This is a genomic window from Bacillus sp. N1(2025), assembly GCF_053470005.1.
The window spans coordinates 168,780-226,450 of the sequence record NZ_JBLTJB010000005.1 but is presented as its reverse complement, the minus strand read 5'-3'; the positions used below and the strand labels follow the sequence as shown (position 1 = coordinate 226,450).

Genomic DNA, 57,671 nt, shown 5'->3' with positions numbered 1-57,671 from the left:
AAAAATCTAAAGAGCCGGCTTACGGGCGGCCCAGCCGTCTGTACACTTTCTCCTTATAATGAGAAGATGCGGGTTTTGAGAACATGGCTTTCTCCTCCGTCAGTTTGTCGAGTCTGACTTGTTTTTCCGTCCGTTTGTTCCGCAGGTGATCCCGCTCCTGTTCATTGCGGCACTTGGCGATCAAATAATCGAGCGTCATCAGCTCTTTCTTCAGCGCGCCCTCATCCTCGGCGATCCCGGCGTTTTTTAATATGCGGTAGCCCATTCTGAGCGACTCCGGAAGATGTGCGGCATCGTCTTTGGGCAGGGGCTTTCCCATTCCTTTGATGTCGGCGAACTCTCCATCCTTAATGGCGCGCTTGATTTTATCTTCAGCCACGATATGGGCAATATCCATCACTGTTCACCTCTTTTTTCAATAGAACCGGGTATGATCATACGGAAACACAAATCCCAGTTTGTTCCATTTATATGTTTTAAAGCTGTCATTCAACAGATCAACCGCCGTTGCGACAGCGTTTTTCGCCCTTTTTCCGATGAGCCTTTTCCACCTTTTCTATTTGCTGGTTTCATGGTATATTGATTACGTTCGTTTTTTCTATCGTTCCGTGTAAACCGTGATCGGAAAAAAGGAGTGTAACAATGAAAACATTTATAAAAGAAAGAGGACTTGCCTTCTTCTTGATAGCGGTCGTGTTATTGTGGGTGAAAACATATGTCGCTTATATTTTAAACTTTAACCTCGGCATAGACAACACGATCCAGAAAATATTGCTTTTTGTGAATCCGCTGAGCTCCAGCTTGTTCTTTCTTGGATTTGGGCTTCTTTTCAAGAAAAAATTACAGCAGACAGCCATTATTGTGATTCATTTTTTATTGTCTTTTTTGCTTTTTGCAAACATCGTCTATTATAGATTCTTTAATGATTTCATTACCATCCCGGTCATGATGCAGGCAAAGACAAACGGCGGCCAGCTCGGAGACAGCGCGTTCTCGTTAATGAGATGGACAGACGCCTTCTACTTCCTGGATACCGTCATTTTGATTATTTTGGCCCTTAAGATGAAAAAACCGGCTGAAAAACCGGCGAAGAAATCATTCAGAATCGTTTTGGCTTCCGCCGTGCTTGTGTTCCTGATCAACCTCGCCGTCGCGGAATCCGATCGTCCTGAGCTTTTGACACGCTCATTTGACCGAAACTATCTGGTGAAATACTTGGGCACGTACAACTTTACGATTTACGATGCCGTGCAGAATGTGAAATCAAACAGCCAGCGCGCGCTTGCCGATTCAAGCGATGTAACGGATGTGGAAAACTATATGAAGGCCAACTATGACGTGCCGAACAACGTCTACTTCGGAAAAGCCGAAGGAAAAAACGTCATCTACGTCTCATTAGAGTCTCTGCAATCCTTTATCATTGACTATAAAATTAACGGCAAGGAAGTGACGCCGTTTTTAAACAAACTGGCGCACGATAATCAAACATTCTACTTTGATAACTTTTTCCACCAAACGGGACAAGGTAAAACATCTGATGCGGAATTTATGATGGAGAACTCTCTGTACCCGCTTTCGCAAGGTTCGGTTTTCGTCAATAAAGCGCAAAACACGCTGCAGTCCGTTCCTGCGATCCTAAAAGGCAAAAAGTACACATCTGCCGCTTTCCACGGAAATACGCAGACTTTCTGGAACCGTAACGAAATGTACAAAGCGGAAGGCATCGATAAGTTTTTCGATTCCGCTTATTATGACATGAGCGAAGAAAACACGAAAAACTACGGCATGAAAGATAAACCGTATTTCAAAGAATCCATGCCGCTCTTAAAGAGCCTGCCGCAGCCGTTCTATACGAAGTTCATTACGCTGTCCAACCACTTCCCGTTCGGAATGGATAAAGAAGACACGGACTTCCCGGCGGGAGACTTTGGCGATTCAGTCGTCAATAACTACTTCCAGTCCGCGAACTATCTGGATGAATCAATCGAACAGTTCTTTAATGACCTGAAAAAAGACGGCCTGTACGATAAGTCGATTATCGTGATGTACGGAGACCACTACGGCATCTCCGAAAACCATAATAAAGCGATGGCGAAAGTGCTCGGCAAAGATGAGATCACTGAATACGACAATGCCCAGCTTCAGCGGGTGCCGCTCTTTATCCACGCTCCCGGCGTGAAAGGCGGCCGCAATCATAAATTTGCCGGTGAAGTCGATGTTGCGCCGACCGTTCTTCACCTGCTCGGCGTCGATACGAAAGATTATCTCATGTCAGGTTCAGATATCTTATCGAAAGAGCACAGAGAAGTCATTCCGTTCCGTAACGGAGACTTCATCTCACCGAACTATACGAAAGTGTCCGGCAAGTATTACGATACGAAAACCGGAAGACTTTTAGATGATTCAGAAGTCGACAAAAAAGAAGACTCTCTCGTCAAGACTGAGCTTGAAATGTCTGATAAGATCATCAACGGCGATCTGCTTCGTTTCTATCAGCCGAAAGGCTTTAAGAAAGTGGACCCTTCACAATTCGATTATACGAAGCGTGAAGATTCCTCAGCAGATGATCAAAAAGAATAAACAAAAGCCAGATCATATCAATGATCTGGCTTTTTTATGTTCAGCTCCCGGCAGCGGCCATAGAGCGCTTTTGCAGGCTGTCGGAAAGAACTGAATAAGCGACGACTTTCTTTTTCTGCTGTTTGACGACATCTACATGATCTTCGTAGCTGTATACAAACACCGTCACATCTTTTTTTCCTTTTCTCGTCTTAATGACAAGCGGATCGGCTCCGTTTTGCGGATGAAGATAACGCTCTTCATCCCCTGGGTATATATAATGCCGTTCGATAAACACGGCATCGTTAAAATCATCAATCACCCGGCGTTTGTCTTCGCCTTCCAGACGTTTTCCGCCGAGGGAAACGGCAGCGGACGCGTCACTGAGCTTTGAATGGGTTTCAAACTTGCGGAGAATCCATTCCACCGCTCCGGTAGGAAGGCATGTCAGCAAAATCTTAATCAGGCTTATGACAACAATTGAAACAACTGCAATCCATGTCACCTTACATCATCTCCATACTTGTTCTACATGAATCTTAACATAGAAGAAAACATTGTTTTTTGTACATTATGTGAAACTTGATATATGTTCAAAAAAATCCGGATCACATAGGTGATCCGGATTTTTCAAGTCTGCTTCTGGTCGTCACGGCTGACGGCTTCTCTCAGCTCTTCCGCGACAAATTCGACGTTCGGCCCGATAATGACCTGCGCCGTTTTATTCCCCGTTTTGATAACCCCTTTTGCTCCCGCTTTTTTAAGCGCCGCCTCATTAATGAGAGACGTATCCTGCACGGTCAGCCTGAGGCGGGTCGCACAGTGATCAATCGTTTCGAGGTTTTGCCTGCCGCCGAGCCCCTTGAGCATGGCATGTTCTTCGACGGAACCGGCCGTATCTTCACTAAGCACTTCTTCCTCTTCCTCATCATCTTCCCGTCCCGGCGTTTTCAAGTTTAACGTTTTGATGAGCATATAGAATACGACAAAATAGATCACCGCATAACAAAGCCCGACAACGAGCAGCAAAAGCGGTTTTTCGGCAATGCCGTAGCTGAGGAGATAATCGATCGCCCCCGCCGAGAATGAAAAACCTGACCTGATTCCGAGAACATTCACGATAAATAAAGAGAACCCGGTTAATATAGCATGAACCCCGTACAAAAGCGGTGATAAAAACATAAATGCAAATTCAATCGGCTCTGTAATTCCGGTAATAAATGCCGTCAGCGCGAGACCGATCATCATTCCGGCCGTCGCTTTGCGCTTACTTGGCTTAGCCGCGGCAATCATTGCCAGACATGCAGCCGGAAGCCCGAACATCATAATCGGGAAGAATCCCGTCATATAAGTTCCCGCCGTCGGATCCTTCGCAAAGAAGCGGGCCAGATCTCCCGTTTTTCCGTGAAAATCGCCAAACTGGAACCAAAAAATATTATTCAGCACATGATGAAGACCGAATGGAATCAAAAGCCGGTTAAAAATCCCGTAAATCCCGGCGCCGATCCCGCCAAGCCCGATCATCCATTCCCCGAAGGACGTAATCACCGACTGAATCGGCGGCCACACAAATCCGAAGATCCCCGCCAAAATAATGGTAATCAGCGCCGTTACAATCGGAACGAGCCTGCGCCCGCTGAAAAACCCGAGATATTCGGGCAGCTTCGTATCCTTAAAGCGATTATACGTGTATCCCGCAATTAACCCCGCGATAATCCCTCCGAAAACGGCCATATTATTTGTCGAATTGATTGATTTTACAGCCGCGTCCAGCATGATATAAGAAATTGCTCCCGACAGAGCGGCGGCCCCGTTGCTGTCTTTGGAAATCCCGATCGCGATTCCGATCGCGAAAATCAGCGGCAGATGATCAAATACCGCGGTCCCCGCCGCGTAAATGAACGGAATATTTAATAAGTCCTCTCTGCCGATGGCCAAAATAATACCAACGGCGGGCAGAACGGCAATCGGAAGCATAAATGATTTTCCGAGTTTTTGCAAAAATTGAAGCATTTTACCCATCCCCCTTCTTTTTTCTTAAATATACCACATAAGTTATCTAGTGATCTATACCAATTTTCCTTCATTTATTCACATAAGGCTTGTTGGTTTTCTATTTATAAACCAGTTGTGGTAAGCTTGAATCAGATGATTAAAAATAGAAAGCGGGAATGACAATGATTGTAACGAACGATCAAGAATTAGAAGGCCTGAAAAAAATCGGCAGAATCGTCGCGCTGGCGCGTGAAGAAATGAAGAAAAAAGCCGAGCCCGGCATGAGCACGAAAGATCTTGACCTGATCGGAAAGGCGGTGCTTGACGAGCACGGAGCCGCTTCCGCTCCGGAGAAGGAATACGATTTCCCGGGCGTGACATGCATCAGCGTAAATGACGAAGTCGCTCACGGCATTCCGAGCGCCTCTAAAATCTTAAAAGCCGGAGATCTTGTAAATATCGATATTTCGGCGGAGTTCGGCGGTTTTTATTCCGATACGGGAATTTCATTTGTGCTCGGAGAAGGCGATGAACGTCTGCAAAAGCTTTGTAACTGCGCAGCATCCGCATTTCAGAAAGGATTGGATCAGGCAAAAGCCGGCAAACGCCAAAACCAGATCGGCAGAGCCGTCTACCATGAAGCCCGCTCCAACGGATTTACCGTCATTAAAACGCTGACGGGCCACGGAATCGGCAGAAACCTCCATGAAGCGCCGAACCACATCATGAATTACTACGATCCGTTTGATAACGCGCTTCTTAAAAACGGAACCGTGATCGCGCTTGAGCCGTTTATTTCCACGAAAGCGGAAACGATTGTTGAAACGGGAGACGGCTGGACGTATAAAACGCCGGATAAAAGCCTTGTCGCCCAAGTGGAACACACCATCGTGATCACAAAAGACAAACCGATTATTTTAACTGCATTGTAATGTTTCATCTCCCTCCCAAACAGGTATACAACAACTAACCCGAAGGAGGGAGACGCATGAAAAAAGATAAAGAAAAAATCAAAATCGAAAACGAAATACACGCCATGCACGGCGTAACGAAACAGCAGATTTTAGAGGATTTCGAGGAATTTAAGGCGTACCTTCATCAGAAAATTTCCGCCGGAAAAAAACTGGGTCTGGATGACAGCAAAATCATCAAAAGCGCCGCCATCCTCGGGGACTATCTCGCCAAACACGAGGAGCCCCGCAATGCGGAAGAAAAACTCTTACAAGAACTGTGGGCCATTGCGGATGACAATGAAAAACAGCATTTGGCCCAGCTTCTCGTCAAACTTGCCGGACACTGATACAGTGCCCGGCTTTTTTATGCCCCGTTATAAGAGTTATGCTACACTGGACATATGTCTGTGAAAGGAGCCATTTTTCAACATGTGGTTTATTATCTTCGGGTTTATTTTCTTTATTGAAAGCATCATTCTCACCGTTTACGGGGTGAAGAAAAAGAAGGGGATGCTGATTTATTTCGGCGTCGTTTTCGGAATCATGACACTCGGAACGGTGCTGTTAAAATTAACCGGCCATTAAGCATGAAAAGACCGCCCTTTACATATATATGTAAGAAAGCTTTACATCTCTGAATCGAAAGTCTCAGTTTTTGTGTTATCCCTTTTCAGCGTCTTTTTATAGATGTTACAATGCCAAAAGTTTGGCAAAAACTGAAGAAACCTCCCCAGCGGGAGAACGGAGAAAGGAGTTTTCTGACATGCATTATGGCAGTAAAGGCTGGTATGTAGAAGAGTTAAAGAAAAAAGGAATTACCCACTATGAAGGAAGAAAGCTTCAAAGCTTCAAAAAGTACTTCCTTGCCAATCTGCTGGAAACAAAAAAACAAGCATAACGTAAATCAGCCGTGCTGTCAGTGCAGCACGGCTTTTTTTCTATACATTCCTGAGCCTGTCCCTTTTTTTAAGGAAGGACTCCCTCCAGCTTTCTGACAGCGCTTCTTCCCGCAGTATTTCTTCAATCGCTGACAGATTGCCGGAATCACGATATTTCACTTCATTCGCATACCAGACGGAAATGCTTTCTTTGCCTCTCGACAGACGCTTGAGGACGGGACGCGGATCGACATATCCTTCTTCAAGCACCCTGAAATAAAAGCCGGTAAATCCCGTCTGCTGTACACGGAGCACCATATCTTTGATGCCATATTTGAGCGCGAGTTTGACGCAGGGCTGGCGCGGCTGGCTTACTTGAACGACGGCTTCCCCCAGCTGAAAGACGTCTCCGATCCACACGTCTTGTTCGGCAAGTCCTTTGACCGTTACATTCTCCCCGAACGCGGCGGCGGGAAGTTTTCTCGCGAGCGTTGTTTCCCAATATGAATAATGCTCGGCGGGATACACGCACACCGCTTTATCGGGGCCTCCGTGATGCTTCAAGTCGGCTTGCCCGTCCCCGTCAAAATGGGTTTTATACAGCATGACGGGAGAATCTGCGGGCCGCTTTATGATGCCGGAATTGATTTGTCTGCCGGCAAATTCATGAATTGCGGGCTTTCCGAGATTGATAGATAAGACAGAATAGTCTTGCGTCACCTCGTTCACATCCTTTGCGAAATCTCATATCTTTCCTTTATCATAGTAAGAAAAAGGTGGTTTTTCCATGCTTCAATATCATATGATTGCAGACGGCCGGGTTCAGGGCGTAGGTTTTCGCTACTTCGTCCAGATGGAAGCCGACAGACATAAGGTAGCCGGCTGGGTAAAAAACCGTGATGACGGCCGGGTGGAAATCCTTGCCGAAGGTCCTGAAGAGTCGTTAAAACAATTTGCCGAAGCAGTCAGAAAAGGCAGCCCCTTCTCAAATGTCACAGGCGTAACCATCGAAGAATCACACCGTCTGAAAGGGTACCGCACTTTTACCATCAGTTACTGATAAGGCTTGTCCTGATAATAATAATTCGGCTTCACAATCGTATTGTCATATGATTTATGGAAAATGTGGGTGGAAGCCGGCGAGATCGGCGGAATCAGCCAGGTCCAGTCGCCCGTCAGCTTTCTGCCCGCGTCTTGTTCCTGTTCTTCAAAGCGTTTAAATTGATTCGCCGCCGTATGGTGATCGACAATGCTGACACCGTGTTTTTTGTATGAATAGAGCACTGCCTTATTCAGTTCCACCAGCACCTGATCTTTCCACAGGTCGGTATTCAGGCTGGCGGAAATCCCCATGACCGCAGCGGCTTTTTTGAGCATATCATACCGTTTTTCGTCAGCAAGGTTCCTTGCGCCGATTTCGGTTCCCATATACCATCCGTTAAAAGGCGCCGCGTTGTACGACAGCCCGCCGATTTCAAGCCTCATATCGGCGATAATCGGAACCCCGTACCATCTGAGATTTAAATCGGCAAACTCTTCAATATCCGGATGGGTGATCGGCACTTCTTTCACGAGCGTCTGAGGCAGGTCATACCAGACCGGCTGCCCGTCCCCTTTCATCCGGAAAAGCAGCGGCAGAATATCAAAATCGGTCCGCTTCCCGCGCCAGCCGAGTTTTTCGCAGACAGCCGTCAGCTCATATGATGCCGGATCACCGACTCTTCCTTTTTCAGTCTCATATCCCGCATAGCGGATGAGCTGGTGATTCCAGATCTCCACTTGTTTTTCCCCATTCTTCTCAGGAGGGAAAATCGTAATCGTCGGTTTAATTTTTCCGCCGTTCGTGGCGATTTCAATATGTTCAAATAATGCGTCGCGCACCTCTTCTTTCGTTTTCACACCGCGCCGGTCAATGACGTTCAGCGATTGCCAGAACAGACGCCCGATACAGCGGTTGCTGTTGCGCCACGCCATTTTCGCCCCGTGTTCAAGCTCTTCCGCCGTATGGACGTAACTCCCCGTCCGATCTATCTCATCTTTTATCGCGTGTAGTCGCTCGTTGATTTGCGATTCCATTCCGAGTTCCTGATAGCAGACATCAATAAAATCCTTCGCCTCATCCCAAAGTATTTCCGTATGTTTCAAAAAACTCTCTCCTTCAATTTACATCTGTTTCCCATTGTATCGTTTTTAGGTGTGAACACAATGGTTTTTTTGTATCATACTGGAAACTGCAAAGAAAAAACACCTGTGATGTTCGCAGGTGTTTTACAAAACGGAATGCAGTTTTTCAGCCAGTGTAAGCAAATCCTCACGGTAGTTTTTTCCCGTCATCGGAATTCCGTGACCCGTCAAAAGCGCTTCCGGCTCCAGTTCGGCCAATTTCTCAACGGATGCGGCCGCCGTCTGCGTATCCGCTGTAAAATAGGCGGGCGGCCCGTGAAGCTCTTGCTTTTGAATGACAACGTCCGCAAGCGATTCCTGTTCCACAGTGATCACGGCATCACCGGCAAGCAGAACGCGGTCTTTATCCCGGAATAATGAAATATGGCCGGGTGTGTGGCCGGGCGTATGCACCCATCTCCATTCTTCAAGAAACGGAACGGTACCGTCTGAAGGCAGTGCCTGAACGGACGGAATGCGGATCGTATGGCGCGGAAACAGCGGTGACAGCTTTGCGACAAGCCCTTTTTTCGCATCGGGCCTGGCAGGCGGATAATCCGCTTTCCCCGTGACGTACGGGAGCTCCTTTTCATGAATATAAACCGGCACATCCCAAAGCTCAAGCAGCTCTTCAATCGCACCGACATGATCAAAATGGCCGTGTGTCAAAATGACCGCCTTCAGCTGATACCCCTCTTTGAATCGGCGTTTCATTTCTTCTGTTATCATCTCCGCCGATTGAGGCATTCCCGCGTCAACCAGAATGATTTCCCGCGGAGCTGAGGGATTTTCGATAAAGTAAACATTCGCAATCTGCACGGTCAGTCCGTAAACGCCGTCCGCCGCTTTAAAACCGGCGCCGCTTCTCACTGAAAAAAGCGGCATAAACGGATCACTCATCATGGCACCTCCTCTGATGCCTTTAGTGTGCGACGAACCGGGTGTTTTATGTTAAAAAATCGTGATTGCGCCGATGATGAGCGCAAAGGCCGTCATGACGATAACGGCAAGAACCGCCCATTTCATCGCAAATTTCTGGTGTTCATCAATGGTGACCCCGGCAAGCCCGACTAATAAATGCGTCGACGGCACGAGCGGGCTTAACATATGAATCGGCTGGCCGATAATCGAAGCGCGGGCGATTTCCACCTTATCTACACCGTACGCCACGGCGGTCTCGGATAAAATGGGCAGCACGCCGTAAAAATAGGCGTCATTAGGCATCAGAAACGTAAAGATACCGCTCGTTAAGGCAACAATCGCCGGAATAAAACCTCCCATCTGTTCCGGAATAAGCGATACGAGGGAAATGGCCATTTCATCAACCATCTTCGTCCCCGTTAAAATTCCGGTAAACACGCCTGCGGCAAAAATCATCGAACCGATCGCAAGCACATTGCTCGAATGGGCTGAAATACGCTCCCTTTGATCGTTAAGCTTCGGATAGTTGACAATCAGCGCGATACAAAACGCAATGATGAACAGCACGGTTAAATTCACTTTTCCTGACACTAAAAATCCCACTAAAGAAAGCGTTAACAGTAAATTGAACCACCACAGTTTCGGCCGCCTCCATTCATCTTCCGCAGCCGCAGCCGTTTCATTTGTATGGGACGGCTGCTTTAATTCGATCACCCCGAGCCGTTTTCTTTCCATCCTTCCGAGTACATAAGCGACCACAATCATACACACCATTCCGCTGGCAATGACAGGCAGCATCGGCCCCGTCAGCTCTGCCGGGTCAACGCCGAGCGCACTCGCCGCACGCGGCGTCGCGCCGCCCCATGGTATCGTGTTCATGATGCCCATGCCGACACCGGCGATTCCCGCTAAAATAATCGGACGGATTCCGAGCATGATATACAAAGGCAGCATTGCGCTTGTCGTAATCATATACGTCGTTGAGCCGTCTCCGTCCAGTGCGACAAGCATGGTCAAAACGGCTGTTCCGACTACAATTTTGAGCGGGTCGCCTTTAACCAGCTTTAAAATACGCGACACCATCGGATCAAATAAACCGGTATCAATCATAATGCCGAAATAAAGAATCGCAAACATAATCATGACTGCAATCGGCGCCACCTGTTCAATCCCGGAAATCATCATCTCGCCGACCCGGTTAAAAGAAAACCCGGCAAACAGCGCAAACACGATCGGCGTTAATACGAGCGCCGTTAACACTGAAAGCCGTTTTGTCATAATCAGTACCATAAAAACAAGCATCATAAGAAAGCCTAAGATTGCTAACACAGTATGTCCCCCTTATCATGAATACGCTTACATTTTAAAGGCCCGATCCCCTTTATCCGCCTTTTTGCTATCTTATGAGAATTGGATATTGAAGTAAATATTTTGGATTTTAAAGATTTTTAATTTTTTATAACCTTTTCGTTCATTTTGTTCATTTATAAATAAAAAGCCTCCCGCAAATATGCGGAAGGCTTATTTTTCGCTGCTCATCATCTCTTTATAAAACTCGGTCTGCTCTTCTAAAAAGCGTTTTGCGCCGCTGCTGTTTTTATAAAAGCTCTCCCAATCCCGTTTTTTCAACATTTGCTTCCACTCCGCGGATGAGGTAATCTGTTTCAAAGCCTGATCCCAATAGGCGATCTCGCCTTCGGTCATGTCTTTCGGCCCCATGATGCCTCTCAGTGCGCAAAGACAAACGGCACCCCCTGCTCTTTCCATGTCGGCACATCGCTGTAGCCGGAGAGCCTTTTGTCCGACGTAACGGCCGCCAATGTGATTTTCCCTTTCCGATAGGCGTCTCTCGCTTCTGAAATGGTCATTGAGGCGGCGTCTATCTCGTGGCTGATAAGAGCTTCAATGACTTCATTGCTGCTCCCGTATTGAAAAAAGCGGATATCAAACGGAGAAATTCCGGCCATTTCCGCCGCTCTCGCAAAGGAGAGCTGGTCATCATTTCCGAGGCCGGGCGCAAATCCGATTTTTATGCCGCCCGGATGTGCTTTAATATCGCCGAGCAGCCGCTTTCCGCTTTTTATCTTTGAATCCTTCGGAAGAGCGACGGTCTGCCACTCTTTTGCGATAATGGCCAAAGGCGTAAAATCAGCTGCCTTCAGCCGGCTTTGTCCCAAAATTTCATTGCTTAACAGCAGGCTTGAATTCATACTGATGACATCCGTTTTTCGTTCGTTTACATATTTCCAGCCGCTGTCTCCGCCTCCGCCGGGTTTATAGACGATCTTTACGGGCCGGCCTAATATTTGCTTCCGCTCTATTACCGATTGCAAAGCTTTTGCCGTTACGTCCCAGCCCCCTTGAGGCGCTGCCGGGACGACAATTTCAACCGGCCCTTCGGCTGAACGGATGCCCGCCATCTGCCGTCCGTCAAAAGAAACCAGCGCCGCCAGCATGACAAGATGCACTCCCAACCGCTTCATTTCTCCCATCCCTTATTCATGTGCTAAATAATATTTCCGTTCCGGCCTGCCGATAATGCCGTACTCTAATTCAGCGAGCGCTTCTTCCTGAGAAACGAGAAACTCGGCGTAGCGCCGCGCCGTTGTTCTGGAGGCGCCCATTTTTTCGCCCAGTTCTTCGGCCGTCATCCCTTTTTGGGCTGCCCTGAGCGCGTTTTTGATTTTTTGAAGTGTAATCGAATTAATCCCGGTCGGCAGATCATTGAGCTGTTTTTGTTCTTTCTGACCGCTTCCGAAAAACATGTCGATAACGGACTGGCTCAGCTCCGGCTGTGAGCGCAGCCATTCTCTTTTTTCACGGTACTGCAAAAGCACTTCTGTAAATTTATGTGCCGACACCGGCTTTATGACATAGTGGAAAACGCCTGATCTGAGCGCTTCCTGCAGCAGTCTTGTTTCGGCAGAAGCCGTAATAATGATGATATCAACAGAAGGAAAACGGCCGCGGATAAGGGGAAGCAGATCTGTTCCCAGCTCATCCGGCATATAAATATCCAAAAGCAGCAGATCAGGCTGCCGTTTCTCAAGCAGCGATATGGTGTCTTTGGCATTGATTGCTTTACCGATGACATTGAATCCATCAAGATGTTCGATAAATTTTTCGTGAATTTGCGCTATTCGAAAGTCGTCCTCTGCAATCGCGATGTTAATCACACCGATTCCCCCTTTGGCGTTTCTTTCGGTATAAACACCGTAAATACGGCACCGCCGCTCTTTTGCTGCGAAATCTCTATCGATCCCTGCAATTCACTGACGGCTTCTTTCAGATTGGCTAAGCCGTATCCTCTCCTCGTCCCCTTTGAAGAGTAGCCCTTTTCAAATATCGTTTCTGTTTTTTCCTGAGGCACGCCGTCTCCTGAGTCCGCCACTTCGATGACGATATCCCTGCCGATATCGGTCATAAAAAAGGCGACCTCTTTTTTCTCTTTTTCGGCGACGGCTTCGAAAGCGTTATCAATAAGATTTCCGATGATCGTAATGAGCTGGGATGAACCCACATGCTCCGGCAGCGATTCTAAAAAGCTGTTTTCATCTATTGAAAGCTTCACTTTCTTCTCAGACGCCTTTCCCATTTTTCCTAATAGTATGGCCTGAACCCGCTGTGAATGAATGTTTTGAAAGAGGATTTCATGCTGTTCATTCTGGATGGCGTACTCTTCTTTTATCAGTTCAATGGCTTCATTATATTCTCCCAGCTCTAACAGACCGAGGATCGCGTAAAGCTTATTCGAGAATTCATGCGTTTGCGCCCGAAGATCCTCTGAGTATTTTTTCATTTCAGTCAGCTTGTTAATCAGTTTCTTGAGCTCTGTTTTCTCCCGGAAGCTGATCACCGCTCCGTATACTTGTCCGGTCTGCTTCATTTCTTTCACGTTTAAGATAAATACTTTATCTCCGGCACGCACCTCCACGTTCGGCGGTAATTCTCCCCCTGCCAACACCGGCATGAGATTTGCGCCCGGCATGATTTCTTTTATATGCCTTCCGATCATCGGTTCCGGAAGATTCAGCATATCAGCCGCAGATAAATTCATCATGGTTACCGCGCCTTCTTTGTTTACGGCGATAATCCCTTCTTTAATCGCAAGGAGCATCGCATTGCGCTCCCTGTACAGTGCTGCAATTTCATGCGGTTCAAGGCCGAGTGTATCTTTACGGATGCTTTTTGCGAGCGCCGCCGCTCCCCCGATGCCGATAAGAAACACCAAACATGCAAAATAGCCTAAATGCCGCAGATGCGCTTTCATATCTTTTTCTATCTCATCTTGTAAAAACTCGACTGTCACCGTTCCGACGACTTCGTTATGATTTTTTTCCTCCAAAATAACCGGGGCGCTCCCCCGGACAGCCTTCATTCCGTCGGAAACCGGTGACCCGCCGAACATGACGGTTTTATTTTGCAAATTTTGATTTTCTTTCGGAATACTGCTTCGGGCCGAATGAAATGCAACATGCCCTTTTTGATCAGTAATGTAGACGGCGTGCGCGCCTGCCTGTTCTTTCATTTGTTCAATGACGTCTAACTTTGTAAAAGCTTCTTGATCCGCAAGCCGGAATGCCTCTTTTACAGGAGGCATGTATGAAATGGTTTTTGCCGTTTGCACCGCCAGCTGTTCAGCCTGCTTCTGGCCTTCCTTTAATTGCTGAAAGGCAAATATAACAGTGAGCGTCCCGATGACAAGTATTAATAAAGCCGTGATTAATCCGGCGATTTTCATTTGCAGAGAGACATAAAACCGCTTCGCTTCCAACACAGCACCAGCCGTCCTTTCCTCCTAAAATCATACCACTTTTTAAATCTTTGTTTCTCATTTTTGAGAATTTTCGTGATCTTTTTCTCTTGTCATTTCTTTCAAAAAGTGCAGTCTGGTATAATTTCCCTTAAGAGAGATAAGAAGGATGAACTTTTTATAATCGATGCGCAAAAAAAAGACTGACAGAAGCCAGTCTCGGGATGTTTAACAACGGACATATATTCAGTTGACAAAGTGTTTCTCTATGATGGCCGAGATACATTTGAATGACCGGAAATATCAATCAATTTTCCTTTGACGGCCAGGCGCCCTTCGGTTCTTACCGCTTTGTCGCATGTGATTAATGTAATCTCTTTATCTTTTGTCTCCTGAATTGCGTTTGCTTCTATTTCTGAAATCATGGTTTTTGATGTTACAGAATAAATATAGTCTTTTCTAAAGTCGGTCATCACGATTTTCGCGCCTTTTTTTATGTGTAAAAGAGGGCCGAACAATAGGTTCTCCTGCTTCAGATGGTGGCCTGCCAACGGGTAGTTTCCCTCGCCCATTTTCTGATCCGGACGCATAGTTGCCGCGCCGATCAGCAGGTTTTCATTGGTTGTGCCTTTTAAAATCGGAAGGTCTAAATCGATGCTGCTGATGGTTATCCGTCCGATTATCGGTTTTGGTTTGCGATTAAAACTTGACTGAACTGTTTCACTGAAACCGGGCGGATGAATGGATTCAAAATCATAGTCCGCTTTTTTCATGTTATTTTTCCGCGCTTGTTCTGCGGTCAATTCCGTTTCAATTTGGCTTTTACTGAGGTACGCGATCAAACAGCCTTTCATGAGAGGAGAGGAAATGAGAAGCAGCCCGGACAAAATAAGAACGGCAATGATCATTTTTTTAACCATGAAGAAAATTCCTTTCTTGTACGCCATGCGGTGAGTATTTGGTGAGAAATGATTCTCTTTTTAAAAAAGCACCTGATCGATTCTTACATGATCAGGTGCGATAACGTCTATCTATTCCTTGCTTTCTTCTTTCTTGATACAACAGCCGCGGCTCCGCCGGCTAATAGCAGCAGAATACCGGCCGTGACCGGCATCATACCGTCCGTATCACCGGTTTTCGGCAGGTTTTTTCCTGTATCCGAGTGATTGGTTTTACCATTGGTATCAGGGTGATGCCCGCCTTGATTCGTTTGATGATTCGGTGTGTCTTTCCCAGGTGCGGGATTTTTTAATTTCTTATTAGAAACGACGACCTCAACGGCTTTTGACTGTCCTTTTTCAATTGTGAATTCAATTGGTTTTTCGTTCAGCTGATAACCGTCAGGCGCTTTTGTTTCGATAAATTGATACTGCCCGGGCGCTAATCCTTTCACCGTAAACCGGCCCTTTTGATCCGTCTTCCATACCGCCGGCCGTTCTTTGCTGCCGCCGGTGTTTACCGGATGTCCGGAAGAATCCGTGATCTTGAATTCAGCACCTTCCAGCACCTTATTTTTATCGTCATGATCCACTTTTGTCAGTGTGACATCACCAGGCGTCAGTGTATTCTCCGCACTGATTTCGACTGGTTTTATGTCGGTATTTGTGATCTTAAATGATATTGGCGTTTGATCCAAACTGTAAAGTTCAGGCGCTTTTGTTTCGATAAATTGATATTCGCCCGCTTTCAGTCCCCGTACAATAATTTGTCCGTGCTCATCTGTCGTCAGACCCTCTGTCAGTACTTTGCCGTTTGCATCTGTCAGATTAAACTTCGCACCTTGCAGGACTTTCCGTTTGTCACCTTGATCCAATTTTGTAAGAACAACGCTGTTCTTGATGTTAACTGCAGTCAGGGCAGCCTGATTCGGTTTTCCGCTGTTCTCAGCCTTAATCGTAAACGGCACAGGGGTTGTTGACAGCAGATAACCATCCGGCGCTTTTGTTTCAACAAATTGATAGTTTCCGGGCGCCAAACCTCCGGCGTCAATTTTGCCGCCTTCTTTTGTCATCAGATCGTCTCTTACGGTTTTTCCATCACTGTCAATGATTTTAAATACTGCACCGTCTAAAACGTTTCCGTCTTGATCCTTCTTGATCAGCTGGACAGAGCCTTGATAGTTGACAAAGGTGCCGGCGTCAGACGGCTTCGGCTTTCCTTCCGCTGTTTCTGAGATGGTAAACTCTTTTTTCTCCGTATTTAACACATAACCGTCGAGTGCTTTCGTTTCAATGAAGGCGTAATGCCCCGGTGCAAGGCCGGATGTTTCTACTTTTCCATCTTTATTGGAAATCAGATCTTCTTTAACCGTTTTTCCATCACTGTCGATGATTTTGAAAACTGCGCCTTCAAGTTTCTTGCCTTCCGCATCTTCCTTCGTCAGCCGGACAGAGCCTTTATAGTTGACGGCCGTTCCTGCGTCAGACGGATTCGGCTTTCCTTCCGCTGTTTCTGAGATGGTAAACTCTTTTTTCTCCGTATTTAACACATAGCCGTCAGGTGCTTTCGTCTCAATGAAGGCGTAATGACCCGGTGCAAGGCCGGATGTTTCTACTTTTCCGTCTTTATCTGAAACCAGATCTTCCTGAACCGTGTTTCCATCACTGTCGACGATTTTGAAAACTGCGCCTTCTAGGTTCCGGCCGTCCGTATCTTCCTTCGTCAGCCGGACAGAGCCTTTATAGTTGACGGCCGTTCCTGCGTCAGTTGACTCCGGCTTTCCTTCCGCTGTTTCTGAGATGGTAAACTCCACTTTCTCCGTATTTAACACATAACCGTCAGGCGCTTTCGTTTCGATGAAGGCGTAATGACCGGGTGCAAGGCCGGATGTTTCTATTTTTCCGTCCTTTTCTGAAACCAGATCTTCCTGAACCGTTTTACCATCACTGTCGATGATTTTGAAAACTGCGCCTTCAAGATTCCGGCCGTCTGCATCTTTCTTCGTTAAAGCGGCTTTTCCTTTATAATTCACCATTGATCCCAATTCAACATCAGGTACTTGATTCTTTTCGTTCTTTGCGATTGAGAAGTGAATGGCTTTTGTGTTTACGATAAACCCTGACGGGGCTTTCGTCTCCATCAGCCGATAGTATCCGGCGGGCAAACCGTTGATCTCAACTTTCCCATTTTTATCGCTTTCAATATTATTTTTTATCAGAGTATAGGTGCCGTCGCTTGATTTTTTCTCAAGCTTAAATACAGCACCGGCCAAAGGATTATTGTTTTCGTCTTTTTTGATAAGCGTCACCTTATTTTTTTGATTTATGACTTTATAGAGTGCTCCTGCTGCGGAGGATTTGCCGTCAATCGTAACGGAGACCCCGTTTACATAGGCATCGCTGATGGTGTAGCCGTCCGGAGCTTTTATTTCTTTCAGTACATAGGTTCCGTAACGGATATTCCCAAACGCAAGTTTACCGGCATCGTCTGTTGTGCCCGTACGCAGCAGCTGCTTGCCGTCTTTAGACCATAATTGAAAGCCGGCTCCTGAAAGAGATGTTCCGTCTGATCCTGTTTTAGATATCGTCAGGCTTCCCTTCTCTCCTGATCCTGAGCCGCCGCCGCTTGAAATGGCGACAAATACTGAGCTGTTGTTCTCTTGGGTCTGCTCCTCAACATTTGTCCCTGATATCGACACTTTGTTGCTGACCTGACCGCTGCTGCCGGAAATATTAATGAGAGAACGATATTGTATGACATACGCGCGGTCGATTTGTTTATAACTGCCGGTAAAGGTGAGGACAAATGATTGTTCACCGGTGGCATTGTCAGTTTTTATATCTAGTTTATAGTCCTTATCTTTTTCAAGCTTCACATCACCCGGAATAAGATTTCCGCTGCTGTCTTTCATAACGCCGTTCTCATTATATTTTGCTTGATATACTTTAAAAGAATCTTCATCTATTATTTGATTCTCATCCGGGGTGTCTTTGACTTTTACGTCATCCAGTGTCGATTGGCTGGCATTGACATTAATGTTCCAATCGATATTGTTTCCGTTCTGCTTGCCGCCTTTCGAAATCAGGTTTCCTCCGTTTGCGATGGAAACTGAACCCGTCAGCGTTCGGTCTGCATGGTCATTATTAAAGTACTCTGCTTTGTTTGTGTATTGATTCTGTTTGATGACCTGGCCTTTTAACGACGTTTTAAATTCAATCAGGTATGGTAAGGCGTCATCAGTTTTGAGACGTACGATTAACGTATTTTTGTTGCCGTCTGACGGCTCTTCTATTTCATATTTTGAAGAATCCAGCGCCTCTCCTTCAGTGATGGAACCGTTTTTGCTGATGGTATACGTTTTAACAGCAACCGACCCATGCAAAAATTGCTGACCATCTGTGATCGTATCTTTTATATAAGGATTTTTTGAAGGTTCGCCATTGTAATTGATGCCGACTTTCCATGTGATTTCTTTTGAAACGGCGTTGTATGAGCCGTTTTTGAATCCGTTATGGGACGTCTGATTGTTCGGTGTGAAACCGCTTGATTCCTTATTTGTGCGTTTGCCGCCGTTTTTATCCGTCCATGTCGACTCCGCCGTATTCTTAATGGGTTCGTTTGAAAAGTCAGCGTTGAATTTTGTCGTATACGTGATCTTAAACTGACTGTTTGTTTCTGCATAATCCCCGATCAATGCTATTGTAAAGCCTTGATTTCCGGGTTTTTTTGTTAATGTATAGTCTGTTCCTTCTTTCAGCGTTTTGTTATCAGTCGTGTCTTGCATGTGAAATGAATCGTCAATGAGCGCCAGGCCTCCGCTGGTGAATTGATCATCCAGCGTCCAGTCTTTCATTGTGTAACCGTTTTTGTTAACTGTGATTGTCCAATCAACCGTCTTCTTCTCATAGTCTGCATTTGAATAATTTTTGATCAGATTCTGCTGAATGGCAGTTCCCGGAGTTTCCTTTGATTCCCCTGTATCTGTCACTGCTGTGTTGGTGTATTTGACAGGACTGTCAATAATGACCCCATCGTTGACTTGAGATTGATAAATGATCTTATATGCTCCTGTGACACTTTGCTTGAATTTTATTTCAAAACCGTTCCCGTTATCAGTCAGCGTATAATCCCCACCCTCTTTTAATGGGGCGCCCTCTTGTTCGCTGCCGTTCTGGCTGAATGTAATCGGAAGGACTTTCAATGAACCGGGAACAAGATGCAGATCGTCTGATCCGAACGTATCCTTGATGCCGGCTTTGGATTGATCAATCTTTTTCTCACCGTAGTTGTACATAACAGCCCAGCTGAACGTTTGGGATTCTCCTTTATAACCTGTCGAAGATTTTTCTATCATTTTTCCGTAACCCGCTGTTACGGAAGCTTCCGCAGAAATCGGCTCCGCATTGTCTCCGCTGAATGCCGCCTTGTTTGTCAGCGTGATCTTTCCGCCTTTACCCGGCTTTGCCGCATCTTTAATTTCTGTGTCATATATGAGCCGGTAGGCTGAATCGATCGTTCCGGCGAAGGTGACACTACCGTTTTCGCCAACGGTATAACCTGAAGTTATCTCATTTCCCTGACTCACCGAACCGTCAATATTCACATCGAGTTCATACACTTTCACAGATCGGAAAGTCAATTCGTCCGGAAGGCTTTCAGTCAATTTCGCATGTTTAACTTCTTCTTCTTTTTTATTAAGATCAACCGTCCACGTTACCTTTCCGGGATTAATACCTTTATCCAATGACCCTGATTTCTCAATGGTTTTATTGACATTCGGTTTAAAATAAACCGTTACGTCCGGCGTATCAGAGTTAACCGGAAACTTAATCTTTTGTGTGGTTGATCCTTTTATTTCTTTCTGATTGAATTGGGTGTTTACATACAATGACCCCTTGACGTTAGAATCTTCTTTTACCTCGCCGTTAAACGTCATGATGACATGGCCGCTCGTATTAATGGAAAAAGTTCCGTACGTACTATCGCCGTTGGTCAATGGCTGGTTCGTAATGTCATTATGCATGATAAATTCTTTAGGCAGATCAAATTCATATCGATCACCGTCGTTTATTGTTTTTCCCAGCTCATTCGGAATCGCCCATTGAATGGTGATATTTGCCGGAGAGTTCGTATTCGCAGGGTTGTTTTTGTCATATGGTTTTCCTTTTTCATCCGTCAATTTCACATCAGTTAAAATATTTTGCGTAATCCGGCTTCCGCCTGATTGAAGGCTTTTAGCGGCAGATTTGCTTGTAATCACCATTTTTGATTGACTGCGTTTAGCAGAAGGTTTTGATTTCGTTGTCTGTTCTGCTTTCTCCCCGCCGCCTGCAGATGCTGACTTTTTCTCTGTCTTTTCCTGAGGTTCAGCAGGTGTTGAAGAGGTGTTTTTTTCTGTATCGGAATCCGTTGTTCCGTCTTTCTTCACAGGGATTAACACCTGCTGGGTCTTGCCGGCATCCAGTTGAAAAAGAGCTTTTGCCATTTTCGTCTCATCTGTTATGTCGGGAGTAAACTTCGCCGACAGTGTAATGACGCCTTTGGCATTCCCGGCATCCGCTTCAGCATCGTTCACTTTCACTTCCAGCGTGCTGCTTTTTGCTTCAGCTTTATATATACCGATCACCCGATCAGCTGATGTCAGCTCACCTTCGGCATCGTTATCTAATGTAAAACTTTCCGGAATCTTTAAGGTGGTATTCCGGTCACTTGCATCTTCCTTGTGTTTTAGTGACCATTCGTATGTCAGTGTCACTTTATCTCCCGGTGCTAAAGCGGGCTCACTGGCTTTTGATCCGTCAACGGTCTGCTGTCTGCCGTCTTTGACTGTAACTGAATCAAAGAACCCGCTCTCGCTTTGTTGTGATCCGGAAGCGGCTGCGATCGGAGTAAAGCTGACAACTTGGCTGAAGATGAAAAACAGCGTGAAGCATGAAATCAATGCCGCCCTCAGCCTTTTGCTTTTTTTCTGGCTGAACGAAAAGTTCCTCACTCCCAATGTCTTATTCCTCCCCTTTTATATAGACTTACGTTCGAACAAGCCGGTAAGCATGGGATTCTCCTTATCCGAACCAAACTACATTGTATGAAATCGGCCTATACAAATTCTGTACATGGGGATCATTTCAGAAATAGCGCACAAAAAAAGACCGGCATCAGCCGGTCCGGTCATTCAATCGTCAATTGATTTTATCCTTCAATTGTTTATAGCGTTCGTATTCCTTTATCGCCTCTTCTACCTTTCCCAGTTTATTAAATAACTGCAGTTTGTATTGTATAATTTTATCGTCACCGGGCTCTATTTTCTCAACCTGCAGGCAAATGTCCATCGCTTGATGATCATTCTTCTCTTGGATGAGAAAACCAATCAGTTCGTACGCTTTGCTGAGCCACAGATGGGCCAGACGCGCTTTTTCCGGCTCCGCCCACAGATAGCCATTCTCCATGAGATAATGGTTCTCATATGACATGACAATGTCCATGTGCCGGGTTAGTGCAGCTGCGCTGAGCGGAGGAGCCTCTTTTAATGTTTTTTCCCATTCAACTGTATCAACCTTTACCCCGGAAAGCCGGAGAATGTATCCTATATCGGTATTTTCTATTGATTGGCTGAAGGGCAGCTGACCGATTAATTTCCGTATCTGATATATTGTCGAATAGAGCTGGGTGCTTGCTTTTGATATATCATAAGCAGGCCAAAACATTTCCATCAGCATGTCTTTACTGACCGTGCGCCCTTGATTAAGAAGTAAAAATGCATACAGTTCACGGGCTTTGGATGTTCTCCACTTGACTGTTATGTATGTTTTGACACCATTTACCGATTGATAAAAGTCCAGGTTCCCAAAACATTGTATAACATAATCCGTCCCGGTATTCTCGTCTGCCGTCCTGAGTTTTTTATTCATTCGGATTCGCTCAACAGTTGTCAGCAGCCGGGCATGGTCAACCGGTTTTAAAAGATAATCGACAGCATTTAATTCAAACGCTTTGATCGCGAATTCATTATAAGCGGTGATAAAAATAACTTGGATATTTTCATTGAGCTCCTGAATCGATTCAGCAAGCTCAATACCGTTTATCCCGGGCATTTCAATGTCAAGAAACACCGCATCAGCTTCTGAAAGCTCCGAATGCTCCAGAACTTCCGCCGGATCTTGAAACGTTATAATAGATTGAAAGGCGTTTGTCCGCTCAAGCATACGATTAAAATGAAGCAATGCCAGTTCCTCATCATCCACAATTAACGCTTTCAAACCGCATCCCACCCGTCAATATAGATATCTGAAAATAATTTCAATTATACCATGTCTAACGCCCTATATAGTTGGATTCTTTTTCTTTCTCTTGTTGTATTATAAAGTTTGTGATTACAATATTTGTACATTAAATAGGATAATAGAATGCCCCTGAATGGGATAAAGGAGTAATGATGTGAAAGAAAAATTCATTTCGATTTCGATTATTTGCGGCTATGCTGCCTTCTTTATGATTTTTATGGCCATGGATCATTTTTCAGGATCATCCCTCCCTCAAGCGGAACAGGGAGTGATCAATCTGGAAAAGTGGGATTTTCAAAAGGATGGAAATGTCCAGCTGAACGGGAAATGGATTCTATATCCAAATCAGATGCTGTCACCGCAGGCGCTTCATTCAGCAAAAGGAAAAAATCCCGTACTCGTTGATGTCCCTGTCAATGTGAAGCTGTTCGGAAAAACGGCCGATGTGGATTATGGGACGTACAAACTGACAATCCGATCAAATGAAGACAATCAGGTTTTGGGGATCAGCACATCTTTTATCTACAGTTCAAACCGTCTTTACCTTAATGGAAAAGTAATCGGACAGAGCGGCAATCCTTCAGAAAAAGCTGATTTTAAGGCGCAGAACAAACCGTACAGCAGCTTTTTCACGCTTCGCAAAGGTGACAATGAACTTGTCCTGCATTTTTCGAATTTCGGAAAAGTTCCCGGCTGGGGGATCGCAAAACCGATAACGTTTGGGACTCAAGAACAAATTATACGCGAGAATCAAATTTCCTTTTTCAATGATTCCATTATGATTACGGCTTTTTTCATTACCGGTTTATATTTTCTCGGCTTTTTTCTCCAACGGACAAAGGATAAACATTTATTGTTCTTTTCCGTGATGTGTCTGCTTTTTTCAGCCATTATTCTTATGATCGGGAAAGAAAGAATTATCTTTCTCCTCTTTCCGTCTATTTCATTTTCATTGCTGAATTCCTTGCGTATCATCTCAACCGTGCTTGTCAGCATGGCGGTTTTTCTTTATCTCTTTTATGCATACAGAGAAATTGTTTCAAAAACGACGATCACCTTTTTAACCGCTTTATCCGGGATTATCTTGATCACTGATTTTATGTCCGGAAGTTTCATTGACCACCTCTCATACATTTTACATTCTGTGCTTGCCGTTACGACTCTGTTTTATATTACATACATTTTTACGATTGCCGCCATAAGAAAAATAAAAGGAAGCACGTACCTTACACTCGCATCCGTCTCGATGAGCGCTTTTGTGATTCTTACGACCATTTCAGCTTACAGCGGCAAAACGGCTTTTTCTTTTAATTCGATCTATTCATTGCCGACAGTTATTGCTTTATTGGCGGTGGTTCTTCTGATGGCGCAGCAATTCGCCGGAGCTTTCCGGGACAATGAAGTCCTCTCACGGAAATTAGTCAAAATCGACCAACTGAAAGATGAATTTATCGCCAAAACTTCACACGAATTCAAGACGCCGCTGAACAGCATTATTAATATATGCCAAACCCTTGTAGCCGGCAGAAAAAAGAAGACGATAGAGGAAGAGAAAGAAAATATGCAGCTGATCATCCGTATGGGCTACAGACTTTCTGATCTCGTAAATGATATTCTTGATTTGGAAAAAATGAAGCAGGGTATGCTGCAGATTCGTCCGGTTCCCGTCGATGTGCATGCCGTCATATGCAGTGAGATGAACTTCTACCGGCTTTTATCCAAACATAAAAAACTTGCCATTCTTAATCATGTGCCGGACGATCTCCCTTTGGTGCTTGCAGATGAAAACCGTTTCCGGCAAATCTTAACCAATCTTGTTGAAAACGCAATCAAGTACACATCCGAGGGGAACATTATTCTTTCTGCTGAAAGCCTGAATGACAAAATGATTCAAATCACGGTGGCCGATACCGGCAGCGGCATTCCTGAGGCTGATCTTGAAACCATTTTTGATTCTTTTCAGCAAGCGGAAGGGACGGAAGAAGATGGAACGGGTTTAGGTTTAAGTATTGTGAAACAGCTCGTCAAGCTCCAAAACGGGGACATCTGGGCGGAGTCAGCGGCGGCGCAAGGATCAGCCTTTCATTTTACGTTACCCGCCGCTCAAATTGATTCTTTACCGGAAGCAAAGACCGAACTTCCTAAATCACAGCCCGGACAGAGAATGCCGGATATTTCGCTGGTCACGCCTTATCACTCAGAAAAAATCGATGCTCCGACGATTCTGATCGTCGACGATAACATCGAGAGTTTGAAAATTTTAACTGATATGCTGGAAGGTGTTCCTTATAACGTAATCGCAGTAAAAAGCGGAAAAGAGGCGCTTCAAGCTGTCTCTTCCTCGAAGCTTGACTTGGTCATATTAGACTTGATGATGCCCGACATGACGGGTTTTGAAGTCTGCACAATCATCCGCGAAAGATTCAGCATGGTCGATCTGCCGGTTCTTATCGTTACGGCAGCCATTATCAGCCATGACAAATACAAAGCGTTTCATGCCGGAGCAAACGACATTTTACAAAAGCCTTATCATTACTCTGAATTCACCGCGCGTATTAAAAATTTAATTTTGATGAAGCATACGGCTCACCAAGCCACAAATTTGGAAATGGCTTTTCTTCAGTCGCAAATTAAGCCTCATTTTCTTTACAATGTATTAAATACGATCATCGCGCTCAGCCATTTGGATATTGAAAAAGCCCGGGAAACGACTGCTGCATTTACAAACTATTTAAGGATGAGTTTTGATTTTCAAAACACTTCGGACATCAGCTCATTCAGAAACGAACTTTCTATCATTACGTCATATCTTTCTATAGAAAAAACACGCTTCGGCAAACGGCTTGATATCCTTTTTGATATTGAACAGGACATTGACTTCCCCCTTCCGCCTTTAATGATACAGCCATTGGTGGAAAACGCCGTTCATCACGGGATCAGTAAGAAAAGAGGCGGCGGACGGATAAAGCTGACAGCGAAAAAACAAGGCGAAAACACGTATTTTATCAAAGTGGAGGATAATGGAACCGGCATCATGCCGGACATACAGGAAGATATTTTGTCTTCTGATGTTAATCGCCGTGTCGGCTTGAAAAATATCAATCGGCGGCTGAAGCATTTTTGCGGAAGCGAATTGACGATCACCAGCACCCCGGATGAGGGCACCGCTGTTTCGATGATGATTCACACTCCCGGCACAACGGATGACTCGAACTCACTAAAAACGTCTTCATTAAGATACTGATTAACTTCAGAAGGCATGTAAATACTTCTGCCGGCTGCCGGGAAATTCCCGTCAGCCTTTATTTACCCAGAAAGACGTAAAAACAAAAAAGCTTGAAGAAAAAGTGATATCTTCTCCAAGCTTAGATGATCCGCACCAGTCTGGCCGTTTTCACTTAAGAAATCGTAACTCCCGCGCTTGCATATCCCGCCACTGTATTAATAAGCGAAAGGCCGGTCGCAGTGGCGGAGAATACCATTAACAGCCGGGTTTGAGGAGTTACCGCAATGTTCAGCCCTGTCGTGATTCCGTTGCTGATGCTGCCGATTGACAATATGCCGGTGAGGGGAGGAGCTAAAGTGACGGATGCTCCGGGGATCGGCGAGAACGTATTGTTCGGCACTGTGGAACTGTATAATTGTGCGGTTATCGTAACAGTCGAGCCGACAAGCGACAATGCTGCGGTTGTACTGAAATAGGCGGCAATTGATGTAATGGTTCCGCTTCTCGGAGCAGAAAAAGCAAAGTTCAGCAGAGTTCCTCCGGCCCCGGTAAGATCAATTGCGCCTCCCCCTCCGACATTGACGCCCGTCACAGAATTGCCGAAGCCGACAAGGCTCACCGTTCCGATTAATCCGCCGGCAATGGTCGTCACGGCAGTGGGAAGACCTGAAGCATAGGGAATGATCGCGCCTGCTCCGGTTGCTCCGGTTATCCCAGTTGCGCCGGTTACTCCGGTTACTCCGGTTGCTCCGGTCGATCCTGTTACTCCAGTCGCTCCAGTACCTCCGGTTACTCCCGTTACCCCGGTTGCCCCAGTACCTCCGGTAGCACCTGTTACTCCCGTTACTCCCGTTACTCCGGTTTCTCCAGTGGCTCCGGTGGCCCCTGTTACTCCGGTTACACCGGTTACTCCAGTTGATCCCGTTACTCCGGTGGCTCCAGTAGCTCCGGTTACACCGGTTGATCCCGTTACTCCGGTCGCTCCTGTTGATCCAGTATCCCCGGTTACTCCCGTTACCCCGGTTGCGCCGGTTACACCGGTTGATCCCGTTACTCCGGTCGCTCCGGTTACTCCCGTTACTCCGGTTACTCCAGTTGATCCCGTTACTCCGGTGGCTCCTGTTATTCCTGTTGATCCAGTATCCCCGGTTGCTCCGGTTACCCCAGTTGCCCCCGTTACCCCGGTTGCGCCGGTTATCCCCGTGGCTCCCGTTACTCCGGTTGCGCCGGTGAGCCCGGTGGCTCCCGTTACTCCAGTATCCCCGGTTACACCGGTAGCACCTGTTACTCCGGTAGCACCTGTTACTCCGGTTACTCCAGTGGCTCCCGTTGCCCCAGTCGCTCCAGTATCTCCGGTTACTCCCGTTACTCCGGTCGAGCCTGTTACTCCGGTTGCGCCTGTTACTCCGGTCGCCCCAGTATCCCCGGTTACTCCCGTTACTCCAGTTGCGCCTGTTACCCCAGTTGCCCCCGTTACCCCGATGGCACCGGTTAATCCAGTTGCTCCGGTTATCCCCGTGGCTCCCGTTACTCCGGTTGCGCCGGTGAGCCCGGTGGCTCCCGTTACTCCAGTATCCCCGGTTACACCGGTAGCACCTGTTACTCCGGTCGCTCCAGTATCCCCGGTTGCTCCGGTTACTCCGGTCGCTCCGGTTACTCCAGTGGCTCCCGTTACTCCCGTTGCGCCTGTTACCCCAGTTGCCCCCGTTACCCCGGTGGCACCGGTTATTCCAGTCGCGCCGGGATCTCCAGTCGCGCCGGGATCTCCAGTCGCGCCGGGATCTCCAGTGACGCCGGTTGCTCCGGTTAGTCCAGTAGCTCCGGTGGCTCCCGTTACTCCGGTCGCCCCGGTTACACCGGTCGAGCCTGTTTCTCCGGTTGCGCCGGTGAGCCCGGTGGCTCCTGTTACTCCAGTATCCCCGGTTACACCGGTAGCACCTGTTACTCCCGTCGCTCCAGTATTCCCGGTTACTCCCGTTACTCCGGTTATTCCGGTTGCTCCCGTTACTCCCGTGGCGCCGGTTGCTCCAGTCGCGCCGGGATCTCCAGTGACGCCGGTTGCTCCGGTTAGTCCAGTAGCTCCGGTGGCTCCCGTTACTCCCGTTGCGCCTGTTACCCCAGTCGCTCCGGTATTCCCGGTCGAGCCCGTAGCTCCGGTGAATCCCGTTGCTCCGGTAAACCCCGTTGCTCCAGTGAATCCCGTTGCTCCCGTTGCGCCTGTTACCCCAGTCGCTCCGGTATTCCCGGTCGAGCCCGTTGCTCCGGTGAATCCCGTTGCTCCGGTAAACCCCGTTGCTCCAGTGAACCCCGTTGCTCCAGTCAGCCCTGTTGCTCCGGTCAGCCCCGTTGCTCCGGTGCACCCCGTTGCTCCGGTGAATCCTCTTACATGAAAATGATTTGGATGACAGCATGGACACCATCTTTCATGACAGCAAGAGTTTTCGCAACAGAATCCTTCACAGCAATGTGCTCGATTTTGATAACTGCGCCTTTGATTTCTTCTTTTATGTTGAAAATGACAGCAACAATCATTGCAATTCCGGCAGTCGTAATCCCAAGAGTCGTATCTGTTATACCAAGTATCTCCTTTTCTCATTACACCACCTCTATTTGCATAATATTTCCACGAAGAAAAAAGGTGTGGCAAAACCCCGCTTCTATTGGGCAAATTTTCAAATGGTCTTTAAGGCTGCATCATGCACAGCTTTTTTCACAGAAAAAAAGACCTAACTGTGCATAAGTCAGGTCTTTCATCTTTAAAATATCAGTCTGCTGTTGTCATTAGGTTGTCGGGAAACGAATGCTGTTAAAATCGATATTGAGAGCTGTTGCGGCAGTTAAACTATTAGCAGATGTGAAAATAACTCTCAGTTGGTACGTGTTTATTCCTGCAGTCGGCGCTGTATCCACTGTTGTATCGGCAATCGAGAACCTTTCAGTAGCTGCGCTAGTAATAATCCGCGACAAAGTTCTTGTATGAACCTGTACTGTTCCCCTATATAATCTCACTTCATAAACAAAGTTTGAATTGGCTGCAGTTGTTACCTCGACGCTGAGTGCATAATCAAGCTTTACATTCTGTAAATCAGTAACGGGGATTGCCAGCGTAGCAACAGGAATTTCTGTATTTAACGGCGGGTAAACAGTAAGCGGCCCGTTGGTTCTTGTGAAGAGCAAGGCCGGTGTACTGCCTGTGGCGCCGGTTGGGCCTGTTGAGCCGGTTACTCCTGTTGACCCAGTTACTCCGGTTGAACCCGTTGCTCCGGTTACTCCTGTTGCTCCAGTTACTCCTGTTGCTCCTGTTGGCCCTGTTACTCCGGTTGAACCCGTTGCTCCGGTTACTCCTGTTGCTCCAGTTACTCCAGTTGCTCCTGTTGCTCCTGTTGGCCCTGTTACTCCGGTTGAACCCGTTGCTCCGGTTACTCCTGTTGCTCCAGTTACTCCTGTTGCTCCTGTTGCTCCTGTTGCTCCTGTTGGACCTGTTACTCCGGTTGAACCCGTTGCTCCGGTTACTCCTGTTGCTCCAGTTACTCCAGTTGCTCCAGTTACTCCTGTTGCTCCTGTTGCTCCTGTTGCTCCTGTTGCTCCTGTTGCTCCTGTTGCTCCTGTTGCTCCTGTTGCTCCTGTTGCTCCTGTTGCTCCTGTTGCTCCTGTTGCTCCTGTTGCTCCTGTTGCTCCTGTTATACCCGTTGCTCCAGTCACACCCGTTGAACCGGTTGGGCCTGTTATTCCGGTTACACCAGTTGCGCCTGTTGATCCCGTTGATCCCGTTACTCCGGTTGCGCCTGTTTCTCCCGTTGAGCCCGTGACCCCAGTTGCCCCTGTCGGTCCTGTCGATCCTGTTGCTCCTGTTGGGCCGGTTTCTCCGGTTGAACCTGTGGCTCCTGTTACTCCAGTTGCTCCAGTTATACCCGTTGCTCCAGTCACACCCGTTGAACCGGTTGGGCCTGTTATTCCGGTTACACCAGTTGCGCCTGTTGATCCGGTTGAGCCCGTTACTCCTGTTGCTCCTGTTACTCCAGTTGATCCTGTTGCTCCTGTTACTCCAGTTGCTCCTGTTACTCCAGTTAGTCCTGTTACACCAGTTATTCCCGTTACACCAGTTATTCCCGTTACACCAGTTGGACCCGTTTCTCCGGTTGAACCTGTTACCCCTGTTGCGCCAGTCGCTCCGGTTATCCCCGTTGCCCCAGTCACTCCAGTTGCTCCGGTTGATCCCGTTACTCCGGTTGCGCCGGTTTCTCCGGTTACTCCGGTTGGACCTGTTGCTCCTGTTGGACCCGTGATTCCGGTTGGGCCCGTTTCTCCAGTCGCCCCTGTTACTCCGGTTGGGCCCGTTTCTCCGGTCGCCCCTGTTACTCCGGTTGGGCCCGTTTCTCCGGTCGCCCCTGTTACTCCAGTTACTCCAGTTGCTCCAGATATACCCGTTGCTCCAGTTGCTCCGGTTGGACCGGTCTCTCCTGTTACACCTGTTGATCCCGTTACACCAGTTGGACCCGTTTCTCCGGTTGCTCCGGTTGGACCGGTCTCTCCTGTTACACCTGTTGATCCCGTTACACCAGTTGGACCCGTTTCTCCGGTTGCTCCCATGATTCCGGTTGGACCCGTTTCTCCCGTTGAACCTGTTACTCCAGTTGGGCCGGTTTCTCCTGTTACACCTGTTGGCCCTGTTGCGCCGGTTAGGCCAGTTTCTCCGGTTGGGCCAGTTACACCGGTTGCGCCTGTTTCTCCCGTTGAACCGGTTACACCAGTCGAGCCGGTTGTTCCTGTTACTCCGGTTGAACCCGTTGCTCCTGTTATCCCCGTTGCTCCAGTCGGTCCTGTTGCTCCTGTTACTCCAGTTGATCCCGTTGCGCCAGTCGATCCGGTTTCTCCCGTCGCTCCAGTTTCTCCTGTTGAACCAGTTACACCAGTTGAGCCGGTTTCTCCTGTTGCTCCTGTTGGGCCAGTTTCTCCGGTTGCGCCAGTAACTCCTGTTGGACCGGTTGAGCCAGTTACACCAGTTGGACCCGTGATTCCTGTTGGGCCGGTTTCTCCAGTCGCCCCTGTTACTCCAGTCGGTCCTGTTGCTCCAGTCGGTCCTGTTGCTCCAGTCGGCCCTGTTGCTCCAGTCGGCCCTGTTGCTCCAGTCGGCCCTGTTGCTCCAGTCGGCCCTGTTGCTCCAGTCGGCCCTGTTGCTCCAGTCGGCCCTGTTGCTCCAGTCGAGCCGGTTGGTCCCGTTACTCCTGCTGGGCCGGTTTCTCCAGTAGCTCCGGTTTCCCCGGTCGAGCCAGTTTCTCCGGTTTCGCCAGTAACTCCAGTTGGACCGGTTGGGCCTGTTGGACCCGTTTCTCCGGTTTCTCCTGTTACTCCAGTTGCTCCAGTTATACCCGTTGCTCCAGTCACACCTGTTGAACCGGTTGGGCCTGTCGATCCCGTTGGGCCTGTTATTCCGGTTGTACCGGTTGTTCCAGTTGCTCCAGTTATACCCGTTGCTCCAGTCACACCTGTTGAACCGGTTGGGCCTGTCGATCCCGTTGGGCCTGTTATTCCGGTTGTACCGGTTGTTCCAGTTGAACCAGTTACTCCCGTGGCTCCTGTTACTCCCATGGCTCCGGTTGCCCCGGTTACTCCTGTTGCTCCGGTTTCTCCTGTTGGACCCGTGATTCCGGTTGGGCCAGTTTCTCCCGTCACCCCTGTTACTCCTGTTGGACCCGTTTCTCCCGTTGAACCTGTTACTCCAGTTGAGCCGGTTTCTCCGGTTGGACCCGTGATTCCGGTTGAGCCAGTTTCTCCCGTCACCCCTGTTACTCCTGTTGGACCCGTTTCTCCCGTTGAACCTGTTACTCCAGTTGGGCCGGTTTCTCCGGTTGAACCTGTTACACCTGTTGGCCCTGTTGCGCCGGTTAGGCCAATTTCTCCAGTTGCACCGGTTACACCAGTTACTCCTGTTACACCAGTTACTCCTGTTGGGCCAGTTACACCGGTTGCGCCTGTTTCTCCCGTTGAACCGGTTACACCAGTCGAGCCGGTTGTTCCTGTTACTCCGGTTGAACCCGTTGCGCCTGTTATCCCCGTTACCCCAGTTGGGCCGGTTGCTCCAGTTTCTCCTGTCGATCCTGTTGCTCCAGTCGCCCCTGTTACTCCCGTCGCTCCAGTTGCTCCTGTTGAACCAGTTACACCAGTTGAGCCGGTTTCTCCGGTAGAACCAGTTACACCAGTTGAGCCCGTGACCCCAGTCGGGCCAGTAACTCCTGTTGGACCGGTTGAGCCAGTCGCCCCTGTTACCCCCGTTACTCCGGTTGAGCCTGTTACTCCGGTTGAGCCCGTTGCCCCTGTTGGACCGGTTGATCCAGTTACACCTGTTGATCCAGTCACTCCAGTTGCACCGGTTGCTCCTGTTGATCCTGTTGCCCCAGTTACTCCGGTTGAACCCGTTGCGCCGGTTGCTCCGGTTACTCCTGTTGCTCCAGTTACTCCAGTTGCTCCAGTCACACCCGTTGGACCGGTTGGGCCTGTTACCCCGGTTGCGCCAGTCGCTCCGGTTATCCCCGTTGCTCCTGTTGCTCCAGTCACACCCGTTGAACCGGTTGGGCCTGTTATTCCGGTTACACCAGTTGAGCCCGTGACCCCAGTCGGGCCAGTAACTCCTGTTGCCCCTGTTACTCCGGTTATACCAGTTGGGCCGGTTGAGCCGGTTGAACCTGCTACCCCAGTTGCTCCGGTTATGCCAGTGGCGCCCGTTGCGCCGGTTGTTCCTGTTGACCCGGTTGCTCCTGTTGGGCCGGTTGAGCCCGTAGTTCCGGTTATTCCTGTTGCTCCTGTTATCCCCGTTGCTCCAGTCACTCCGGTATCCCCGGTCGAGCCAGTTTCTCCGGTTGCGCCAGTTACACCAGTTGAGCCCGTGACCCCAGTCGGGCCAGTAACTCCTGTTGCCCCTGTTACTCCGGTCTCTCCTGTTGCTCCTGTTGTTCCTGTTGCACCGGTTTCTCCGGTTACTCCCGTCGCCCCGGTTACTCCAGTTGAACCCGTTTCTCCGGTTGATCCTGTTACACCCGTTACCCCAGTCGCTCCTGTCGATCCCATTGCACCCGTTGAGCCGGTGGCTCCTGTTGGCCCAGTTACACCGGTCGCCCCGGTTTCTCCCGTTGGGCCGATTTCTCCAGTTACCCCGGTTGACCCGGTTGACCCAGTTCCTCCTGTTGGGCCGATTGCCCCCGTTGCGCCGGTTTCTCCTGTTGGTCCTTCTGGGCCGATTGCCCCAGTCACTCCCGTTGAACCCGTTTCTCCTGTTGCTCCAGTTACTCCCGTTGCTCCGGTTTCTCCTGTTACACCTGTTGATCCCGTTACACCAGTTGGACCCGTTACTCCTGCTGGGCCGGTTGCTCCAGTCGGTCCTGTTGCTCCAGTCGAGCCGGTTGGTCCCGTTACTCCTGCTGGGCCGGTTTCCCCGGTCGAGCCAGTTTCTCCGGTTGCGCCAATTACTCCAGTTGGACCGGTTGGACCAGTTTCTCCCGTTGCTCCGGTTACTCCTGTTGCCCCAGTTGGGCCGGTTGCTCCGATTGAACCTGTTGCTCCGGTTGGACCGGTCTCTCCCGTTGGGCCGATTTCTCCAGTTACACCGGTTGCGCCGGTTTCTCCCGTTGAACCAGTTGAGCCGGTTGGACCAGTTTCTCCCGTTGCTCCGGTTACTCCTGTTGCCCCGGTTTCTCCTGTTGCTCCGGTTACTCCTGTTGCCCCGGTTTCTCCTGTTGCTCCGGTTGCCCCTGTTGCTCCAGTTACACCAGTCAAGCCGGTTGGGCCTGTCACTCCGATTGATCCTGTTACTCCCGTTGCCCCTGTTACACCGGTTGGTCCTGTGGCGCCAGTTACTCCGGTCGCTCCTCTTGCTCCGGTCACTCCAGTTGAACCGATTGCTCCTGTCGACCCCGTCGCTCCTGTTGGCCCTCTTGCCCCGGTTGAACCAGTTGATCCCGTTACACCAGTTACTCCGGTCACTCCTCTTGCTCCGGTCACTCCTGTGGGGCCCGTCACTCCTGTGGGACCTGTAATTCCTGTTACGCCAGGTTCACCCCCGGTTTGCGCCAATGAAACATCGTCTATTAAAACCGTGCCGGAAGAAACTTTACTTAATACAATGACGGCAGAGGCCGCGCCAGAAGGCACACTGCTTGTTTTATAGATTTCAGACCATGTGTGAAAGAGCACGTTCGGCAAATTTCCGGGTGTAATATTTTCTTGAATGGAACTGATTTGTTCACCTGCCGCGCTGACATAGATGATCTGGAGAGTTACTTGGGGACTTGGCTCATTTCCGAGCGTTGCGAGTGATACGAATAGAGTCAGTGACTTGGCTGAAATGGGAACGATTTGACTGAGGTAAGCATATGGCTGAGCTCCAATAAATTGCGCGGAATATCTCCCTGAATGTGCAAACAAACTGTTAATCTGGGTATTGGCCGAACTCCACCCCGCTAATGTGCCGGTTTCAAAGCTACCGTTTATAATCGGATTATTCATTCAATCTTTTTCCCTCTCCTTCCCGTTGTTGACCGTCTTACCTATTAAGACAGCATATTAATACGGGCTGTGTTTTGACAACCTAAATAAAAAAGGTGATTTCTACTCATCACCTTAGTCCGATCCTTGAATGGGGAATCCCGTCGCAATGAGGGAGCGGTTTGCCGCTGCGACTTGTGTTACGAGATTCGAAGAAAGGACGGATAAATAGAGCTGGTACGCGGCTGTTTCATCCGCCTTCATTTCGTCGATGTACGTAAAAGGAATTCCTATGATTTGTCCGCCTGAAGAAAAGAGGTTCCGCTCTTGTCTCTGTGTTTGTATCGATACGCCATTTCTTTGCAGATCGACAGCTAAGACCAATGAGAAATGAGACGCGAGCGGGTCTAATTCCACATTTACTTGTATGACGGCATCCGTTTTCACCAATTGATCTGTCGGCGCGGCTATCACTGTGCTTAACACGTTTATCGGTGTTCCTTCTAACGGAATCATCATCTGGTCTGCTGTATTTTGAAAAGCTACCGCAGGAACCGCTCCCGGCGGCCCCTCAGGCCCCGGTGGACCGGGCGGACCCGCCTCCCCTTGCGGACCGCGGGAGCCGGCGGGTCCTCTTTTGCCTTCGGGACCTCGCAGCCCGGGTACGCACAAGGCAGATCGATTTTCATCTGAAGATGGAAACTGTTTTTCCGTCTCTGTTTCAGGTCTTTCAAGTTCACATGGTAATTGTTCATACTGGCGTTTCATATGTCTGCTCATATATTTGTAAGGTTTCTGTTTCAATATCATGTATTGATCACGGACGCTGCTCATATTATCACCCCGGCAATATTCTATTCGCACTGAAGTCATCATGTGCAGGCCCTTCCCATTCCCTACAGAAATAAAAAAAGGCAGACCTGAGTCTGCCTTTTTTCTTCTACCATAACCCTAATACTTTCCACCATAATCCGCCGATCACAAGCCATGTCACAATATGGACGATTGACAGGATAAAGCCGATGGACCACCATTTGCTTTGCGATATATAACCCGCTCCGAAAAAGACCGGAGCCGCTCCTGAGCCGTAATGCGTCGTAGAACCGAAAAGGTTGCTGAAAAACGCCAGGCTGAGCGCCGCCAACAGCGGCGGAGCGCCTGCCGCCACGATGACGGCGAGAAATGCCGCATACATGGCGCTGATATGCGCGGTTGCGCTCGCAAAGAAGTAATGCGTGTAATAATACACGACAATCAGAATCATAAATGCCACAATCCATGAAAAACCGGAAACAGAAGATTTCATCATATTGCTGAACCAAGACACCATGCCGAGCTCATTCAGGAAATTCGCCAGCATCACAAGCGCCGCGAACCAAGTCAGCGTATCCCATGCACCTTGTTCTTTTTTGATGTCCTCCCATGTTAATACCTGTGACAAAAGCAAAACGGATAATCCGATCAGGGCCGTCGTCGTTGCGTCAATATTTAAGCTTCCTCCGAAAATCCACAGCGCAAGCACTAATAAAAAGACGATGACCATGGAGAGTTCGGATTTTTTAAACGGACCCATTTCTTTCAATTTTTCCGTTGCGATTTTAGCCGCATCCGGTGTTTCTTTAATTTCCGGCGGATACAGCTTATAAATGACGAGCGGCGTAATAATTAAGCTCGCCAATCCCGGTACAATGGCTGCGATTGCCCAGCTTGTCCATGTGATGTCCACCCCTGCGACATCGTGGGCCAGCTTGGCGATCAGCGGGTTCGCCGCCATTGCCGTCAAAAACATCGCAGACGTAATCAAGTTTCCTTGAAAACCGGTTTTTAATAAGAAAGCGCCGATTTTCCGCTCTGTTCCGTCTGCCGGCGTTGATCCGAAAGTTTCGGATAATGATCTGATAATAGGAAAAATAATGCCGCCCGCCCGTGCCGTGTTGCTCGGAATGGCAGGTGATAAAATTAAATCACTGAAAAGCAGTGAATAAGAAAGGCCGAGTGTTTTCTTCCCGAACCGTTGTACGAATACGTAAGAAATCCTGGCGCCGAGCCCGGTTTTGATGAACCCCCGGGAAATAAAAAAGGCGATGACAATCAGCCAGATTGTCTTGTTTCCAAATCCGCTTAACGTATTTTCAATAGATAGCGTTCCCGTTAACGCGGTGACTGCCAATGCAAAAATTGCAATTGCGCCCATTGGCAAGGGCTTGGAGATAAAGCCGATAATTGTTGCGACAAAAATAGCGAACAAATGCCATGCTTTAGGTTCAAGTCCGGACGGCGCGGGAATAAACCAAATGATTAATCCCACAGCAACAGTAATAAGCAAAGGAATGATTTTTACTGCCTGCTGTTTTTTTGCGTCTTTTTCTGAAGCCATTACAGGTCTCCTCCTATTTTGTTGTCTTCCATCCCCTATCCCATTTTACTACTTAACTAAGTTAATAAACGTTTTTGTTAATTAAAAAACACAAAGGAATATTTTCCTTTGTGTTTCTTGTTTCTTATTTTAATATGCCCGACCCGGCTTTAGATATAACATCTGATTTTACATTTGATGATGAGCCGATGGAACCGTGCAATGACGGTGTCCAGCCGACGGACTGATTTAATCCGTTGGCGGCTGACGCGTTAATTGAGGCGCCGTTTAAAAGAGTGCCGTCTTCATGAAGCGCTTTTCCGCCGCTGAAGACGCTGATGACTTTATCAGCAGCCAGTCCCGGCACTTCAAAGACATTATTCTGGGCATATATTTTTGACGCATGTCCTGCGCCCCACGCATAGCTGAACGGGTATGCGGCGCTTTTAGAGCCTGCGTAAAAATTATTATAAATATGAACCTGCCCGTACCGGACCCGCGGTGCGCGCTGGACGATGTTCTGGTAATAGTTATGGTGAATGGTCACCTTCAGTTTTCCTTCATCCGACGTCTTGCTGTCGCTGTTTCCGATGACGGAGCCTTTGTCATGGTCATGATATTTATTATAGGACAATGTAATATAATTCGCCCCGTTGGCTATATCCGTCTGGCCGTCATGGTGCTGATATTTTCTCCCGTAATAGTAGGGAAAACCGCTGTCGGGATTCGATCCGTCATTAAAGGTGCAATGATCGATCCAGATGTGCGTCGCGCCGTTAATGGTGATATTGTCATATTCCGAGTTCCAGTTGCCGCTGCTGCCGTCCGTCGGGTCCCATTGCGGAAAATAGTCGTAAGCGTCTTGAAATTCAATGTTGCGGATGATGACATTGTCGACGCCGTTCTTAATATTAAAATTCCCGCCTGTCACTTTGGCATTTGAACCCGAGCCGATGATCGTCGTATTTGAAGGAATGTCAACCACGACCCGTGCCTTCTGGTTTTTTTGCGATCGCTGTCTGGCGTCTTCCTGGGTGCCTGACGGCGCTTTTTTTCCCCATTTGTCCGGGTCGTACGCCTTCAGATAGGCGTTCGGATCATATGCCGGATCTTTATAATCATCAAAGCCGAGCGTTTTATTGCGGTCGTCCGTATTCATATTGATTGTGCCTTGTATGTAAATAATCTTCGGTGTGCTGTTGGCGCTTCCCCCTAATGCAGAAACGAGCTGCTGTCTGTTTGATACGGTGTATACATTCGATGAAGAGGCTTTCGCGCCGCCGATTGTCCCGCCGGAAGCGGCTCCCCAGCCGTCATTTGTTCCTAACGTCTGCCGTCCCAGATCAGCGGCATAGACGTCCGCAGGGATCATACATAAACAAACCGCCAGCATAAATAACATTTTTTTCATGAATTGTGCTCCTCCTGTTTCTTTGTTCTAATTTATTACAATCGAATTGTATCAAATCAGTTGAGAAACAGCACCGAAAATGTACAGAATGTGCCTTTCGGTTTTATTGCGGAAACCGCAAAAAAATCCCAAGGGACCGAAAACCCCTTGGGATCTGTTCAGCTTACGCCCATGATTTTACTTTTTCGTTATCCGTGACAAACAGAAGAACTTTTCCTTCATCTAAGCGCTTTTCAAATTGTGATGCTTCCTCTTCCGAAAAGCCGATTTCGTGAATTTTGTTGCGGAGCTCGTCGCCTTTTTTATTAAACATATTGCCGACTGCGTGTTTAATGCCCGTTTCTTTCGCTCCGATGGTATTGACATCAGTATTATCGGCCAGGCGGTCCGTTCTGTCGTCATCATGAGAAAGCACATATACGTCTTCTTTTGCGACACCCAATTGCTGAAGCTCTTTTACGTCCTGCATCAGTTTTTGATCATTTGTATATTCTCTTACTACCGGTTTCATTGATAAGTCCTCCCTTTTGTTTTGTATATTGGATGTTTACCCGATCAATCAAGGATCAAACAAAAGAAAGAGAGTTCAGTGGGAAAACGGGCAGATTGTCGGTGGATATTTTCTGGCGGGACATGTTACAGTAGAAAAAGCAACTTTTATCAGAAAAATAAAAATCTTCATGAGCCGATTAAGCAGGGAGGTGGTTCCTATTCATTACTTTTCACCGGAACAGCGATTTAACGCTTGGGTTGTCAGTGATTTAGTGAAGCAGGTATTCCGCCGGCATACCCGCTGCCCGGATGGAATAAAAGAGCTTACGGCCTTTGCTGAAGATACTTTTCATATTAATATCGATTTCGTTTTCTCTATCATTATCAATATCGGTGATATCGAATCCGTTCTGCCGACAGAAATTGAAAATAGGCTGAGTTCTTATCTGACCGCGCTTCAGCCCGTGATTACCGCTGACATGCTTCATTCTTCAAAAACGAATGCCTATGAATATTTGGAACATGAGAAAAACACCGATGTGTACCGGTTATTCTATTAAATATGCATATAAGGAAAGAAGGGCCCTGGCCCTTCTTTTTTTATGGCCGCTGACGGTTTGATTTTGTAATCGGGAAATGGTTCGTGTTACATTTGGAACAACCACTTATCTTGAAGGAGGATTCAGTATGCCGAATCATCAGCAGCAAATTCAATTGGCAAGACGCCCCAAAGGCGTTCCCGCCCATGACGATTTCCGCTTTGAAACGATTGCCGTTCCCGAACCGAAAGACGGCGAAGTGCTTGTGAAAACGAGTTATGTGTCCGTTGATCCGTACATGCGCGGACGGATGCAAGATACAAAATCATATGTAGAGCCGTTCGCTTTAGATGAAGCCATAACAGGCGGAGTGATTGCCGAGGTTCTGACAGACGGCGATAAGCTGAAAAAAGGAGATGTTGTGATCGGAAATCTCGCATGGCAGGAATATTCAGCCGTCAATGAGTCCGCCCTCCGCAAGTTGGATACGGATATCGCACCCGCCCAGGCGTATCTCGGCATTTTAGGGATGACCGGACTGACCGCTTACTTCGGGCTGCTCGATATCGGCCGTCCGAAAAAAGGCGAAACCGTCGTCGTTTCAGGCGCGGCGGGCGCCGTCGGCTCAACAGTCGGACAGATTGCCAAAATCAAAGGCGCGCGGGTTGTCGGCATCGCCGGATCTGATGAAAAAATCGCGTATTTGAAAGAGGAGCTTCAATTTGATGAAGCCATTAATTACAAAACGGCGGATGATATTCAAAAAGCGCTGGAACAGGCATGTCCTGACGGCGTCGATGTCTATTTTGACAATGTCGGCGGACCGATTTCAGATGCGGTGATAACCCTGCTGAATGAATTCGCCCGCATTCCGGTATGCGGAGCGATCTCATCGTACAATACCGAAAGTGAAGAAGAAGACATGGGCCCCCGCGTCCAGCCGAAGCTGATCAAAACAAAAGCGCTGATGCAGGGATTCATCGTCAGTGATTATGCTGACCGCTTTTCCGAAGGTGCGAAACAATTGGCCGAATGGCTTAAGGACGGAAAGCTTCATTATGAAGAAACGATTACGGAAGGATTCAGCCATATTCCTGACGCGTTCCTCGGCCTGTTTAAAGGAGAAAACAAAGGCAAACAGATCATCAAAGTCAGTGATCTAAGTTAACATGATGATAAAAAAAAGGAGGGCTTTGTCCCCTCCTTTTCTGTTTATTTGGGATCAGCCGCGAAGAATCAAAGTAAGAAAGCCGTCTTCATCAGGCTCCGTATCTTCCAAAGTGAATCCCGCTGCTTGAAAGCAGGCTAAACTGATTTGATTGTCTTTTTCGATGTTTGCCGCCCATTCCCGCACGCTGGTAAACCCAGGGTCAGTCAGCAGTTTTTGCAACATCTGTTTTCCGTACCCTTGAAGCTGGTACAAAGGATTGACGATCAATCCGATATACGCCCGCTCCTCCACAAACTCCATAGAGACCATGCCTGCCGGACACTCCCCGTCATATGCCATAATGACAGTATCGTCTTCATCTTTATTCAATCGTGCATACCACGCGTCTAATGGCAGCATCGCATCCATTCTCCGTCTGATATTATCGTTCTTAAACCAGTGTTCAAGTATTTTCAGCTCACGTTCCTTCAATATTTGAAATCTGATTATTGAAACCATCTTCCCGCCCCCGCCTGAACCTTTTCTATTATTTCACAACAAAAAAACGAAGGGCTTCCCGCCCTCCGTTTCTTATTTCTCAGATAATTTTCCGCCTGAATAAACGGCCTCTTTCAGCGCAATTCCGAGTGATTTGGCCATTTTTTTCAATTTGGATTCTTCCATCGGCGTGACAAGGCTGAGTACGGTTCCTTCTTTACCGGCCCGCCCCGTCCGGCCGGATCTGTGGATATATCCGTCTTCATTCGGGATGTCCGCGTGAATGACGTACGGAAGATCATCGATATCGAGTCCGCGCGCCGCAATGTCAGTCGCCAGAAGCAGCGGAAATTCTCCCCGTTCAAACGCTGATAATATCTTTGCCCGCTCCATTTTTTTCGCTTCTCCGTGCAGGATGCCGAGGTCCACGTGATGATAGGCAAGTTTTTCCGCATAGACGCTTAAATTTCCGATATCTCTGACGAACACGAGCGCCTGCATGCCGTTCAGCCGTGACAGCTTTTGCAATAGCTTTACTTTATCCCGCTGATCGCAGACGAGATATTGATGCGTGACGCGCGCTTTTTCCGCCGTATTCCGCTCCACTTTCAAAACGGCCGGTTCGTGTGCGATGGTATTCAGCACCTGTTCTGTTTCCGGCTGCAGCGTAGCGGAAAAGCTTAAAAGCTGTCGGTCTTTCAGCGTCGTTTTAATGATTTTTTTCATCGTTTCGCGGTGTTCCTGTGTCACGAGCTGATCCGCTTCATCAAGAACGATCGTCTTGACTTCATGCATTTTCAGCTTTTTCGCCTGAATCAATTCGAGCACCCTGCCCGGTGTGCCCGCAATGATATGCGGTTTATTTTTGAGCTTTTCCACCTGCTTTTTCACGTTTGCTCCGCCGATCAAAGACAAAGCGCGAAGATCGGAGCCTTTTTTCCACTCCTGAATCACTTGGAAAATCTGCATCACAAGCTCGCGGGACGGTGCTAAAATGATCACTTGCGGATGTTTCTGTTCCGGGTTGATCCGCTCCAGAACCGGAAGCGTGTACGCCAATGTTTTTCCCGTTCCCGTCGGGGATTCGGCGATGACGTCTTTCCCTTCCATAATCACCTGAGCGGCTTTTTCCTGAATGACGGTCGGCTCCTGAAAACCTGAGGCCTCCCAGTTTTTGGCGATAAATGGTTGTGTATGCTGTAAAAATGGCCATGTTTGGGTCATGTCGTTCTCCTCAATTCTTAAAATCTACTCCATAGTATCTCAAATGCACGCGCCAAACGCAATTTTCTTTTTCCTTCCAAGCCTTTTAACAAACGGTCTCCTCCTTTATAATCATAAATGAGAAAGACACATGATAAAAAAAGCGTGTCTGATAACGATAGAGGTGTAATGATGAGTATTTTATCCGTAAAAGAGTTAAGCCACGGCTTCGGTGATCGTGCGCTTTTTAACAATGTATCGTTCCGTCTTTTAAAAGGGGAGCACGTCGGCTTAATCGGAGCAAACGGCGAAGGTAAATCAACGTTTATGAATATTATTACCGGAAAGCTTGAGCCTGATGAGGGTAAGGTTGAATGGGCGAAAAACGTGCGTGTCGGCTACCTCGATCAGCATACCGTGCTTGAAAAAGGAAAAACGATCCGCGACGTGCTGAAAGATGCATTCCATTACTTATTTGCGATGGAAGAGGAAATGAATGAGATTTACAACAAAATGGGCGAAGCGGACCCTGATGAGCTTGAGCAGCTGCTTGAAGATGTCGGTGTCATTCAGGACGCCCTGACTAATAATGATTTCTATGTGATTGACAGCAAAGTTGAAGAAATCGCCCGCGGCCTCGGCCTGCAGGATGTCGGACTTGACCGCGACGTCACTGATTTAAGCGGCGGACAGCGGACGAAAGTGCTGCTCGCCAAACTGCTTTTGGAAAAACCGGAAATCCTTCTGTTGGACGAACCGACCAACTACCTTGATGAACAGCATATTGAATGGCTGAAACGCTATTTGCAGGAATATGAAAATGCGTTCATCTTGATTTCTCACGACATTCCGTTTTTAAACAGCGTGATCAATTTGATTTATCATGTGGAAAACCAGGAGCTGACGCGTTATGTCGGTGACTACCATCAGTTTATGGAAGTCTACGAAGTGAAAAAACAGCAGCTCGAAGCCGCCTATAAAAAACAGCAGCAGGAAGTGGCTGAGCTGAAAGATTTCGTCGCCCGCAACAAAGCGCGGGTCAGCACGAGAAATATGGCGATGTCCCGCCAGAAAAAGCTTGATAAGATGGATATGATCGAACTGGCGGCCGAAAAACCGAAACCGGAATTCCATTTCAAGCCTGCGAGAACGTCAGGCAAGCTCATTTTTGAAACGAAGGACTTAGTCATCGGCTACGATACTCCGCTGTCACGCCCGCTCAATCTCAGAATGGAGCGCGGACAGAAAGTCGCCCTATACGGCGCAAACGGCATCGGGAAGACGACGCTGTTAAAGAGCCTGCTCGGTGAAATCCAGCCGCTGGAAGGCACGGTGGAACGGGGCGAGCATCAATACACGGGCTATTTCGAGCAGGAAGTGAAAGAAACCAATAACAATACGTGCATCGAAGAAGTGTGGAGCGAATTTCCTTCCTTTACCCAGTACGAAATCCGCGCCGCCCTCGCCAAATGCGGACTGACGACCAAACACATTGAAAGCCGCGTCTCCGTTCTCAGCGGAGGAGAAAAAGCGAAGGTCAGACTGTGCAAGCTGATCAATTCAGAAACAAACCTGCTCGTGCTTGACGAACCGACAAACCACCTGGATGTCGATGCGAAAGAAGAGCTGAAACGCGCGCTGAAAGAATACAAAGGCTCCATTCTGCTGATTTCCCACGAACCCGAGTTCTACATGGATATCGCGACGGAAACATGGAATTGTGAATCTTGGACGACGAAAGTGCTGTAAACACAAAAAGGAACTCCCGCCTGTGCGGAAGTTCCTTTTTTTCTTAATGTCCGGCTTTTATTCCGGCGAGATGTTTGCGTCCCATGAGAAGGACAAGCATGCCGACAAAAACGACGATCCCGCCTACTGTATATGGTGTGCTTGCAGTGAAGTGTTCTGACAGCATTCCCGCAATCCACGGAGCGAGCGCACCGCCGATAAAACGGACTGAGCTGTAGGCTGAAGACGCGATTGAACGTTCAACCGGTGCAGAACCCATTACAGCGGTTGTCATGATCGTATTCACCATACCGAGAACAGCACCGGCGACAACAATACATGTAATGATCAACGTCTGATGGTCAGTCCAGATCCCCATGACGATGAGAATGACCGCAAAGGCGATAAAGAGAACGACGAGCGAACCCACTGTTCCCAGCGCTTTGTGCACGAGCGGCGCCGTAAAGACTGACGTAATTGCCAGCAATAACCCCCAGCCGAAGAAGACGTATCCAAGGCCGTGTTCATCTAAATCCAGCACGAACGGAGAATAAGCAAGCAAAATAAAAAATCCAAAGTTGTATAAGAATGCAGATACTGCCATTGTCAAAAGGCCTTTATATTTGAGCGCCTTCATCGCATCAAACACACCGACGCGTTTTGCCGGTTTCGGCAGCTTCGGCAGCATGAGTGAAATCGCGCAAAGCGCTATGAACATGAGGACAGACACTCCGAAGAACGGAGCGCGCCATGAAATGCTGCCAAGCTCTCCGCCTGCAAGCGGCCCGACGGAAATCCCCAAGCCGAGTGCAGCCTCATACAAAATAATGGCTTTGGCGCTGCCGCCGACAGATACCCCGACAATGACGGCAAGCGCGGTTGAAATAAAGAGAGCATTCCCAAGCCCCCAGCCGCCGCGATAGCCGACAAGCTGAGCAATTGAACTTGAGCTTCCGCCGAGAGCGGCAAACACGATGATAAAAATAAGTCCGAGAAGCAGCGTCCATTTTGCGCCGATCCGGCTTGAAATCGCGCCGGAGAAAAACATCATAAAACCGGTAACGAGCAAATAACTTGTAAATAGCAGAGATACTTCACTAGGTGAAGCATGTAATTGTGCGGCGATCGCCGGAAGAATCGGATCGACAAGACCGATTCCCATAAAGGAAATCACACAGGCAAACGCAACCGCCCAAACGGCTTTCGGCTGGCTGAATAGGCCTGTTTTCTGTTGTGATGATGTATCCATTTGACCAAACCTCCTGTTTCATCCATTAAAAGAAACGCTATATCCATAGCGTTTACAGCAAAATCATTCGATTGATTGAATGGCGCGGTCAGCTTTTTCTTTCATTCCGTTAAGGCGCGTTTTAAAATGCTGAAATGTGCTGATCTTCTCATCAATCATCTCAAGCTGGTGGTTCAAAGCGTGCTGAATCTCTTCCAGCTTTTCTTTCCGTTCCTTCGGATCCAGTGACAACAAGTACCCCTCTTTGTTTAATTCCAGCTGACGGCTCATCTCCATAAACTGCTGAAGCTCCTGAAGGGAAAAACCGAGCACTTCTTTTGTGCTGGTTACTTTTTCGAGCTCCTCCATATCATCTTCAGAGTAAAGCCGGACGCCGCCTTCTGTCCGTTTAGGAGCAGGAATCAAACCAATCTCCTCGTAAAAACGAATGGTTCGTTTTGTCAATCCGCTTCGCTTGGCAACTTGATCAATCTTCATCCATTCCAAGGTGAATCCCCCTCTTGTCGTATCTGTTTCTATTATACACCATTTGAACCTTAACGTAAACGTAAACTTTTTATGCCTGATAAACTTGGTTTGGACAAAACGTTTGTCTTTAAAGCGCCGGGAGACATCTGTGCAAGATAAAAAAAAGCCGGTATGACCCGCCATCTTCTCGGGGGCCGTACCGGCTTTTCTTAATTCTCAAGTTCTTCAATCATCAGTGACAATTCGGTCCAGCGCTCCATCGCCGCTTCAAGCTCTTCAGCCGTTTTTGCCTGTTCGGCCATCAGTTCTTGAATCTTTCCGAAATCACTTCCCGCTTCAGCGATTTCCGCTTCCAGACGCTGATGCTTTTCTTCAAGGCCGGCGATTTTGTCTTCGATGCCGTCCCATTCGATCTGATCCTTATATGAAAGCTTTTTGCGCTTTTTCTTCGGCTCTTCTTCCGCCTTTTTCTCTTCGGCCGGCTGTTTTACCGCCGTCTTCTTCGCTTTTGCGTGTTCCATGTATTCACTGTACGAACCTTGGAAACGGGAAATGACACCTTGTCCTTCAAATACGATCAGGCGGTCAATGACGCGGTCAAGGAAATAGCGGTCATGGGATACGGTGATGACGACGCCTGGGAACTGTTCGATATAATCTTCGAGCACGCTTAATGTTTCCGTGTCCAGATCATTGGTCGGCTCATCTAAAAACAGCACATTCGGTTCCTGCATCAGTACATTCAGCAAGTACAGACGGCGCTTTTCCCCGCCCGACAGCTTTCTGATATATGTCTGCTGCATCGGACGCGGGAACAGAAAACGCTCAAGCATTTGTTCCGCGGTGATGACATCGCCTTCCGCCGTTTTGACGATTTCAGCCGTCTCTTTTATATATTCAATGACTTTCATATCACCGTTCATTTCGCTGTGATCCTGGGTGTAGTAGCCGATCCGGACCGTCTGCCCGATGGTGATATTGCCGCTGTCAGGCTGAATTCTGCCGGCGAGGCTGTTTAAAAGTGTCGTTTTCCCGATTCCGTTCGGCCCGATGATGCCGATTCGTTCCCCCGGGATGACAAGCTCATTAAACTGGCTGATCAGCGCTTGGCCGTTATAGGTAATGGAGACGTTATCGGCTTCGATCACCTGTTTTCCGAGACGGTGGGAGCCAATCGCGAAATCGAGTGATCCGGAGACTGCCGGCCCTTTTTGCTCTTTGAGCGCCTCCGCTCTGTCCACTCTCGCTTTTTGTTTCGTCGAGCGCGCTTTCGCCCCTCTTCTGAGCCACGCCAATTCGCGGCGCAGGAGGTTTTGACGTTTTGTTTCTTTCTGCTCCGCCAGCGCTTCCCGTTCGGCCCGTTTTTCCAAGAATACTTCATAGTTTCCTTTATACGTATAAAGGCTGCCTCTCTCAAGCTCGTAAATTCTATTCGTCACCCTGTTCAGAAAATATCTGTCGTGCGTGACAAGCATAACGGCGCCCGGATATTGCGATAAGTAGCCTTCCAGCCATTCAATCGTTTCATTGTCCAAGTGGTTTGTCGGTTCATCCAAAATGAGCAGGTCAGCCGGCTGGATGACGTTTTTCGCAATCGCGACGCGCTTTCTCTGGCCGCCGGACAGCTCGCTGACATCCTTCATCAGATCGGTGACGCCAAGTTTGGTTAAAACCGTTTTGGCTAACGTATTCGCCTCCCACGCATCATTCTCGTCCATTCGGGCCTGCGCATCAAGCAGCTGTTTCTGGCGCTGGTCATTTTCCGGTTCTTCATTCAGCGCCTGAAGCGCTTTTTCGTACTCTCTCATCGTTCTCATGACGGCTGATCCGCCGGAATAAATATGCTCAAGTACGGTTTGTCCGGCCGGAAGCTCAGGGTCCTGATGCAAAAACTCAATATGCACGTTTCCTGAGGCCGTAATCTCGCCTTCCTCCGTTGATTCAAGGCCGGCAATGGTTTTCAGAAGCGTAGACTTCCCCGTTCCGTTCGGGCCGATTAAACCGATTCTTTCATTCTCTTCAATATGAAAGGAGATATGGTCGAATAATGTCTTATCTCCGTATGTTTTATAAAGGTTTTCCGCTTTTATGATGCTCATGGTCCCTATCAATCCTCACGTAAGTTCATGTGTTCATTTTAAATCAGGCGCTGGAATAAAACTAGTAAAAGGACAGACAAATTTCTTGGAAGAGATCATTTTGTCCGAAGAATGTTTCCGCCTCTCCTTTTATACACTGGAGGGGAAGAGGTGATGACATGATCAGCGTCAGTTTGTGCGTTATCGTGAAAAATGAAGAGGAAGTGCTTGCGGGCTGTCTTGATTCCGTCAAAGACATTGCGGATGAAATTGTGATTGCTGATACGGGCTCGACCGACCGGACGAAAGAAATCGCGGCCCGTTATACGGATAAGATTTATGATTTTGAATGGATCGATCACTTTGCGGCCGCCCGTAATTTTGTGTTTTCGAAAGCGGAAATGGATTATATTCTGTGGCTGGACGCCGACGATATACTGACGGAAAAGGACCGTGAAAAGCTGATTGAACTGAAGGCGTCGCTTTCAAAAGAGGTGGACGCGGTATCCATGTATTATCACGTCGGCTTTGATGCTCGGGGAGAGGTCAGCTTCAGATACCGCCGCAACCGACTCGTCAAGCGTGAAAAAGGGTTCCGCTGGATCGGAGCCGTGCATGAGTATCTTGAAGTATACGGAAACATCATAGAAACCGATATTGCCGTCACACACCGGAAATCCGAGAAAAAGCACTCGCCTCCCTCAGACCGCAACTTGAAGATTTATGAGAAAATGGCGGAAAACAGTGAAACGATGACACCGCGCGATTTGTTTTACTTCGCGAATGAATTAAAGGATCACGGCCAGTATCAGCGCGCCATCACGTATTATCACCATTTTCTTTCCACAAAACAGTGCTGGATCGAAGACGAGATCAGAACGTGCCAATATCTATCCGATTGCTACAGGGCGGTCGGCCATGAAGAGGCCGCCATGACATCTCTCTTAAAATCATTTCTGATCGATTGTCCGCGGCCGGAGTTCTGCTGCAGGCTCGGCGACTATTTTGCGGAGAAACGGCAATACCGGCAGGGCGTGTTTTGGTATGAGCTCGCCCTATCCGCCAAAAGCAGTGATGCAGGCTTTACCCAGCTCGAGTACTCCACCTGGTATCCCCATCTGCAGCTCTGCGTCTGCCACTGGCAGCTCGGCGACAGAGAAAAAGCGAAGATTCATAACGACAAAGCCGCCTCCTATCATCCGTCACATCCGAGTGTCCTGTATAATCAAAACGTGCTCGGCACATAACATCGAAAAAAAGAGCTGCCCCCGTGTGAAGGGCAGCTCCTTATTGATTACGCTGTCGGAATTCCTCCGCTTACACTGTAAATTTGGGATGTCACATAGCTCGATTCTTCTGAGGCCAAAAAGACATAAATCCCTGCTAGCTCCGCCGGCTGTCCGGCACGCTTTAATGGGACGGCCGGTGTTTCCTTGCCGAATTTCGGAATGTTTTCACCGGGCTGTCCTCCCGAAATCTGCAGCGGCGTCCAGATCGGCCCCGGCGCTACCGAGTTGACTCTGATTCCTTTATTCGCCAGCTGCTTTCCTAAGCCGACGGTAAAACCGATAATGGCATGTTTCGTCGCGGCATAATCCAACAGCATCGGGCTTGGATTATACCCTTCTACGGACGTTGTCGTAATAATAGACGCGCCTTCCGGCAGATACGGAAGCGCGGCTTTGACGAGCCAATACAGCGAGAATACGTTGACTTCAAATGTTTGATAGATTTGTTCTGTGGCAAGATCGCTGATATCATCCACTGCCTGCTGTTTGCCGGCGACAAGAGCGAGCGTGTCAAGACCGCCAAGCTCTTGATACGCTTTTTCCGCCAATTCTCCGCAAAACGCTTCATCGCTTAAATCTCCCGGCAGCAGAACGGCTTTTCTTCCCTCTTTTTCAATTAACGCTTTCACTTCTTCGGCATCCGGCTGTTCCTCAGGCAGATAGTTAATCGCCACATCCGCCCCTTCCCGGGCATAAGCAATCGCGGCGGCCCGGCCGATACCTGAATCGCCGCCGGTGACGAGGGCTTTTCTTCCCTTCAGCTTGCCGGCTCCTTTATAGCTTGTTTCACCGCAGTCCGGCACAGGCTTCATCTCTTTTTGCAAACCGGGCGGTTCTTGATATTGTTTTGGAAATTCATCATGATCATATTTCGTCAGCGGGTTGTGCAGATTTGCATCAGACATACAAGACTCTCCTTTATCATTGGTGATGTATTCGTATGTGTACCCCTTTAGCATGACGGATCAAACGTGTAAGTGCAGTTTTCGATTGATAAAGGGAAAACAAAAAAGGAGCCCGTAAGCTCCCTTTTTTTATGACTCTCCGAGTACGTTTTCAGCCATTTTCGCTAAATGCTGGGCGCTTCCCGAAATTTCCTGCATCGTGGCAGAAATTTGTTCAACCGCCGCCGCTTGGCCGTCCGTGTTCTGGTTGATGGATTCAATTGAGTCCTCCAGCCCTTTCAGCAGGCTGTGGATTTTTTTCGTAATTTGGTCAATTTGGCCGACATTGTCTTTTGAATGAGTGGCAAGCTTGCGGATCTCATCCGCCACCACGGAAAAGCCCTTGCCGGATTCTCCTGCTCTCGCGGCTTCAATGGCCGCATTCAAACCGAGCAGATTGCTTTGATCCGAGATGCCCTTGACAGTGACGGAAATGTCGGCGATTTCTCCCGCGCTTTCACTGACTTGTTTCGCCTGAGCGGAAATCCCGTTCATCTGTGCTGAGAAACCGCTGATGGATTCTGAGATATCCGCGATGGCCGAAGCGGTCTGTTCCACGACGGCGGACAGGCTTTCAGCGACATCATGAAGCTTGGCTGATTTTTCAAGGCTCGTGCCGAGACCGACGCCGCCGATGACTTTTCCGTTTTCATCGTGAAGCGGAATCGCTCTGGCGATCAGCGGAAATCCGAACAGCTCTTTCGGCACCATGCTTGTCTTCTTCTGATTCATGCGGATCGCGTCTGTAATGATGTCCCCTTTTTGCAGCGGGTCCCCCGGCTTTACGTTAAGAGAAAACGTTTTAGCCGGAATATTCACGATTAATTTTTCTGTATCATAAATTCCGATGGTGATGTCATCTTGGATCAGGCTGTTTAAAAAAGGCGCAACTTTGACAAAAGCGTCAAGCAGGCTGTGCGTTTGCTGCTCCGTCTGTATACTCATTTCTTTCACTCCTTCTTAATATGGGAATTGCCGTTTTTCATGCTGAACCGAAATCCATTTCAGCGTGGTGAATTCTTCAAGGCTCCATTCGCCGTTCAGCCTGCCGAGACCTGATTGCTTCTCGCCGCCGAACGCGACGTTCGGTTCATCATTAATGGTCGTATCGTTGACGTGAATCATGCCGGTTTCGATCCGCTTAGCAAACTCAACGCCGCGCTCAACGTTTGCTGTATGCACGGCTCCACTTAAACCGAACGGTGTCGCGTTTGCGATGCTTACCGCTTCATCCTCCGTTTCAAACGGCATGATGCAGACGGCCGGTCCGAACAGCTCCTCCTTCGCAATGCTCATCTCAGGTTTCACATCTTTTAAAATGACGGGCTCAGCGACCGTTCCGCTGAATCGGCCGGACAGCACCGGAACCGCTCCCTCTTCTATCGCTTTTTCGACAGACCGTCTCAGACCTTCCGCCTGTCTCTCATTGATTAAAGGACCGATAACCGTATCAGGGTCCATCGGATCGCCGACTTTCAGCGATGACACTTTCGCTTCGTAAAGCTCTGTAAATTTGTCATATACAGATGTGTGAACGAGCACGCGGTTCGCAGACATACAGATCTGGCCTTGATGCGTAAACCGGCTGAATACGGCCGCATTGACGGCGTATTCAAGATCAGCATCCTCAAGCACGATCAGCGCGCTGTTTCCGCCAAGCTCCAACAGCGGTTTTTTAAAGTGTTTGACCGCAAGCTGTCCGATATAGCTGCCCACTCCGGTTGAGCCTGTAAATGAGATAATCCGCGGCACGGGATGCTCAACAAAGCTGTCGCCGATCTCCCCGATATCCGTCACGATAACATTCAGCAGCCCGTCCGGTACGCCGGCCGCTTCAAAAATTTTCGCGATAAGCGTTCCGCCGCAGATCGGTGTTTCTTCATGAGGCTTCAGCACGACGCCGTTCCCCGCGCCGAGTGCCGGCGCAACAGATTTCATCGAAAGGAAAAACGGGAAATTAAACGGGCTGATCACCCCCACGACTCCGGCGGGTATCCTGTACAGCCTGTTTTCTTTTCCGTCAATCGTGGACGGGAGAATTTTTCCTTCCATCCGCACCGGAAATGTTGCGGCTTCTTTTATCATATTTTTGACAAGTCCGATTTCAAACTCAGCCTTCAGCCGTGTTCCGCCAAGCTCCTCCATGATTAAGTAAATAATCGCTTCTTCGTGCTCTTCGATGAAAGAAACGGCTTTTTCCAAAATGGCCCGCTTTTTAAAAGGGTTTACTTTGTCCCATTCTTGTTTCGCAAGAGCCGCGGCGCGATATGCCGCATCCACGTCATCAGACGTCGCTTTTTGGAATGAGGTGATGACTTTTTGAGTATAAGGATTTCTGTTTTCCAATACGTTCCGGCTGCTCCCATCCCTCCATCGGCCGCCGATAAACTGCTTATTTAGTTCTTCATATTGAAACATGTAAACATCTCCCTTTCACCGAAACTTGAAATTAGTTGATGAGTCATCTTTTGTATCGGTCTTAAGGTGAGAAAATTGAACTATTTCACAATAAAATTCCCGTTCCTTCCGTGCATCGACGCTTTTTAGCTTTGTCCTTTTAAAGTGGAAAATTCTTTAATTGACTGCGAGAAATTTCGACAATATAATACAAACGTCAGTGTATATAATGATGAGAATATTATGAATTTTCAGGAGGACCCATATGTCTTTACTATTTCGGAAAAAGCCGCTGGCCGACTTAAAGGCCCAGAGCAAACAGACCAGCCTGTCCCGCTCGTTAAGCGCTTTTGACTTGGTTTTGCTCGGAATCGGCTGTGTTGTCGGAACGGGGATTTTTGTGATTACCGGGACTGTGGCCGCGACAGGCGCAGGACCGGCTTTGATTCTGTCGTTTGTGCTCGCGGGTCTTGCCTGCGCGCTCGCCGCGTTTTGTTATGCGGAATTTTCTTCCTCCATTCCGATTTCAGGCAGCGTATATACGTATTCATATGTCACTCTCGGGGAGTGTCTCGCGTTTTTAATCGGATGGGACTTAATGCTTGAATATGTCATCGCGCTTGCCGCCGTCGCAACCGGCTGGTCATCCTATTTCCAATCGCTTCTTGCAGGCTTCGGGCTGCATCTTCCGGAGGCGCTGACCGCCGCACCCGGCAGCAAAACGGGTGCCGTGTTCAACCTGCCGGCCGTTATCATTATTTTGGTCATTACCGCGATTGTTTCAAGAGGCGTGAAAGAAAGCACCCGCTTTAACAATGTCATTGTATTGATGAAAATTGCGATCATTCTGCTATTTATCATTGTCGGTTTCGGCTACGTGAAACCGGAAAACTGGTCGCCGTTTATGCCGTTCGGAATGAAAGGCGTCATCACGAGCGCCGCGACCGTTTTCTTCGCGTATCTCGGATTTGATGCCGTGTCAAACGCGTCGGAAGAAGTGAAAAACCCGCAGAAATCAATGCCGGTCGGAATCATCGGCGCGCTCGCCATCTGCACCATCCTTTACATTACGGTATCGCTCGTCCTGACGGGAATGCTTTCGTACACCAAGCTGAATGTCGGAGATCCGGTATCTTTCGCGCTTCAATTTGTCGGCCAGAACAAGATAGCAGGCATTATTTCCGTCGGCGCGATTATCGGGATTACAACGGTCATGCTCGCTCTGCTTTACGCTCAGGTGCGCCTTACATTTGCGATGAGCAGAGACGGCCTTTTGCCACGCATGTTTTCCAAGGTTCACCCGCGTTTTAAAACACCGTTTCAAAACACATGGGTGACGGGGATCATTGCCGCCGGGATCGCGGGTTTTATTGATCTGGGAACCTTGGCGCATCTCGTCAACATGGGAACCTTGGCGGCCTTTACGGTCATTGCGATCGCCGTCATCGTTTTAAGAAAGAAACATCCGGAGATCAAATCTTCCTTCCGTGTTCCTTTCGTGCCTGTTGTGCCGATCATCAGCGCATGCTTATGCCTGTATCTCGCAAGCAGCCTGCCGGGCGTGACATGGATCGCCTTTGTCATCTGGATCGCCGCCGGGATCGTCGTTTATATGATGTATTCGAGAAAACACAGTTTGTTAAATAAATAAAAAGGGAGGCTCTTTTTTCTGTTTGAGAAAGAAGAGCCTTTTTTGCACTTGATAATTCATTCACCTTATGAATAATATGGTGTATGCTTCGTTTACATAAAAAGGAGGAGAATCACTTTGGCAATTGCCGCCCCGCTTAAAGAAAAACCTGTCCATCGTCCCGAAACAACCATGTATTCTATTTTGTTCATTATCGGGATCTGTCATCTGCTGAACGATTCACTGCAAGCGGTGATTCCGGCGATGTTTCCGATTTTGGAACGTTCCATGAATCTTACATTTACGCAGCTCGGAATGATCGCCTTTACGCTGAATATGGTGTCTTCCGTGATGCAGCCCGTCATCGGCTGGTATACGGATAAACGCCCGATGCCGTATGCTTTGCCGCTCGGACTCACCGCAAGCATGCTCGGCATTTTAGGTCTCGCGTTCGCCCCGTCTTTTCTGACGATTTTATGCTGTGTCTTTTTTATCGGCCTTGGCTCCGCCGTCTTTCATCCTGAGGGATCGCGTGTCGCCTACATGGCCGCCGGCGAAAAGCGCGGCTTGGCGCAATCGATTTACCAAGTCGGAGGGAATACCGGCCAGGCGATGGCGCCCTTGATTACCGCGCTGATTCTCGTTCCGCTCGGTCAATTCGGCTCTGTCTGGTTTACGCTTGTCGCCGCAATCGCTGTGCTGTTTCTCATTTATATCGCCAAATGGTATAAAGGCCGCCTTATTCATTTGCGCGCCGTAAGTAAAAAATCACCGGCCGCCGCTGTGCAGACCGTGATTACAAAACCGATTATTCTCGCCCTTATCATGATTATCTTCTTAATTTTCGCGCGCTCCTGGTATGTGAGCGCGATCGGCAACTTTTATACGTTCTATGCGATGAATGCCTATCATGTCAGCATTCAGCAGGCACAGAGCTACATCTTCGTCTTTTTATTTTTCGGAGCTGTCGGAACGTTTCTCGGCGGGCCGCTTGCAGACCGTTTCGGAAAGCGGAACGTCATCATCGTTTCGATGATAGCATCGGCTCCATTGACGATTTTTCTTCCGTTTGCGGGGCCTGTCATCGCCTATGGCGTACTGGCGCTGATTGGTGTTGTTCTGATGTCCAGCTTCTCCGTGACGGTTGTCTACGCGCAGGAGCTTGTTCCAGGCAAAATCGGAACGATGTCAGGGCTTACGGTCGGGCTCGCCTTCGGAATGGGCGCGATCGGAGCCGTTGCGCTCGGAGCTCTTATTGATTCAGCGGGATTGACGCCGACCATGACAGCCGTCGCCTTTCTGCCCGTTTTAGGTCTGCTCGCCTTTGTCCTGCCGAGCGACAAAACATTAAAAGAATGGCATTCATAAAAACAATCCCTGCCGAAAAGGCAGGGATTTTATGTTTCAACCGTATAAAAATGAGTGTCAGGAACCGCATATTTCGGAATAAACCCGTCTCTGAAATCGGGAAATGCTTTTTGAATTTCATCAATCCATTTTTTTACGTTTTTGATGTACGGCACGTAAATCATATTGACTGTCGCCTCGTCATCAATGTGATAGTACCAGCACAGATTGAATTCGTTCTCCGTGACGAGCGTAAAGCCTGAAAAATGATAAAAAATCAGCGGGGTGTCATTGACATACACAGCCCCGTCGCGCAGGCTGACGTCATATTGCTCAATATTCCACAGCGCCGCATTCGCGCCGATCGACTCCGTGACATGAACGTGTTCAAACTGCGCGGGCCACTTTTCAACATACCTTTGATCACCGTATGTCTTTTTTTCTTCATTCATCTCCACCGTACAATAGGAGATGCAATCCTGTCTCCACTGCCAGACCGCCCGATACGCTTCCCCGGTATTCCGCGCGCCGACAAACCCGGTGTTGTACTGCCCTGTCAGCTTGTAATAAGACGCAAACCGTTCTGAATTGCGGTGATCCGTCAGAAAAAGGGAAGCATCCGGCTTTTCCGCAAACAGCTCGCCCGCATCTGAGAAGAAAAAGAGATCGGTGTCCAAGTGGGCAAAATATTCGGCTTCATCATACTCTGTCATCACATGGAACAGAAAAGCCGGCTTTAGCGTCCAGCAATATTCATGAAACGTCCGGCCTCCCTTTGCTTCAAGCAGCTCCGGGTCCTCCATTTCATGGAGCTGAACCGCCGTGACATGTTCCCACGGCACCTGCTGAAGCAGTTCGTACGCTTTCTGATCGACACACAGCACATACAGATGAAAATCCCGGCAATGCTCATGGAGAGAATGAATCATCGGCATCAGTTTAAAGATATGCGTTCTGGAAACAATGGTTGAAAAATGATATTTACTCACCATATCACATCCAATTTATTTAAGATCCACATGCAGTAAATCAGCAGCCAGCGCTTTGAACGCCCTTGCAAAGTGCGTGACGCCCAGCTTTTTTTCCGCTTTTGCCAAAAGCTTTCCGACCTCCGGCAGATTGAAGCTGTTCGCCGTGATCCGCGGGCTTTTCGTCTTCCAGTCCGGGTCGAGGTTGCGGTCTTTAACCGCGTGCAGCAGTTCGAGAAAAATGTGCAGCAGGCTTTCATATTTCTCATAATCAAGCAGCACTTCGATGTCTGCCATCATGCTGTTGGTTAACTCCGCGTCAAACGGGCCGTTAAACGCGAGGTGCACGTCAAGCGAATGAATGTCATTGTACTTGTCGCACATGTACGCGATGTTCGCCCTGATGTCATCAACGGAAGCGCAGTTGCTCGGATGCTCCTGATGGACGCTCATGATATCGCGCCGCAGCTGAAATCTCATCCCCGACTGATGAAGCCTGATGCCGAGATCATAATCTTCAAAGCCGTATCTGACAATGCCTTCATCAAACAGGCCGAGATCTGCCACGTGCTGTCTCTTAACTGACGAATTGTTCGTAATGAAAAAACGCCACGGCAGACGGTAGCCGTTCAAATCATCTCCGTATTTTTCCAAAATGCTTTTCAGCACACGGATAAAGTCGGTATCTAAATCAAAGCATTGGTCGAGAAAACTTCCGTCTCTGATGTCACCTTCTTCAAGGAGCGGCTCTTTATCGCCCGGCAGCTCTTCATACAGTTCGGCGAGTTTTTCCTTATGCTCTTTTTCAAAACGGTCATAATAAAAGCTGTAAATCCGCTTCCAGAACATACCGCATACGACTAAATCGTCCCGGTTCTCATGAGCCTTGATATGCTTCGCCACCAAATCCTTTTCGGCAAGCATGTCGCTGTCATGGAAGATCAAAATATCGCCTCTGGCATTGCGGACCGCCTGATTCCGGCCGTAAGCGATCCCTCTGTTTTCTTTAATTCTCACAAAAATCAGCGGGAAATTCGCGCTGAATGATTCAAGCATGGATAAGGTTCCGTCTTCCGAACCGTTGTCAGCCACAATCACTTCGAACGGCTCTGTGCATTCCTGTTCATTCAGGGACAGCAGGCTGTTATAAAGCCTCTCCTTGGAATTATATGCGGGAACAATGACGCTTGCCTTCACTTTTCGTTCACTTCCTGTATATGATCATTTATTTGTTATCATCCTCAGATGCAAAGCCGCTGAACTCCGGGCAGACGGCGCTGACCGTCCCGATCACCCGCTTCAGAATGTCCTGGTAAAGCTGATGGACAAACGGCAGGTCGGTCCGGTCCGTCTCATGAATCTGCCGAATGTCGCCGGCTGTGACGATCCGGTATCCGCTGAAATGATAGAAAATCAGCGGACTTCCGTCTTCGAGCACAAGACGCCCGTCCTTCCATGAAAACGTGTGGCGGCCGTAATTCCAATGGCCGATATTCACGCCGGGCGTGGTGATGTCACACACGTTCGGGAACAGGCCGGACATGTAATCCAAGTAGCCTTGATCTCCGAATTTTCCTTCGCCCGGCGCATTTTTACATTCCTCAAGGCAGCGTTCTTTCCACCATCTGAGACAATCTGTGCCGGCACTGTCGGTTTTGAAGCTGAGAAAACCGGAATTATACCGGCCTAAAAGACGCTGCAGCATGTCGATTTCCTGTTTTTCAAATGAGGGAATGACGATATCGCCCCGTGACAGAAGCACCGAACAATCCGGCTGAT

Annotated in this window: 43 protein-coding genes and 2 pseudogenes (2 of these 45 cut by a window edge); 15 read left to right on the top strand and 30 right to left on the bottom strand. The window is 48.3% G+C overall.

Translation table 11 applies throughout. The annotated features are described in order from the left end of the window. Nucleotides 1-10 carry the 3' portion of an Hsp20/alpha crystallin family protein gene (locus ACNFN4_RS13850; protein WP_007408495.1) on the top strand. It extends 422 nt beyond the left edge of the window, so the window shows 10 of its 432 coding nt (coding positions 423-432); the start codon falls outside the window, past its left edge; it ends in the stop codon at nucleotides 8-10. Between the two features lie 9 nt (nucleotides 11-19). On the opposite strand, the gene ACNFN4_RS13845 is transcribed toward ACNFN4_RS13850, so the two are convergent. Further along, nucleotides 20-397 (bottom strand): DnaJ family domain-containing protein, encoded by a 378-nt coding sequence (locus tag ACNFN4_RS13845; RefSeq protein ID WP_020955499.1) that lies wholly within the window; start codon nucleotides 395-397, stop codon nucleotides 20-22. A 245-nt stretch (nucleotides 398-642) separates the two neighbouring features. On the opposite strand from ACNFN4_RS13845, the gene ACNFN4_RS13840 reads away from it, so the two are divergent. Further along, entirely contained in the window at nucleotides 643-2,580 is a 1,938-nt protein-coding gene (locus ACNFN4_RS13840) for an LTA synthase family protein (protein WP_017419102.1), read from the top strand. 40 nt (nucleotides 2,581-2,620) lie between these two features. On the opposite strand, the gene ACNFN4_RS13835 is transcribed toward ACNFN4_RS13840, so the two are convergent. Together ACNFN4_RS13835 and nagE are read right to left on the bottom strand one after the other, a co-directional pair. Then, complete coding sequence (locus ACNFN4_RS13835; RefSeq protein WP_017419101.1) at nucleotides 2,621-3,064, bottom strand: YfmQ family protein; 444 nt, start codon at nucleotides 3,062-3,064, stop codon at nucleotides 2,621-2,623. A gap of 125 nt (nucleotides 3,065-3,189) precedes the next feature. Next, nucleotides 3,190-4,572: an N-acetylglucosamine-specific PTS transporter subunit IIBC gene (gene nagE, locus ACNFN4_RS13830; RefSeq protein WP_017419100.1), complete on the bottom strand. Its 1,383-nt coding sequence runs from the start codon at nucleotides 4,570-4,572 to the stop codon at nucleotides 3,190-3,192. A 164-nt stretch (nucleotides 4,573-4,736) separates the two neighbouring features. On the opposite strand from nagE, the gene map reads away from it, so the two are divergent. The 4 genes from map (at nucleotide 4,737) to ACNFN4_RS13810 (ending at nucleotide 6,405) form a co-directional block, all read left to right on the top strand. Continuing rightward, nucleotides 4,737-5,486 (top strand): type I methionyl aminopeptidase, encoded by a 750-nt coding sequence (map, locus tag ACNFN4_RS13825; RefSeq protein ID WP_014417181.1) that lies wholly within the window; start codon nucleotides 4,737-4,739, stop codon nucleotides 5,484-5,486. A 56-nt stretch (nucleotides 5,487-5,542) separates the two neighbouring features. Beyond that, complete coding sequence (locus ACNFN4_RS13820) at nucleotides 5,543-5,854, top strand: DUF3243 domain-containing protein (RefSeq protein ID WP_014417180.1); 312 nt, start codon at nucleotides 5,543-5,545, stop codon at nucleotides 5,852-5,854. Between the two features lie 82 nt (nucleotides 5,855-5,936). Then, nucleotides 5,937-6,092 carry a hypothetical protein gene (locus ACNFN4_RS13815; protein WP_003155608.1) on the top strand — a complete coding sequence of 52 codons (156 nt, stop codon included), beginning with the start codon at nucleotides 5,937-5,939 and terminating at the stop codon, nucleotides 6,090-6,092. 178 nt (nucleotides 6,093-6,270) lie between these two features. Continuing rightward, complete coding sequence (locus ACNFN4_RS13810) at nucleotides 6,271-6,405, top strand: YflJ family protein (protein ID WP_003155609.1); 135 nt, start codon at nucleotides 6,271-6,273, stop codon at nucleotides 6,403-6,405. A 40-nt stretch (nucleotides 6,406-6,445) separates the two neighbouring features. Here the strand turns inward: ACNFN4_RS13810 and ACNFN4_RS13805 are convergent, their stop codons facing one another. After that, complete coding sequence (locus ACNFN4_RS13805) at nucleotides 6,446-7,105, bottom strand: MOSC domain-containing protein (protein ID WP_104679045.1); 660 nt, start codon at nucleotides 7,103-7,105, stop codon at nucleotides 6,446-6,448. 67 nt (nucleotides 7,106-7,172) lie between these two features. Here ACNFN4_RS13805 and ACNFN4_RS13800 point away from each other — a divergent pair, with 67 nt between their 5' ends. Continuing rightward, complete coding sequence (locus ACNFN4_RS13800) at nucleotides 7,173-7,445, top strand: acylphosphatase (RefSeq protein ID WP_015239384.1); 273 nt, start codon at nucleotides 7,173-7,175, stop codon at nucleotides 7,443-7,445. Here ACNFN4_RS13800 and nosA read toward each other — a convergent pair. The 9 genes and pseudogenes from nosA to ACNFN4_RS13755 all read right to left on the bottom strand — a co-directional run bounded on the left by nosA (nucleotide 7,439) and on the right by ACNFN4_RS13755 (nucleotide 22,417). Continuing rightward, nucleotides 7,439-8,530, bottom strand: a complete 1,092-nt coding sequence (gene nosA / locus ACNFN4_RS13795) for a nitric oxide synthase (RefSeq protein WP_020955496.1) — start codon at nucleotides 8,528-8,530, stop codon at nucleotides 7,439-7,441. The genes ACNFN4_RS13800 and nosA overlap by 7 nt on opposite strands. A gap of 123 nt (nucleotides 8,531-8,653) precedes the next feature. Continuing rightward, nucleotides 8,654-9,448, bottom strand: a complete 795-nt coding sequence (locus tag ACNFN4_RS13790) for an MBL fold metallo-hydrolase (RefSeq protein WP_020955495.1) — start codon at nucleotides 9,446-9,448, stop codon at nucleotides 8,654-8,656. Nucleotides 9,449-9,499: 51 nt separating this feature from the next. Next, on the bottom strand, nucleotides 9,500-10,798 hold the full coding sequence (locus ACNFN4_RS13785) for a citrate:proton symporter (protein ID WP_007408485.1): 1,299 nt from the start codon (nucleotides 10,796-10,798) through the stop codon (nucleotides 9,500-9,502). Between the two features lie 192 nt (nucleotides 10,799-10,990). Then, a pseudogene (locus ACNFN4_RS13780) lies at nucleotides 10,991-11,952 on the bottom strand (tripartite tricarboxylate transporter substrate binding protein). Between the two features lie 12 nt (nucleotides 11,953-11,964). Next, complete coding sequence (locus tag ACNFN4_RS13775) at nucleotides 11,965-12,645, bottom strand: response regulator (protein WP_020955493.1); 681 nt, start codon at nucleotides 12,643-12,645, stop codon at nucleotides 11,965-11,967. Continuing rightward, nucleotides 12,642-14,246 (bottom strand): sensor histidine kinase, encoded by a 1,605-nt coding sequence (locus ACNFN4_RS13770; RefSeq protein ID WP_104679044.1) that lies wholly within the window; start codon nucleotides 14,244-14,246, stop codon nucleotides 12,642-12,644. Before ACNFN4_RS13770 ends, ACNFN4_RS13775 begins: the two co-directional genes overlap by 4 nt. Before the next feature lie 242 nt (nucleotides 14,247-14,488). Continuing rightward, nucleotides 14,489-15,142, bottom strand: a complete 654-nt coding sequence (locus ACNFN4_RS13765; protein ID WP_014417171.1) for a class A sortase — start codon at nucleotides 15,140-15,142, stop codon at nucleotides 14,489-14,491. Between the two features lie 107 nt (nucleotides 15,143-15,249). Continuing rightward, entirely contained in the window at nucleotides 15,250-21,159 is a 5,910-nt protein-coding gene (locus ACNFN4_RS13760) for a SpaA isopeptide-forming pilin-related protein (protein WP_448200257.1), read from the bottom strand. A 181-nt stretch (nucleotides 21,160-21,340) separates the two neighbouring features. Then, nucleotides 21,341-22,417: a response regulator gene (locus ACNFN4_RS13755; protein WP_104679043.1), complete on the bottom strand. Its 1,077-nt coding sequence runs from the start codon at nucleotides 22,415-22,417 to the stop codon at nucleotides 21,341-21,343. Nucleotides 22,418-22,649: 232 nt separating this feature from the next. Between ACNFN4_RS13755 and ACNFN4_RS13750 the strand changes: the two are divergent. Continuing rightward, nucleotides 22,650-24,533, top strand: a pseudogene (locus tag ACNFN4_RS13750) (sensor histidine kinase); the annotation flags it as partial. 72 nt (nucleotides 24,534-24,605) lie between these two features. Next, complete coding sequence (locus tag ACNFN4_RS13745) at nucleotides 24,606-25,685, top strand: sensor histidine kinase (RefSeq protein ID WP_426554154.1); 1,080 nt, start codon at nucleotides 24,606-24,608, stop codon at nucleotides 25,683-25,685. Between the two features lie 154 nt (nucleotides 25,686-25,839). Here ACNFN4_RS13745 and ACNFN4_RS13740 read toward each other — a convergent pair whose 3' ends face one another. From ACNFN4_RS13740 to ACNFN4_RS13715, 6 genes are all read right to left on the bottom strand, one after another. After that, nucleotides 25,840-28,263, bottom strand: a complete 2,424-nt coding sequence (locus ACNFN4_RS13740) for an exosporium glycoprotein BclB-related protein (protein WP_448200256.1) — start codon at nucleotides 28,261-28,263, stop codon at nucleotides 25,840-25,842. 185 nt (nucleotides 28,264-28,448) lie between these two features. After that, the gene (locus tag ACNFN4_RS13735) at nucleotides 28,449-34,166 is read right to left on the bottom strand and encodes an NTTRR-F1 domain (protein WP_448200255.1); all 5,718 of its coding nucleotides are present in this window, start codon (nucleotides 34,164-34,166) and stop codon (nucleotides 28,449-28,451) included. A 114-nt stretch (nucleotides 34,167-34,280) separates the two neighbouring features. After that, complete coding sequence (locus ACNFN4_RS13730) at nucleotides 34,281-34,979, bottom strand: hypothetical protein (protein ID WP_104678926.1); 699 nt, start codon at nucleotides 34,977-34,979, stop codon at nucleotides 34,281-34,283. Nucleotides 34,980-35,085: 106 nt separating this feature from the next. Then, nucleotides 35,086-36,522 (bottom strand): anion permease, encoded by a 1,437-nt coding sequence (locus ACNFN4_RS13725; RefSeq protein ID WP_007408966.1) that lies wholly within the window; start codon nucleotides 36,520-36,522, stop codon nucleotides 35,086-35,088. Nucleotides 36,523-36,646: 124 nt separating this feature from the next. Then, nucleotides 36,647-37,912: a pectate lyase family protein gene (locus ACNFN4_RS13720; RefSeq protein WP_020955487.1), complete on the bottom strand. Its 1,266-nt coding sequence runs from the start codon at nucleotides 37,910-37,912 to the stop codon at nucleotides 36,647-36,649. Between the two features lie 163 nt (nucleotides 37,913-38,075). Further along, nucleotides 38,076-38,423, bottom strand: a complete 348-nt coding sequence (locus ACNFN4_RS13715) for a general stress protein (protein ID WP_003155650.1) — start codon at nucleotides 38,421-38,423, stop codon at nucleotides 38,076-38,078. 190 nt (nucleotides 38,424-38,613) lie between these two features. On the opposite strand from ACNFN4_RS13715, the gene ACNFN4_RS13710 reads away from it, so the two are divergent. Beyond that, complete coding sequence (locus tag ACNFN4_RS13710; RefSeq protein ID WP_050498191.1) at nucleotides 38,614-38,964, top strand: DUF3212 family protein; 351 nt, start codon at nucleotides 38,614-38,616, stop codon at nucleotides 38,962-38,964. 127 nt (nucleotides 38,965-39,091) lie between these two features. Beyond that, entirely contained in the window at nucleotides 39,092-40,111 is a 1,020-nt protein-coding gene (locus ACNFN4_RS13705) for an NADP-dependent oxidoreductase (protein WP_020955485.1), read from the top strand. Between the two features lie 54 nt (nucleotides 40,112-40,165). On the opposite strand, the gene ACNFN4_RS13700 is transcribed toward ACNFN4_RS13705, so the two are convergent. Both ACNFN4_RS13700 and ACNFN4_RS13695 read right to left on the bottom strand, forming a co-directional pair. Continuing rightward, nucleotides 40,166-40,612, bottom strand: coding sequence for a GNAT family N-acetyltransferase (locus tag ACNFN4_RS13700; protein WP_020955484.1), 447 nt, complete (start codon nucleotides 40,610-40,612; stop codon nucleotides 40,166-40,168). A 72-nt stretch (nucleotides 40,613-40,684) separates the two neighbouring features. Then, the gene (locus tag ACNFN4_RS13695) at nucleotides 40,685-41,815 is read right to left on the bottom strand and encodes a DEAD/DEAH box helicase (RefSeq protein ID WP_020955483.1); all 1,131 of its coding nucleotides are present in this window, start codon (nucleotides 41,813-41,815) and stop codon (nucleotides 40,685-40,687) included. Between the two features lie 171 nt (nucleotides 41,816-41,986). Between ACNFN4_RS13695 and ACNFN4_RS13690 the strand changes: the two genes are divergently transcribed. Beyond that, a complete protein-coding gene (locus ACNFN4_RS13690; RefSeq protein ID WP_007408960.1) occupies nucleotides 41,987-43,543 on the top strand; it encodes an ABC-F family ATP-binding cassette domain-containing protein in 1,557 nt (518 codons plus the stop codon). A 43-nt stretch (nucleotides 43,544-43,586) separates the two neighbouring features. Here ACNFN4_RS13690 and ACNFN4_RS13685 read toward each other — a convergent pair whose 3' ends face one another. The 3 genes from ACNFN4_RS13685 to ACNFN4_RS13675 form a co-directional block, all read right to left on the bottom strand. Continuing rightward, nucleotides 43,587-44,771 carry an MFS transporter gene (locus ACNFN4_RS13685; protein ID WP_007408959.1) on the bottom strand — a complete coding sequence of 395 codons (1,185 nt, stop codon included), beginning with the start codon at nucleotides 44,769-44,771 and terminating at the stop codon, nucleotides 43,587-43,589. A 63-nt stretch (nucleotides 44,772-44,834) separates the two neighbouring features. Next, nucleotides 44,835-45,257 (bottom strand): MerR family transcriptional regulator, encoded by a 423-nt coding sequence (locus ACNFN4_RS13680; RefSeq protein WP_003155658.1) that lies wholly within the window; start codon nucleotides 45,255-45,257, stop codon nucleotides 44,835-44,837. A gap of 191 nt (nucleotides 45,258-45,448) precedes the next feature. After that, on the bottom strand, nucleotides 45,449-47,338 hold the full coding sequence (locus ACNFN4_RS13675; protein WP_104678924.1) for an ABC-F family ATP-binding cassette domain-containing protein: 1,890 nt from the start codon (nucleotides 47,336-47,338) through the stop codon (nucleotides 45,449-45,451). Nucleotides 47,339-47,496: 158 nt separating this feature from the next. Here ACNFN4_RS13675 and ACNFN4_RS13670 point away from each other — a divergent pair, with 158 nt between their 5' ends. Then, nucleotides 47,497-48,564 carry a glycosyltransferase gene (locus ACNFN4_RS13670; RefSeq protein ID WP_007609987.1) on the top strand — a complete coding sequence of 356 codons (1,068 nt, stop codon included), beginning with the start codon at nucleotides 47,497-47,499 and terminating at the stop codon, nucleotides 48,562-48,564. Between the two features lie 47 nt (nucleotides 48,565-48,611). On the opposite strand, the gene ACNFN4_RS13665 is transcribed toward ACNFN4_RS13670, so the two are convergent. From ACNFN4_RS13665 to ACNFN4_RS13655, 3 genes are all read right to left on the bottom strand, one after another. After that, nucleotides 48,612-49,511: an SDR family oxidoreductase gene (locus ACNFN4_RS13665; RefSeq protein WP_007408956.1), complete on the bottom strand. Its 900-nt coding sequence runs from the start codon at nucleotides 49,509-49,511 to the stop codon at nucleotides 48,612-48,614. A gap of 129 nt (nucleotides 49,512-49,640) precedes the next feature. Further along, a complete protein-coding gene (locus ACNFN4_RS13660; protein WP_370530951.1) occupies nucleotides 49,641-50,045 on the bottom strand; it encodes a methyl-accepting chemotaxis protein in 405 nt (134 codons plus the stop codon). Nucleotides 50,046-50,510: 465 nt separating this feature from the next. Then, complete coding sequence (locus tag ACNFN4_RS13655) at nucleotides 50,511-51,968, bottom strand: aldehyde dehydrogenase family protein (protein ID WP_007408954.1); 1,458 nt, start codon at nucleotides 51,966-51,968, stop codon at nucleotides 50,511-50,513. Between the two features lie 244 nt (nucleotides 51,969-52,212). Here ACNFN4_RS13655 and ACNFN4_RS13650 point away from each other — a divergent pair, with 244 nt between their 5' ends. Next, entirely contained in the window at nucleotides 52,213-53,598 is a 1,386-nt protein-coding gene (locus ACNFN4_RS13650) for an amino acid permease (RefSeq protein WP_014417155.1), read from the top strand. A gap of 117 nt (nucleotides 53,599-53,715) precedes the next feature. Then, nucleotides 53,716-54,945: an MFS transporter gene (locus ACNFN4_RS13645; RefSeq protein WP_014417154.1), complete on the top strand. Its 1,230-nt coding sequence runs from the start codon at nucleotides 53,716-53,718 to the stop codon at nucleotides 54,943-54,945. 29 nt (nucleotides 54,946-54,974) lie between these two features. Here ACNFN4_RS13645 and ACNFN4_RS13640 read toward each other — a convergent pair whose 3' ends face one another. The 3 genes in view from ACNFN4_RS13640 to ACNFN4_RS13630 are tightly spaced (at most 28 nt apart) and all read right to left on the bottom strand, a layout consistent with a single transcriptional unit that may run on beyond the window. Beyond that, entirely contained in the window at nucleotides 54,975-55,913 is a 939-nt protein-coding gene (locus ACNFN4_RS13640) for a putative nucleotide-diphospho-sugar transferase (RefSeq protein ID WP_014417153.1), read from the bottom strand. A 15-nt stretch (nucleotides 55,914-55,928) separates the two neighbouring features. Continuing rightward, nucleotides 55,929-57,089 carry a glycosyltransferase family 2 protein gene (locus ACNFN4_RS13635; protein WP_014417152.1) on the bottom strand — a complete coding sequence of 387 codons (1,161 nt, stop codon included), beginning with the start codon at nucleotides 57,087-57,089 and terminating at the stop codon, nucleotides 55,929-55,931. A 28-nt stretch (nucleotides 57,090-57,117) separates the two neighbouring features. Beyond that, nucleotides 57,118-57,671 carry the 3' portion of a putative nucleotide-diphospho-sugar transferase gene (locus ACNFN4_RS13630; RefSeq protein WP_014417151.1) on the bottom strand. It continues 358 nt past the right edge of the window, so 554 of the gene's 912 nt are visible here — the last part of the coding sequence; its start codon lies off the right edge, out of view — the gene reads right to left on this strand; it ends in the stop codon at nucleotides 57,118-57,120.

Bases quoted from the DNA above. Each gene is read 5' to 3' on its own strand.
- ACNFN4_RS13675 (WP_104678924.1), bottom strand. From the start codon at position 47,338: ATGAGCATCATAAAAGCGGAAAACCTTTATAAAACATACGGAGATAAG.
- ACNFN4_RS13845 (WP_020955499.1), bottom strand. From the start codon at position 397: ATGGATATTGCCCATATCGTGGCTGAAGATAAAATCAAGCGCGCCATT.
- ACNFN4_RS13725 (WP_007408966.1), bottom strand. From the start codon at position 36,522: ATGGCTTCAGAAAAAGACGCAAAAAAACAGCAGGCAGTAAAAATCATT.
- ACNFN4_RS13650 (WP_014417155.1), top strand. From the start codon at position 52,213: ATGTCTTTACTATTTCGGAAAAAGCCGCTGGCCGACTTAAAGGCCCAG.
- ACNFN4_RS13745 (WP_426554154.1), top strand. From the start codon at position 24,606: ATGCCGGATATTTCGCTGGTCACGCCTTATCACTCAGAAAAAATCGAT.
- ACNFN4_RS13765 (WP_014417171.1), bottom strand. From the start codon at position 15,142: ATGGTTAAAAAAATGATCATTGCCGTTCTTATTTTGTCCGGGCTGCTT.
- ACNFN4_RS13815 (WP_003155608.1), top strand. From the start codon at position 5,937: ATGTGGTTTATTATCTTCGGGTTTATTTTCTTTATTGAAAGCATCATT.
- ACNFN4_RS13705 (WP_020955485.1), top strand. From the start codon at position 39,092: ATGCCGAATCATCAGCAGCAAATTCAATTGGCAAGACGCCCCAAAGGC.
- ACNFN4_RS13820 (WP_014417180.1), top strand. From the start codon at position 5,543: ATGAAAAAAGATAAAGAAAAAATCAAAATCGAAAACGAAATACACGCC.
- ACNFN4_RS13670 (WP_007609987.1), top strand. From the start codon at position 47,497: ATGATCAGCGTCAGTTTGTGCGTTATCGTGAAAAATGAAGAGGAAGTG.
- ACNFN4_RS13665 (WP_007408956.1), bottom strand. From the start codon at position 49,511: ATGTCTGATGCAAATCTGCACAACCCGCTGACGAAATATGATCATGAT.
- ACNFN4_RS13690 (WP_007408960.1), top strand. From the start codon at position 41,987: ATGAGTATTTTATCCGTAAAAGAGTTAAGCCACGGCTTCGGTGATCGT.
- ACNFN4_RS13660 (WP_370530951.1), bottom strand. From the start codon at position 50,045: ATGAACGGGATTTCCGCTCAGGCGAAACAAGTCAGTGAAAGCGCGGGA.
- ACNFN4_RS13740 (WP_448200256.1), bottom strand. From the start codon at position 28,263: ATGAGAAAAGGAGATACTTGGTATAACAGATACGACTCTTGGGATTAC.
- ACNFN4_RS13685 (WP_007408959.1), bottom strand. From the start codon at position 44,771: ATGGATACATCATCACAACAGAAAACAGGCCTATTCAGCCAGCCGAAA.
- map (WP_014417181.1), top strand. From the start codon at position 4,737: ATGATTGTAACGAACGATCAAGAATTAGAAGGCCTGAAAAAAATCGGC.
- ACNFN4_RS13730 (WP_104678926.1), bottom strand. From the start codon at position 34,979: ATGAGCAGCGTCCGTGATCAATACATGATATTGAAACAGAAACCTTAC.
- ACNFN4_RS13800 (WP_015239384.1), top strand. From the start codon at position 7,173: ATGCTTCAATATCATATGATTGCAGACGGCCGGGTTCAGGGCGTAGGT.
- ACNFN4_RS13695 (WP_020955483.1), bottom strand. From the start codon at position 41,815: ATGACCCAAACATGGCCATTTTTACAGCATACACAACCATTTATCGCC.
- ACNFN4_RS13700 (WP_020955484.1), bottom strand. From the start codon at position 40,612: ATGGTTTCAATAATCAGATTTCAAATATTGAAGGAACGTGAGCTGAAA.
- ACNFN4_RS13790 (WP_020955495.1), bottom strand. From the start codon at position 9,448: ATGAGTGATCCGTTTATGCCGCTTTTTTCAGTGAGAAGCGGCGCCGGT.
- ACNFN4_RS13840 (WP_017419102.1), top strand. From the start codon at position 643: ATGAAAACATTTATAAAAGAAAGAGGACTTGCCTTCTTCTTGATAGCG.
- ACNFN4_RS13655 (WP_007408954.1), bottom strand. From the start codon at position 51,968: ATGTTTCAATATGAAGAACTAAATAAGCAGTTTATCGGCGGCCGATGG.
- ACNFN4_RS13735 (WP_448200255.1), bottom strand. From the start codon at position 34,166: ATGAATAATCCGATTATAAACGGTAGCTTTGAAACCGGCACATTAGCG.
- ACNFN4_RS13810 (WP_003155609.1), top strand. From the start codon at position 6,271: ATGCATTATGGCAGTAAAGGCTGGTATGTAGAAGAGTTAAAGAAAAAA.
- ACNFN4_RS13720 (WP_020955487.1), bottom strand. From the start codon at position 37,912: ATGAAAAAAATGTTATTTATGCTGGCGGTTTGTTTATGTATGATCCCT.
- nagE (WP_017419100.1), bottom strand. From the start codon at position 4,572: ATGCTTCAATTTTTGCAAAAACTCGGAAAATCATTTATGCTTCCGATT.
- ACNFN4_RS13715 (WP_003155650.1), bottom strand. From the start codon at position 38,423: ATGAAACCGGTAGTAAGAGAATATACAAATGATCAAAAACTGATGCAG.